This window comes from Bacillus sp. NMCN1 (genome assembly GCF_002998085.1).
In the GTDB taxonomy this organism is placed as follows: domain Bacteria; phylum Bacillota; class Bacilli; order Bacillales; family Bacillaceae; genus Bacillus.
Genome location: NZ_PVQL01000002.1, coordinates 519,044 through 576,714, shown reverse-complemented (window position 1 = coordinate 576,714; position 57,671 = coordinate 519,044). Strand labels below are relative to the sequence as shown.

At 40.5% G+C, this 57,671-nt stretch carries 57 protein-coding genes and 1 other annotated feature (2 of these 58 running past the window's edge); of the genes, 11 read left to right on the top strand and 46 right to left on the bottom strand.

From position 1 onward, the window contains the following. From C6W21_RS12715 to C6W21_RS12690, 6 genes are all read left to right on the top strand, one after another. Window positions 1-1,778, top strand: partial view of a PEP/pyruvate-binding domain-containing protein gene (locus tag C6W21_RS12715; protein WP_106050660.1) — the 3' portion only. It extends 754 nt beyond the left edge of the window; only the last 1,778 of its 2,532 coding nucleotides appear in the window; its start codon lies off the left edge, out of view; it ends in the stop codon at window positions 1,776-1,778. Between the two features lie 90 nt (window positions 1,779-1,868). After that, window positions 1,869-2,441, top strand: a complete 573-nt coding sequence (locus tag C6W21_RS12710; RefSeq protein ID WP_106050659.1) for a TetR/AcrR family transcriptional regulator — start codon at window positions 1,869-1,871, stop codon at window positions 2,439-2,441. Window positions 2,442-2,481: 40 nt separating this feature from the next. Beyond that, window positions 2,482-3,816 (top strand): MFS transporter, encoded by a 1,335-nt coding sequence (locus tag C6W21_RS12705; RefSeq protein WP_106050658.1) that lies wholly within the window; start codon window positions 2,482-2,484, stop codon window positions 3,814-3,816. Window positions 3,817-4,093: 277 nt separating this feature from the next. Beyond that, entirely contained in the window at window positions 4,094-5,077 is a 984-nt protein-coding gene (locus C6W21_RS12700; RefSeq protein WP_106050657.1) for a YncE family protein, read from the top strand. Then, complete coding sequence (locus C6W21_RS12695) at window positions 5,074-5,760, top strand: response regulator transcription factor (protein WP_106050656.1); 687 nt, start codon at window positions 5,074-5,076, stop codon at window positions 5,758-5,760. The genes C6W21_RS12700 and C6W21_RS12695 overlap by 4 nt, the downstream gene beginning before the upstream one ends. Further along, complete coding sequence (locus C6W21_RS12690; RefSeq protein WP_106050655.1) at window positions 5,757-7,172, top strand: HAMP domain-containing sensor histidine kinase; 1,416 nt, start codon at window positions 5,757-5,759, stop codon at window positions 7,170-7,172. The genes C6W21_RS12695 and C6W21_RS12690 overlap by 4 nt, the downstream gene beginning before the upstream one ends. Before the next feature lie 211 nt (window positions 7,173-7,383). On the opposite strand, the gene C6W21_RS12685 is transcribed toward C6W21_RS12690, so the two are convergent. Both C6W21_RS12685 and C6W21_RS12680 read right to left on the bottom strand, forming a co-directional pair. Continuing rightward, a complete protein-coding gene (locus C6W21_RS12685) occupies window positions 7,384-8,733 on the bottom strand; it encodes an amino acid permease (protein ID WP_106050654.1) in 1,350 nt (449 codons plus the stop codon). Window positions 8,734-8,808: 75 nt separating this feature from the next. Beyond that, window positions 8,809-9,033 (bottom strand) — a binding site (T-box leader). A gap of 90 nt (window positions 9,034-9,123) precedes the next feature. Further along, on the bottom strand, window positions 9,124-9,798 hold the full coding sequence (locus C6W21_RS12680) for an NAD(P)H-dependent oxidoreductase (protein WP_106050653.1): 675 nt from the start codon (window positions 9,796-9,798) through the stop codon (window positions 9,124-9,126). Window positions 9,799-10,027: 229 nt separating this feature from the next. Here C6W21_RS12680 and C6W21_RS12675 point away from each other — a divergent pair, with 229 nt between their 5' ends. Beyond that, window positions 10,028-10,393 (top strand): winged helix-turn-helix transcriptional regulator, encoded by a 366-nt coding sequence (locus C6W21_RS12675; RefSeq protein ID WP_106050652.1) that lies wholly within the window; start codon window positions 10,028-10,030, stop codon window positions 10,391-10,393. Between the two features lie 9 nt (window positions 10,394-10,402). Here C6W21_RS12675 and C6W21_RS12670 read toward each other — a convergent pair whose 3' ends face one another. From C6W21_RS12670 to ctpB, 3 genes are all read right to left on the bottom strand, one after another. Next, window positions 10,403-11,590 carry a PDZ domain-containing protein gene (locus C6W21_RS12670; RefSeq protein ID WP_189318190.1) on the bottom strand — a complete coding sequence of 396 codons (1,188 nt, stop codon included), beginning with the start codon at window positions 11,588-11,590 and terminating at the stop codon, window positions 10,403-10,405. A 68-nt stretch (window positions 11,591-11,658) separates the two neighbouring features. Further along, a complete protein-coding gene (locus C6W21_RS12665; protein WP_007500014.1) occupies window positions 11,659-12,012 on the bottom strand; it encodes a swarming motility protein SwrAA in 354 nt (117 codons plus the stop codon). 343 nt (window positions 12,013-12,355) lie between these two features. Next, window positions 12,356-13,804, bottom strand: coding sequence for a carboxy-terminal processing protease CtpB (gene ctpB / locus C6W21_RS12660; protein ID WP_106050650.1), 1,449 nt, complete (start codon window positions 13,802-13,804; stop codon window positions 12,356-12,358). Window positions 13,805-13,957: 153 nt separating this feature from the next. On the opposite strand from ctpB, the gene C6W21_RS12655 reads away from it, so the two are divergent. Beyond that, window positions 13,958-14,698: a sulfite exporter TauE/SafE family protein gene (locus C6W21_RS12655; protein ID WP_106050649.1), complete on the top strand. Its 741-nt coding sequence runs from the start codon at window positions 13,958-13,960 to the stop codon at window positions 14,696-14,698. A 50-nt stretch (window positions 14,699-14,748) separates the two neighbouring features. On the opposite strand, the gene C6W21_RS12650 is transcribed toward C6W21_RS12655, so the two are convergent. The 5 genes from C6W21_RS12650 to C6W21_RS12630 form a co-directional block, all read right to left on the bottom strand. After that, window positions 14,749-16,014, bottom strand: a complete 1,266-nt coding sequence (locus tag C6W21_RS12650) for a murein hydrolase activator EnvC family protein (protein WP_106050648.1) — start codon at window positions 16,012-16,014, stop codon at window positions 14,749-14,751. Window positions 16,015-16,125: 111 nt separating this feature from the next. Beyond that, entirely contained in the window at window positions 16,126-17,016 is an 891-nt protein-coding gene (gene ftsX, locus C6W21_RS12645; RefSeq protein WP_044139350.1) for a permease-like cell division protein FtsX, read from the bottom strand. After that, complete coding sequence (gene ftsE, locus C6W21_RS12640) at window positions 17,009-17,695, bottom strand: cell division ATP-binding protein FtsE (protein WP_034660129.1); 687 nt, start codon at window positions 17,693-17,695, stop codon at window positions 17,009-17,011. Before ftsE ends, ftsX begins: the two co-directional genes overlap by 8 nt. Before the next feature lie 381 nt (window positions 17,696-18,076). After that, on the bottom strand, window positions 18,077-18,406 hold the full coding sequence (gene cccB / locus C6W21_RS12635; protein WP_106050647.1) for a cytochrome c551: 330 nt from the start codon (window positions 18,404-18,406) through the stop codon (window positions 18,077-18,079). A gap of 48 nt (window positions 18,407-18,454) precedes the next feature. Next, window positions 18,455-19,303, bottom strand: a complete 849-nt coding sequence (locus tag C6W21_RS12630; RefSeq protein WP_003212797.1) for a YitT family protein — start codon at window positions 19,301-19,303, stop codon at window positions 18,455-18,457. 189 nt (window positions 19,304-19,492) lie between these two features. Between C6W21_RS12630 and C6W21_RS12625 the strand changes: the two genes are divergently transcribed. Continuing rightward, a complete protein-coding gene (locus tag C6W21_RS12625) occupies window positions 19,493-20,227 on the top strand; it encodes an alpha/beta fold hydrolase (RefSeq protein WP_106050646.1) in 735 nt (244 codons plus the stop codon). Window positions 20,228-20,243: 16 nt separating this feature from the next. On the opposite strand, the gene C6W21_RS12620 is transcribed toward C6W21_RS12625, so the two are convergent. The 24 genes from C6W21_RS12620 to degS all read right to left on the bottom strand — a co-directional run bounded on the left by C6W21_RS12620 (window position 20,244) and on the right by degS (window position 42,339). Beyond that, a complete protein-coding gene (locus C6W21_RS12620) occupies window positions 20,244-22,037 on the bottom strand; it encodes a M3 family oligoendopeptidase (protein ID WP_106050645.1) in 1,794 nt (597 codons plus the stop codon). Window positions 22,038-22,161: 124 nt separating this feature from the next. Beyond that, a protein-coding gene (gene prfB / locus C6W21_RS12615) for a peptide chain release factor 2 (RefSeq protein WP_106030559.1) occupies window positions 22,162-23,263 on the bottom strand; the annotation gives its coding sequence in 2 pieces (ribosomal slippage) (window positions 22,162-23,190 and window positions 23,192-23,263; 1,101 coding nt in all). 67 nt (window positions 23,264-23,330) lie between these two features. Then, the gene (gene secA / locus C6W21_RS12610) at window positions 23,331-25,856 is read right to left on the bottom strand and encodes a preprotein translocase subunit SecA (RefSeq protein ID WP_060597383.1); all 2,526 of its coding nucleotides are present in this window, start codon (window positions 25,854-25,856) and stop codon (window positions 23,331-23,333) included. 186 nt (window positions 25,857-26,042) lie between these two features. Further along, on the bottom strand, window positions 26,043-26,606 hold the full coding sequence (hpf, locus tag C6W21_RS12605) for a ribosome hibernation-promoting factor, HPF/YfiA family (protein ID WP_003213481.1): 564 nt from the start codon (window positions 26,604-26,606) through the stop codon (window positions 26,043-26,045). A gap of 189 nt (window positions 26,607-26,795) precedes the next feature. Beyond that, window positions 26,796-28,481, bottom strand: coding sequence for a methyl-accepting chemotaxis protein (locus tag C6W21_RS19570; RefSeq protein ID WP_106050644.1), 1,686 nt, complete (start codon window positions 28,479-28,481; stop codon window positions 26,796-26,798). A gap of 33 nt (window positions 28,482-28,514) precedes the next feature. Then, window positions 28,515-28,895 (bottom strand): DUF8042 domain-containing protein, encoded by a 381-nt coding sequence (locus tag C6W21_RS12595; protein ID WP_099726380.1) that lies wholly within the window; start codon window positions 28,893-28,895, stop codon window positions 28,515-28,517. 13 nt (window positions 28,896-28,908) lie between these two features. Continuing rightward, entirely contained in the window at window positions 28,909-29,250 is a 342-nt protein-coding gene (gene fliT, locus C6W21_RS12590; RefSeq protein ID WP_060597386.1) for a flagella biosynthesis regulatory protein FliT, read from the bottom strand. Further along, complete coding sequence (gene fliS, locus C6W21_RS12585) at window positions 29,247-29,651, bottom strand: flagellar export chaperone FliS (RefSeq protein WP_106050643.1); 405 nt, start codon at window positions 29,649-29,651, stop codon at window positions 29,247-29,249. Before fliS ends, fliT begins: the two co-directional genes overlap by 4 nt. Window positions 29,652-29,668: 17 nt before the next feature. After that, the gene (locus C6W21_RS12580) at window positions 29,669-31,198 is read right to left on the bottom strand and encodes a flagellar hook-associated protein 2 (protein ID WP_106050642.1); all 1,530 of its coding nucleotides are present in this window, start codon (window positions 31,196-31,198) and stop codon (window positions 29,669-29,671) included. A gap of 20 nt (window positions 31,199-31,218) precedes the next feature. Then, window positions 31,219-31,560, bottom strand: a complete 342-nt coding sequence (gene flaG, locus C6W21_RS12575) for a flagellar protein FlaG (RefSeq protein WP_060597391.1) — start codon at window positions 31,558-31,560, stop codon at window positions 31,219-31,221. Window positions 31,561-31,721: 161 nt separating this feature from the next. Beyond that, a complete protein-coding gene (gene csrA, locus C6W21_RS12570; RefSeq protein ID WP_106050641.1) occupies window positions 31,722-31,946 on the bottom strand; it encodes a carbon storage regulator CsrA in 225 nt (74 codons plus the stop codon). After that, on the bottom strand, window positions 31,940-32,374 hold the full coding sequence (fliW, locus tag C6W21_RS12565; protein ID WP_044139341.1) for a flagellar assembly protein FliW: 435 nt from the start codon (window positions 32,372-32,374) through the stop codon (window positions 31,940-31,942). Before fliW ends, csrA begins: the two co-directional genes overlap by 7 nt. A gap of 28 nt (window positions 32,375-32,402) precedes the next feature. Next, window positions 32,403-32,981, bottom strand: coding sequence for a DUF6470 family protein (locus C6W21_RS12560; protein WP_106050640.1), 579 nt, complete (start codon window positions 32,979-32,981; stop codon window positions 32,403-32,405). 48 nt (window positions 32,982-33,029) lie between these two features. Next, complete coding sequence (gene flgL / locus C6W21_RS12555) at window positions 33,030-33,941, bottom strand: flagellar hook-associated protein FlgL (RefSeq protein WP_106050639.1); 912 nt, start codon at window positions 33,939-33,941, stop codon at window positions 33,030-33,032. Window positions 33,942-33,950: 9 nt separating this feature from the next. Next, window positions 33,951-35,471 carry a flagellar hook-associated protein FlgK gene (gene flgK, locus C6W21_RS12550; RefSeq protein ID WP_106056396.1) on the bottom strand — a complete coding sequence of 507 codons (1,521 nt, stop codon included), beginning with the start codon at window positions 35,469-35,471 and terminating at the stop codon, window positions 33,951-33,953. Between the two features lie 15 nt (window positions 35,472-35,486). Further along, on the bottom strand, window positions 35,487-35,969 hold the full coding sequence (locus C6W21_RS12545) for a flagellar protein FlgN (protein WP_106050637.1): 483 nt from the start codon (window positions 35,967-35,969) through the stop codon (window positions 35,487-35,489). A gap of 18 nt (window positions 35,970-35,987) precedes the next feature. Next, the gene (flgM, locus tag C6W21_RS12540; protein WP_003213252.1) at window positions 35,988-36,251 is read right to left on the bottom strand and encodes a flagellar biosynthesis anti-sigma factor FlgM; all 264 of its coding nucleotides are present in this window, start codon (window positions 36,249-36,251) and stop codon (window positions 35,988-35,990) included. Between the two features lie 79 nt (window positions 36,252-36,330). Then, a complete protein-coding gene (locus C6W21_RS12535; protein WP_106050636.1) occupies window positions 36,331-36,750 on the bottom strand; it encodes a TIGR03826 family flagellar region protein in 420 nt (139 codons plus the stop codon). A 56-nt stretch (window positions 36,751-36,806) separates the two neighbouring features. Next, complete coding sequence (locus C6W21_RS19045; protein WP_189318189.1) at window positions 36,807-37,493, bottom strand: ComF family protein; 687 nt, start codon at window positions 37,491-37,493, stop codon at window positions 36,807-36,809. After that, complete coding sequence (gene comFB / locus C6W21_RS12525; RefSeq protein ID WP_060597398.1) at window positions 37,490-37,783, bottom strand: late competence protein ComFB; 294 nt, start codon at window positions 37,781-37,783, stop codon at window positions 37,490-37,492. Before comFB ends, C6W21_RS19045 begins: the two co-directional genes overlap by 4 nt. A gap of 67 nt (window positions 37,784-37,850) precedes the next feature. Then, entirely contained in the window at window positions 37,851-39,230 is a 1,380-nt protein-coding gene (locus tag C6W21_RS12520) for an ATP-dependent helicase ComFA (RefSeq protein WP_142392855.1), read from the bottom strand. 119 nt (window positions 39,231-39,349) lie between these two features. Next, entirely contained in the window at window positions 39,350-40,192 is an 843-nt protein-coding gene (locus C6W21_RS12515; RefSeq protein ID WP_106050635.1) for a DegV family protein, read from the bottom strand. A gap of 217 nt (window positions 40,193-40,409) precedes the next feature. Next, the gene (gene degU / locus C6W21_RS12510; RefSeq protein WP_008348273.1) at window positions 40,410-41,099 is read right to left on the bottom strand and encodes a two-component system response regulator DegU; all 690 of its coding nucleotides are present in this window, start codon (window positions 41,097-41,099) and stop codon (window positions 40,410-40,412) included. 64 nt (window positions 41,100-41,163) lie between these two features. Continuing rightward, entirely contained in the window at window positions 41,164-42,339 is a 1,176-nt protein-coding gene (gene degS / locus C6W21_RS12505; protein ID WP_106050634.1) for a two-component sensor histidine kinase DegS, read from the bottom strand. A 221-nt stretch (window positions 42,340-42,560) separates the two neighbouring features. Here degS and C6W21_RS12500 point away from each other — a divergent pair, with 221 nt between their 5' ends. Together C6W21_RS12500 and C6W21_RS12495 are read left to right on the top strand one after the other, a co-directional pair. Then, window positions 42,561-43,229 (top strand): YigZ family protein, encoded by a 669-nt coding sequence (locus C6W21_RS12500; protein ID WP_012011434.1) that lies wholly within the window; start codon window positions 42,561-42,563, stop codon window positions 43,227-43,229. Further along, the gene (locus C6W21_RS12495) at window positions 43,214-44,299 is read left to right on the top strand and encodes an LCP family protein (protein WP_106050633.1); all 1,086 of its coding nucleotides are present in this window, start codon (window positions 43,214-43,216) and stop codon (window positions 44,297-44,299) included. The genes C6W21_RS12500 and C6W21_RS12495 overlap by 16 nt, the downstream gene beginning before the upstream one ends. A gap of 41 nt (window positions 44,300-44,340) precedes the next feature. Here the strand turns inward: C6W21_RS12495 and C6W21_RS12490 are convergent, their stop codons facing one another. From C6W21_RS12490 to C6W21_RS12435, 12 genes are all read right to left on the bottom strand, one after another. Continuing rightward, entirely contained in the window at window positions 44,341-45,408 is a 1,068-nt protein-coding gene (locus C6W21_RS12490; RefSeq protein ID WP_106050632.1) for a glycosyltransferase family 4 protein, read from the bottom strand. A 134-nt stretch (window positions 45,409-45,542) separates the two neighbouring features. Next, the gene (tuaH, locus tag C6W21_RS12485; protein WP_411266035.1) at window positions 45,543-46,733 is read right to left on the bottom strand and encodes a teichuronic acid biosynthesis protein TuaH; all 1,191 of its coding nucleotides are present in this window, start codon (window positions 46,731-46,733) and stop codon (window positions 45,543-45,545) included. Window positions 46,734-46,758: 25 nt separating this feature from the next. After that, window positions 46,759-47,514 carry a teichuronic acid biosynthesis protein TuaG gene (gene tuaG, locus C6W21_RS12480; protein ID WP_106050630.1) on the bottom strand — a complete coding sequence of 252 codons (756 nt, stop codon included), beginning with the start codon at window positions 47,512-47,514 and terminating at the stop codon, window positions 46,759-46,761. A gap of 24 nt (window positions 47,515-47,538) precedes the next feature. After that, window positions 47,539-48,216, bottom strand: coding sequence for a teichuronic acid biosynthesis protein TuaF (gene tuaF / locus C6W21_RS12475; RefSeq protein WP_106050629.1), 678 nt, complete (start codon window positions 48,214-48,216; stop codon window positions 47,539-47,541). A gap of 72 nt (window positions 48,217-48,288) precedes the next feature. Then, window positions 48,289-49,746, bottom strand: a complete 1,458-nt coding sequence (gene tuaE, locus C6W21_RS12470; protein WP_106050628.1) for a teichuronic acid biosynthesis protein TuaE — start codon at window positions 49,744-49,746, stop codon at window positions 48,289-48,291. Window positions 49,747-49,785: 39 nt separating this feature from the next. After that, entirely contained in the window at window positions 49,786-50,715 is a 930-nt protein-coding gene (locus C6W21_RS12465; protein ID WP_106050627.1) for an NAD-dependent epimerase/dehydratase family protein, read from the bottom strand. Between the two features lie 14 nt (window positions 50,716-50,729). After that, on the bottom strand, window positions 50,730-52,067 hold the full coding sequence (gene tuaD, locus C6W21_RS12460; RefSeq protein WP_106050626.1) for a UDP-glucose 6-dehydrogenase TuaD: 1,338 nt from the start codon (window positions 52,065-52,067) through the stop codon (window positions 50,730-50,732). A 79-nt stretch (window positions 52,068-52,146) separates the two neighbouring features. Continuing rightward, on the bottom strand, window positions 52,147-53,331 hold the full coding sequence (gene tuaC / locus C6W21_RS12455; protein ID WP_106050625.1) for a teichuronic acid biosynthesis protein TuaC: 1,185 nt from the start codon (window positions 53,329-53,331) through the stop codon (window positions 52,147-52,149). Beyond that, window positions 53,328-54,779, bottom strand: a complete 1,452-nt coding sequence (tuaB, locus tag C6W21_RS12450; RefSeq protein WP_106050624.1) for a teichuronic acid biosynthesis protein TuaB — start codon at window positions 54,777-54,779, stop codon at window positions 53,328-53,330. Before tuaB ends, tuaC begins: the two co-directional genes overlap by 4 nt. Before the next feature lie 18 nt (window positions 54,780-54,797). Continuing rightward, window positions 54,798-55,457 carry a sugar transferase gene (locus tag C6W21_RS12445; RefSeq protein ID WP_034281119.1) on the bottom strand — a complete coding sequence of 220 codons (660 nt, stop codon included), beginning with the start codon at window positions 55,455-55,457 and terminating at the stop codon, window positions 54,798-54,800. 199 nt (window positions 55,458-55,656) lie between these two features. Then, window positions 55,657-56,229 (bottom strand): prolipoprotein diacylglyceryl transferase, encoded by a 573-nt coding sequence (locus C6W21_RS12440; protein WP_106050623.1) that lies wholly within the window; start codon window positions 56,227-56,229, stop codon window positions 55,657-55,659. Between the two features lie 235 nt (window positions 56,230-56,464). After that, window positions 56,465-57,671, bottom strand: the 3' portion of a protein-coding gene (locus C6W21_RS12435) for an N-acetylmuramoyl-L-alanine amidase (RefSeq protein ID WP_106050969.1). It continues 284 nt past the right edge of the window; the window shows 1,207 of its 1,491 coding nt (coding positions 285-1,491); the start codon falls outside the window, past its right edge; it ends in the stop codon at window positions 56,465-56,467.

Here is a 57,671-nt window from a genome sequence, read left to right as displayed (position 1 = left end):
ACCAATTAGTAGAAATCACGCAAATCACCAAACAGGTAGAAGCACTTTATGGACATGGCGTCGATATCGAATTTGGAATAGCAAATGGCACATTTTATTTACTTCAAGCCAGGCCTATTACCGCAGCACTCCCAAAAGTAGCAGATGAAACAGCGGGTGCTTCTTTTCAAATGCAGCCAGACGAGCTGCATGATTTCTGGATCTCAATGGACGATCATATGCCGGGGCCAACGAGTCCCCTCTTCTCAAGTCTGATCATCCCAGCATTAAAAAGCGGTATGAAGAAAAGTGGTGAAAAATATCAAGTACCTGATCTGAATATTAAAGATATCAAGCTTTATAGAGGCCACCTGTACTCATCACCGTCACTACCTGAAGCGAGTGCAGAAGCTGCGCCAGTTTTTGATGAGAGCATATTTGAATTATTTCCTCATTTAAGTGACCGTATGTATGAGATTTTAGAGAAAAATTTCTTTCCCTTTTATGAAAAACTCGATCGCCAAATGAAGGAACCTATGACCATTGAAGAAGCCATCATCGGCTTCGAAGAATTAAAGACTTTTTATATACAAGCCTACGATGATCATTTTGATATTGTCATACCACAAGTTATTTTATCGGCTATGATCGAAGACATGCTTGTGACATATACTGGTGATCAAACACAAGTGATCCTGCTGCATGAGATGATGATAGGCGTGATGAACAAATCTCTTGAAACAGACAAGAAACTGTCTGATTTTGCAAAGAGTGTCCTTCAAGATACTGAGCTTCATCAAGCATTTATGAACCATGAAAAGAACCCAGAGCTGCTTGATGCACTCAATCACTCGGAAAAAGGCAGACACTTCATTTCGGAATTAGAGGCATTTCTTAAAGTCTATGGCTGGCGATCTGTTAAAAGTCATGATCTTACGGAAGAGACATGGGCGGAAAACCCTGAGTTTATACTAGATATCATCAGAAACAACATTCAGTACCAATGTGATTTTGATGAAGAATTTGCACAAGCCGTCATCAAAAGACAAGAGACATATGAACATTTTATGAGCCAAGTGAAGGATGAAGCGTTTAAAACAAAATTTGAGACACTTTATCAATTTGCCCTACATGCCGCAAATATCCGTGATGATCATCACTTCTACATTGATGCCATGTTAGATGCTAAAGCCAGGGTATATCTATTAAAAATTGGTGAACTTCTTGTACAAAAAGGAGCGATTCCCCATCAAGAAGATCTATGGTATCTCTACGATGAGGAGGTACACACAGCGCTCACAACGTCAACCACATTCGATACGGTCATCGCACAAAGAAAAATTGAAATGAAAGAAAATGAAGCCATTCAACCACCAGCTTATATGGGCACCCCAACTGAAGCTGAATTGCAGCAAGTGGAAAAAATGCTCGGTTCATTAAGAGAAAATGAAAACAACACAAACGATATGATCTATGGAATTGGCGCATCTAGCGGTATTGTTTCTGGAAGAGTAAAAGTCATTACATGTGCTGAGGAATTCTCGCAATTTCAAAAGGATGATATTTTAGTCTGCAAAACAACCACACCTTTATGGACGAGCTTATTTAGAGATGCAAAAGCAGTCATAACCGATGCTGGAGGCATTTTGTCTCATTCAGCTATTATCGCTAGAGAGTATATGATGCCAGCTGTCCTAGGTACCCGAATAGCGACTGAAACACTTCAATCCGGTGACCTTGTGACAGTAGATGGAAGCAATGGACGCATTCAGATATTAAAACAGCATGCACGTGCCTAACTTTATCGTTGTGGATCATATTGGCGGTCATAGGTTTTATCGGTATACTTACTTTGTTGCAAACACATTCATAACCTGAGGTGAGTATGCTTGTTAAAATCTACAAATCAACGAATCATTCGCGCAACAATGGATTTATTAACTGAAAAGGGCTATCAAAAAACCACAACCAAAGAAATAGCCACAAAAGCGAATGTCAGTGAAGCGACTATTTTCCGCAACTTTAAAAACAAACGAGGCGTCATTGCTGCCATTATGAAAATGAAATCAACACCGACGAAAACCTTAGAAGCAGAATTTAAAGGCGATTTATACACCGATTTAAAGTTTCTCGGTTCCTATTTTCTTGAAGATTTAACTTCAAAAAAAGAATTTATTTATATCAGCATGCGAGAACCGGCGATGTTTAAAGATTTGACCAGTCATGAAAAAGTTTATCCTCAAGAACTAAGGGAAATGCTGATACAATATTTTAAAAAGATGAGTGCTCAGCATCATGTCTTAAAAGGAAAAGGAGACATTTATGCAGACATTTTCATTAGTACGTATTTTGGTTTTTTTATTCAGCAGCTAGAGCAAGACTTCCAACTCGTTTTAACACAAAAAGATGATTTTATTGAGACATACACACACATTTTCATGAGAGGAATTTCTCCCGCTTAAAGGGTGAAATTCTTCTTTTTTACAAAAGGTGGTATACACATTGAGGTTACAAAAAGAGAGCTTGATCATCTATTCTTTGTTACTTGGAGCTATATTAGTTCCTGTCAACTCAACGATGATCGCAGTCGCTCTATCATCCATATCAACTTATTATGATCAATCCATTTCAAACATTACTTGGGTTGTCACGATTTATCTTATTGTCATGGCGGTCACTCAGCCTATCGCTGGAAAGTTAGGAGATATATACGGACACCGCCGCATGTATTTAACCGGAGTGACACTCTTTTTAATCGGCTCGATTGGCTGTGCTTTAGCACCTAATCTAGCATTTCTCATCATCTTTCGATCCATTCAAGCAGCTGGCGGGGCTATTTTAACACCGAATAGCATTGCATTGATTCGTGCAACAGTATCACCCGAAAAACTGTCTAAAACAATGGGTTACTTTGGATTTGGTACTGGTATTGGTGCTGCACTTGGGCCTTTTATTGGATCGATTCTCATTCAGAGTTTTGATTGGCATTCCATATTCTTAGTGAATATCCCTTTTCTGTTTCTTACACTTGTCACCGGTATTCTACTCATTCCAAACATAAAGCATACACGCCTACAAGCAAGGGTAGATATCATCGGTTCATTGTATTTAACCATCGGAATTGCCACAATCATTCTATGCACAAAAAGCCAGTTACTAAATGAATATCTAATTTATGGCATTTTAGCATTGATTGTGATTCCTTTATTCTTTAAACATGTACGGAAAGTAAAGAATCCGATCATCGATTTGTCCCTATTTAAAAACAGTTCATTTACAAATGCGAATCTGTCGATCATGCTAAGTAATTTTGTCATGTATGCCATCCTTCTCATTATGCCGCTGTTTATGGAACAGCAACTTGCCCTTTCTCATACACAAAGCGGTATGATTCTATCGGTATTTTCGCTTTGTATGTCTCTTAGCGGTTTGCTAGGGGCTAGACTTCATCCGAAAAAAGGCGCGAAAAAAATGATTCGCTTTTCATTTCTCTGCCTCACTTTATCAGGCATCCTGTTAATTACATTGAGTCAGTACCCCACCTTACCACTGCTTATCGTGACACTAGTCGCAAGTGGAATTTCATCAGGGATTGGTATGACCAGTATGCAGATGGCTTCTTTAACAGCTGTTGATCAAAGCTTATCTGGTTCGGCATCTGGTATTTTCTCTACCTTTCGATATTTTGGCAGTATCATTTCTTCGACATTGATTGGTATCATGAGTGGTTTCCAATCTTTATTTATTGTATTAATGGGCGCAGGAATCCTTGGTTTCCTTTTATCTCAACGCGTCAAAACAAAATCCACCTCTCCATCATCGGGGCATTCCGCCTAATGACTCCCTGCGCTCTATGTTGATTTAGAGCGGGGGAGTTTTCATCATTTGTATCACTGTAAGCTATAGCGGGTACAGGAATCAAATATTGAAAATCCTTTTTTAAAGATGAAAAAAAGCCATATGACTAGACAAAAAAGGAACTTTCGATCGAAATTGTCCCCGTTCACCCACCTAAAAGCTGTTTTTCATCTCTTCCAGCACTGATAACTTCGATTTTTTTTCACAATTTTTGTGGTATGCTTTTTGAAAATAGAGGACGCAAAGGAGCGGAAGAATGGAACCTGTAAAATATGTTTTGATCTGTTTATCAGCTCTAATATTATTCCTGTCAGGCTGTGGAAAAGACCAGCAATTTACTCCACCTGGCAGCTCTCAATCGATCGCGGTCATCTCTCAATTAAAAAAAGCCTCCTTTTCAATAGTTGATTTACAAAAGAATAAAATGATCTCTTCCGTTGATTTAAAACACCCGCTCACTGATCTTATCCAAATCAACAAAGACGTCATCATCGCAACAAGTAAAGAAGGAGAATCGCTTATCGAAATTAATTTAAAAAAAGGTAAAGCAACAGATTATATGGATGTGAATAAAGGGCTGACTTCTCTTACATATGATGCAGCTTCTCACACCTTAATTGCAGCGGATTCACAGAAAAATGCCATTTATTTTATTGATACGCAGCGTAAAAAAATAAAAGCAACTGTGAAGACCGGAAAGTTACCTTCTTCTATGACACTTTCTTCTTCAGGTACTTTATTTGTTTTAAATGCAGAAAGTCATACTGTCTCCGTCATAGATATTGAGAAGCAAAAACATATACGTACGTTCTCTGTACTTGAACGGCCTTCTGGTATTCATTTTGATGGAAAGTCCATTTGGGTCGGTGGACACGGTAAACAAGGTACCTTAAATAAAAGCATATTTGCTTACGACCCTAAAACAGGTAAAAAGCAGCGAGAAATGAAACTAGGCGTTATGCCCGTTGCATTCTTTTCAGAGAAAAATTCTTCTACTTTATATGTACTTTGTCATGGAGATCATACGCTATACAAAGTAGATACAGAGACAAATAAGCAGCTTGCTTCTGTTGAAACTGGTCAAAACCCGAATTATATCACCGCTGATACCACATCAATATATGTGAGTAACTTAGATGACAATTCAGTATCAATTATTGATAAACATACATTGATGATGAAAAATCGACTTAATGTCCCATCAGGACCTTATGCTATCGTGTTGGAGGAAAAGAAATGAAAGAACAAATGCATATTTTAATCGTAGACGATGAGTTCGATATGCTTGAGTTAATCGGATCCTTTTTAAAGAGACAAGGCTTTCACATCATCACAACTAATAATGGAATGGATGCCTTACGTCAGCTTGAAAAGGAACCCGTGGACCTTGTTGTACTGGATATCATGATGCCTGATATGGATGGATTTGAAGTCTGCCAGCGTATTCGGCAAACATCTCAAATCCCCATTTTATTCTTAACAGCTAGAAGTTATGAGGAGGATCGAATTAGAGGACTTGAAATTGGAGCGGATGACTACATCATGAAGCCTTTCAGTCTACGTGAGCTTGCGGCAAGAATTGAAACAACCTTGAGACGAATTAGAGGTCTTTCGCTAAAGCGCAGCCGAATACAGTTTGGCAACATGGAGATTGATCAGGATGGCAGACAAGTCTATATCCATCAGGAGCCTATTAATTTAACAAGAAGAGAATTCGATTTACTCATGTTTCTTTTACTCAATCAAGGCCAAGTGTTTTCACGAGAACAGCTCTATCAAAAATTGTGGGAATCACATTCCACGAGCGGCTCTTTAAGAACAGTCGATACACATATCAAAACGCTGCGACTGAAATTAAAGGGAGCGGAACGGCATATTAAAACCGTTTGGGGTGTCGGCTATAAGTTTGAGGAGGAAGAATGAAGCCTTTATCGATTAAAAAGAAAGTACTCTTCTTAATCCTTGTAGTGACCGGAATCGTTGCTGCCTCAGCTCTTGCCCTTACCTATTACTTATACCAGCACTTATATGTTGATAAACAGATCGATTCCTTAAGTTTACAAGGTAAAAAGCTGGCACAAATTTATCACAAACACGGGAAAGATACGTATTTTACCGATAGAATAAAATGGGCAAACGACTCAAGTCAGGCGAACATTATTTTTACAGATGACCCAATGGAGCTTTCAAGTGGTCTTCCTTTTGATACGAACACAAATGATAATCTCATCACGTTCAAGGAACGCCAAAAGCTCCTTCAAGGGGAAACCGTCGTGTTGATTAGAGAACACTCACAGTTTCATCAAGATATTCTTGGCATCGCCATCCCTGTTTTCTCAAGCAAAGATGAGCTATCGGGGACAATTTTTCTATCCATGCCCTTATCGGATGTGTATGAACCCTTTGTCCAAATCAGATTGACACTTGGCATATCCATTTTAATGATCCTGCTCCTGATTTTCTTTATCGGATATAAAAGCTCCAATAAAGTCGTGCGGACAATTAATCAAATGAAAGAAATTGCTATGGAAATGGAATCTGGTGATTTTTCAAAACGTATGGCTGTGACCAAAAACGGAGATGAGTTAAACCAGCTGAGCCGCTCCTTTAACAAACTGTCTTCTACCCTTGAAAAAGTTGAACAGCACCGCAGAGAATTTCTTGCGAATGTCTCTCACGAACTTAGGACTCCGCTAAGTTATATGAAAGGATATGCTGAAGGAATTGAAGAAGGGGTCATTGATCAAAAAAAAGGAATGCATATCATCCAGGATGAGGCCGCACGTTTAAGCCGGCTTGTGCACGATCTTTTAGACCTTGCGCAGCTAGAAGGAGATTCTTATCCACTAACGATGGAGCCAATCGTCTTTGCACAGCTGATTCATGACGTTCTTGATCAAATGGCATTTATCGCTAATCAAAAAGGCATTTATCTGAAACGGACACTTGATGAGGATTGTATTGTTTATGGCGATAGCGATCGGCTGCAACAAGTGGTTCGTAATTTACTGGACAATGCCATTCATTACACTTCCTCTGGAAAATCGATCTCGATTGAATTACTAGTTCACCAGCATATGGCTGAATTGAGAGTGACAGATGAGGGCAACGGCATTCCAAAAGAAGACCTTCCACATGTTTCTGAGCGTTTTTACCGAGTAAATAAGGCACGTACGAGAAAAGATGGCGGCTCCGGTCTTGGACTAGCCATTGTCTATCAAATCATGAAAAAACATCATGGCACGTTCGATATTCAATCTGAGGCAGGATTCGGTACGACAGCCATCATTCAGTTGCCAAATACTCCGATCGATGAAGACCTGCCAACGATATAACAGATTAGATTTTGTAGGTAGGGTCATTGGCTTAATCCATATATACGCATCAGTCGTCTAAATTTGAACAGCTATTTTCAGTCCCTTTTTGGTCACCTACTTTTATGCATTCATTCCTTTCAAAAGGAGAGTCGATTGCTTTAGTTCAAGCAATAAAACTACATTAAAAAAGCGTGCGAGACCTTCTTCAAGAGTCCTGCACGCTTTTAAATTAAACAGCTGTTTCAAACCGCTTTCTATTGATGAAGAAAGAAAGAGTGATGATGAGATAGATACCCATTGTAACCAAGGTTTGGACAATCGGGGTTGTTGATACTACGCCGATAAAAATGGCAATAATCGCAATGACAGAAAACCATGTCGTAAAAGGATACAGCTTGACGCGATATCCTCCTGGTGTTGCTACGCTTCGAGACTTCAGATGCCCGACAGCAATAATAAACCAGATGAATAAGACTGTGTAGCTTAAAGATCCCATTAAATAATTAAAGGTTTGACTACCTACAAAAAGAGAGATTAATACGGCTGCATACAAGGTAGATGTACATACTAGAATCGCTCTGACTGGCACCTGTTGTTTCGACAGCTTCGAAAAGCCCTTCCATACACGGCCATCCATTGCCTGAGTAAATAGTACCCTTGAAGAAGCATACAGACCAGAGTTCATAGAAGACAAGATTGCTAGTAAAATAATCCCGTTCATGATATCACTTGCATACGGCACGCCAATCGTTGCAAACACCGTGACGAATGGACTCACCTGCTCATTGTTTACTTGATTCCAAGGAATCAAGCTGACGATGATAAAGAACGGAAGTACATAAAAACCAATGATTCGTACAAATGTACTTTGAATGGCCTTTGGGATGACTTTTTCAGGGTTTTTTGTTTCTGCTAATGTGACCCCGATCATTTCAGTTCCGCCATATGAATACACGACCACCAGCATTGCCGCAATTAAGCCGCCCGTTCCATTCGGGAAAAACCCTCCGTGGTCGGTTAAATTGGATAATCCTGGTGCTTCATGCTGTCCGAATGAGACAAATAGCATCGTTAACCCAATGATAATAAATAAAAGAATGACAGCAATTTTTATAGAGGCTAACCAGTACTCTGTCTCAGCAAACATTTTGACTGAACAAACATTGATCAATGTCACAACAAGTGAAATGATTAACACAAGTGTCCATATCGGTACTTGCGGGAACCAGTACTGAATAAAGATTGCAGACACGATCGCTTCTGCTGCAATGTTCAGCACCCACATTTTCCAATAGATCCAGTCTAAGAAATAGGCAGGGTATTTGCCTAACACAGGTTCAATTAAATCACGGAATGTTCTAGCGCCAGGTCGTGCAACCGTCATTTCGGCAAGTCCTTGCATAATAAATAATAAAATAAGACCACCAATCATGTATGCCAAAATGACAGCAGGACCCGCGATATCAATGGCAGAACTGCTTCCTTTAAACAGACCAGCACCGATGGCACCGCCAAGTGCGAGCATCATGATATGCCTTGACGTCATTGTTCGTTTTAACTGCACATGTTCCTTTTCCATTTTCTATAGCTCCTTTAGATTCGAATCTTCAGACAAATATAAGATAAAAGCATATAAAAAGGCCAGTCATCTCCTTGAAGAGACGACTGACCTTGCAACCGCGTTACCACTCTTATTGATTCAGACAAAGCTGAATCCAACTTGAAACCCGATAACGGAGGTCACACGTAAAGACTTACTATTCATTCAGTCTTGCCGCTCCTTGAGCGAGTTCAATGATTCGTTTTACTGCGTTGCACCACCCCGCAGCTCTCTTAGAAAACGTATGTCCATTTACTATTCTCAAGTCAAAGCGTTTTATAGTCAATTTGTCTATTTATCAAAGATTTTATTTTTTAAATATACTGACTAACCACGCAATTGTCAACAGCCTTTTTCAGACTTTTTCTTTTAACGAATCCAAACGGCTACTTCATCCATCGGACGGCGCGTTTTGCTGCGCTTTGGCTCAATGACTCGATACCCAAAGGCTGCCATGACAGAGATGTCGTACTGACCATCTTCAAGTAACCCTTCTTCCTCAAGAATACGATGAATCTCATCGTAGCTGAATCCCTCAACAGGGCACGAATCAATGCCGATTTGTGCAGCGGCTGTCATCATATTTCCAAGGGCAATATACGTTTGTTTGGAAGCCCAATCGAAGAGCGTACGGTCATTTTCCATCAAATGAAGATCATTTTCTTGGAATTGTTTGTAGCGTTCTTTTACCATTTCAAACGTTTCGTCTGTCATTCCCTTGATTTCCTTGTTGATGTATTCTGCATATGCTGAATCATACCGGGCGTCTGTTCTTGCCAAAATGATCACAAAATGGCTGGCAGTTGGAAGCTGCTTTTGTGCACCCCATGTATATTCTTTTAATTTCTCTCTAAATGCTTCATTTTGAACGACGAGAAACTTCCAAGGCTCAAATCCGACAGAGCTTGGGGAAAGTCTTCCTGTTTCTAAAATGAACGCAAAGTCATCTTCTGGAATCTTTTTCGTCGGGTCGAACTCTTTTGTCGCGTGACGGAATTCATACGCCTCAATGATTTCTTTTTTTAATTGCTCTTTGTCTCGCATGGTATTCATCCTTTCTAGTGAACGATTAGGGTGTGAAGTTTCACCAATCCAATTTCTTTCCATTCCCATATAGAAATTGTTATGATAAGAAAACAAACAGCCCGAATGTGTGATGTGATATCTCTATGGTAAAAGAAAAGTTTCCTTTGATTCAAGTACGCACATTTTTGTTCGTTAGGTACAATCATGTTCGTTTATCACCCATTTCCACTTAGAAAGGAGTGTAAAGATGAGTGCACCATCCAATCCAGTCAGTATTGTCAATCATGGCTGTCCCGTTTCAACCACCACGAGTGTAATAGGAGGAAAATGGAAAGGAGTGATCCTTTATCATTTGACTTGCGGTCCAAAACGATACAACGAATTACGCCGGCTTCTGCCAAGGATTTCTCAGCGTGTTCTTACGCTGCAATTGCGCGAGCTAGAACAAGACGGCGTTGTTCACAGAGAAGTCTATGAGGAGGTCCCTCCTCGTGTCGAATATTCACTCACTTCTCTAGGAGATACATTAAAGCCTATCATCTTCGCTATGCGTGAATGGGGCGAATCCTATGGAAAAGAAGCGCGCTCAAAAGAAAAAAGCTGCCATCTCTAGCAGCTTTTTTTATGATGAAATCGCCGTTGATTCTTGCTGTGGATCATCCTTCACGAACAGGATGCCAAGCTGATGATGCTCACCTTCGTAAGAAGCGCGTTTCTCAAACCTTGTCTGACCATTCAAGCCAATGATCTCAAGCTTTGTCAGAGCACGATTGGTTTGAAGGGCTTCATAAAATTCCGAAACGGTTTTGACTTCAATTCCATTCACCTTTGTAATGACTTCTCCGATCTCAAGCTTTAAATCAGCTGCAGGTGTATTCGGAATGATTCCCAGCACCATCAGCCCTTGATTACGCTTAGAGAAGTAGAACGGAGCCGCATTGTCATTGACTCTCTGTTTCCATGAGAGGAATGCTCTTCCGACAATCGCTATCAATACAGCTCCCCATGCAATCGGCTCAAACCAAATACTTGCAGCACCTAGTAAGGCAACAGCCAGTCCAAGCATGAGAATACGCCGTGCCGTAATTTGAATGCTCACAATTGGCAGTGATCCTTGAATCCGCTGCCCGAAACCGATGATGTATGGAATCAAAATAAATGAAAAGCTTTGATCGTGTACTTGAAGCACCGGCCACCATGGCAGAGAAGAAGTAAATTCACCTGCCGGCATCAGCAAAACAAGCGGTAAAAGCCACAGGCGGTTTGCCCGCTGCTGGCCAATCAAAAGTCCTCTCGCACTCATCACCATTGCAGGCGATGTTCGTAAATGCGCCGTTCGATAGGCTAGAATCCCCTCGGTCATTAATAAAAGACCTAGCAGAATAACAACGGCTGATGCATTCATCATTGAGAGCTGCGGTAGCCAAGAATGGCTCACTTGGAAAAACATCAGTCCAAGTGCCGCAATAAAACTGAAACCGAGTGTGTATGCAGACGAAAGCGCACTCGCCTTAAAGAATAAAGAGCAAACGATGGTCATCGCTGCAATCAGCACGATGAATCCAGGCGGGAGGGCAATCCCTAAGCCTACTGAAATGACGGATAGGCAAATCCCTAGAATCCATCCCTTTGAATATGTAAATTTAAGTTCATCGTATACATCTTCTATTCTTGTTTGAAACGCTTTTCTCTCCCGCTTTACGCGGATGTAGCCATGTAACAGGCTGATTAATATCATGAAATAAAAAAGAGGGTGGATTAAAAACAGACCGACCGCTTTTAATCCAGCTCCCATCCACTCCGAGCTCATTATCGTTCACCGCCCAAGTCAAGCATTTTCTCTTATTCTATCAAATAAATCGATGCTTGACACCAGGTTTATTTCTCCTGATTCATCCAAAGTGTGACATTCGACAGTGAAAAGTCTTTTAAGTAGTGATTGACATCTACATCTAGTATGCCGCCGAGCAGCTGCATCGACCTCTTGATGTCGGTTAAGTTTATACCAAGTCTCTTATGATTATCCATTAAATAATTGAAGTATATCTCAGCACAGTCTTCATCGATTTCGTCGACTGATTCTACCGTTGTGTAATTGACCAAGTACCTGCTTAACAGCATGAGCAGACTTAATGCCTTTGTAGCGGAAAACGTCACATCTTTCGTACGACTCTTAAGCTCCTCTACCAACTCGTAATATTTTTTCTCTCTCACAATACTTGCCCTTTTCAATTGTGTACCCCCATTTACTAGTTCTTTTAAGAAAAGCGCAAACCTCGGTACAGCTTAATGCTCAAGCTGAATATCCGCAAAAAATAAAATATTTAAAATGAGTGCTACTTTATATTGTAAGAATTATTTATGTAACATACAACTTTCAAAAGTTTCATTTTCATGACATGTTTAAATCAACAGAAAGTCTCTTATATAAATATGTTATCGGGTAAAATCGAAGGAATGTTATGTTTTTTGTAAAATAAATGAATATATTTCTCGATATAATTTATTTTTCAGAATAAACTATTACATGTTCGTGACACTTATGAACCAAAAAAAGAGGCATTTATTCGCCTCTTTATTTTTTAAGATATAGTGCTTTTAGTGCAGTCTGCAGTTGAAGATCATTTTTTTCATACGATTTCACTTCATCCACCATTTTGTTCATCATTTTCGCTGTCTTCAGATCAATCACACCTGATTTATCGAGATTGTATGTGCTTTGGAAGGCTAGAACTGCCTTTTTCGTTTCTTCATCAAAGTAGCCGTCTACTCTGCCAGGGTCGAATGACAATCCCTTTAACAGCGTCTGTGCTTGTCTTACTTCTTCATTGTTCATATCAAGCTGAAGCGGTTCTTTCAGCTGAAGCGGACCTACAGTAAAGTAATCTGGCTGATGAATCGAAATCGTTGGTACGACACCTTTTTTGTGAATCCAATTCCCTTTTGGCGTGAGCCATTTATACAGCGTTAACTTAATGTTACTGCCATCACCCATTGGAACCGCCTGCTGCACAGTGCCTTTCCCAAAGGAGACATCACCGACGACTTCATATTTTCCAGCTTCTTTCATAGCACCAGCAAGTATTTCAGAAGCGGATGCACTGCCTTTATCGATTAGAACATTGACTGGGTAAGGCTTCTGTTCTTTCCGTTTTGAAAAATATCGTTTCCTGTCGCCGTTTCGTTCTGCAATTTGAATATAGGGCCGATCCTTCGTAATAAAATGCTTCAAAATGTCTTCTACACTTTGCAGATAGCCGCCAGGGTTTCCTCTCACATCCAGCACAAGACCTTCTATGCCCTTTTTCTCGAGCTGTTTCAGGCTTGACGTGAAATCCTTCGCAGTATCTTCAGAAAAGCTAGAGATCGCGATATAACCCGTTTTATGACCATTTACCTCTTTCACAGAGGAAGTCACGGTTTCAAGCGGAATTTCTTCTCGTTTGATATGGAATGTTAACTCTTTTTCAATCCCATTTCGTCTGATTTTCAGAGCGACAGATGTTCCTTTTTTTCCTCTTATTTTCAGTACAGCATCGTTTAAGCTTTTTTCTTTCATCGGCTCACCATCAATGCTGATGATTTCATCTTTCGGCTTTAGACCCGCTTTTGCCGCAGGGGATTTTTTAAAGGCAGAGACGATAATGATTTTCCCTTCATCCATTCCCACTTCTGCCCCAATTCCCTCAAAAGAAGAATCAAGCGAATCAGAAAATTGTTTGGCGGTTTGCTTGTCCATGTATACTGAATACGGATCATTTAAAGTTGAAAGCATTCCTTGAATGGCGCCTTCAAGCAGCTTTTGGCGATCCACTTCCTCTACATATTCATTCGAAATAAGGTCATAGGCTTTCTCGATTTTCTCCATCCCATTTTCTTTCGCCTTATCACTTGATTGAGCTTGTCCAGCCATTGCAGCAGCTGCTTGCGGTGACTCTGCATGAGTTCCTTCTTTATGCGTCATCACCCCTGCACTTATTAATAGAACGACACTTGCCATAATAGATGCGATTTGTTTTTTCATATTTGGCCTCCTTCTTCAACTCTTCCTGATGACCTGAGTTATTATATGCCAGAAGAAGAGATTTCATGTAAGGACATTCTGCCGCGAAGGCTTGACTAATCATTTTATTAGGTGTAATTTTTATTTTGTTATGATCGAGAAGGAGTCTTCGCTATGTATATTATTTTGACGATGCTTTTATTAGGTATTTTATTAGGATTTGTAGGAGCAGGCGGGGCTGGTTTTGTCATCGCATTGCTTACGTTAATTTTTGATATCCCTATCCATACCGCACTCGGGACGTCTTTAGCCGCAATGGCATTCACGACGTTATCAGGTGCATACAGCCACTTACGGGAAGGGAATATTCAGCTGAAATCTGGTTTGATTGTCGGAGCTTTGGCCTGTGTTGCTTCCTTTGCAGGAGCTAAGGTTGCTCCTTTTATTCCAGAAGAAAGTCTGCACTATTTAACAGCTGGAATGCTCTTTTTATCCGCTGTGTTTATGATGATCAAATTATTTGTTCTTAAGGAAGAAGCTGAGCAGCAGCCGCTTTCTTCACGTCAGCTGCTTATAAGGGGTATTATTTTAGGACTTGTATCCGGATTGCTATCAGGTATGTTTGGTATCGGATCCGCACCATTTATTCAAGTAGGACTTTTGATTTTACTGAGACTTTCTATTCGACAGGCAGTTGGCACGACGATGCTTGTCATTATTCCGATTTCCATCGGTGGTGGAATTGGATATATTACAGAGGGTTATGTTGATTTTATCTTGCTGATTCAAATTTTAATCGGAACAGTATTAGGGGCTTTTATTGGCGCAAAATTTACACGCCTTGCACCGAAGCTCTTATTGAAGTCGGCTGTACTGTTAACACCTATTATTGCTGGTTTACTGCTGTTATTTTAATTTTATTTAGAATAACAAAAGCCGATAACATCATGTTATCGGCTTTTTGATTAGCGGATATATTGCGCTGGATTGACTGCATTTGATTTAGCGCCATTCCATAATCCTTTATGAATTTCAAAGTGGAGATGCTGACCATGTGATTGGCCTGTATTCCCCATATAACCAAGGAATTGTCCTTGCTCGACTCTCTGCCCTGTTGACACACTTCTTGTAGACAGATGGGCATATACTGTTTGATAGGTCTGTCCATTGATATTATGCGTAATGAATATCACATTCCCGTAGCTCGATGAGTAGCTTGAGTTCGTGACTGTTCCAGATGCAGCTGCGACGACAGATACTGTGCCTTTTGCTGCAATATCTAAACCGTAGTGCTGTCCGCCAGAACGTCCGCCAAAGCCAGATGAGAATCGGCCAGCAGCTGGTTTAATAAAACCTGAGCTGCTTGCTGGTGTATCAGATACTTGATCCGAGCCGCCGCTTTGAGGTGCAGGTGCACTTTTTTCAGCAGCTGCTTTTTCTGCTTTCTTTGCTTCTTCCTTTTGACGGCGTGCTTCCTCAGACTTCACAGCCGCTTTTTGATTCGCTAGAATTTCTTGTTCATTTTCAAGTTTGCCTAATTCATCATGGGCATGGTTCTTTTTATCTGTTACATTCCCTAAGATTTTCTCTTTTTCTTTTTGCTGTTTAGACAAATCCTTTTTCAGCTCTTCTAGCTCTTTCAGAGATGTTTCAAGTCCACTTAGCTGATTATTTAGCTCTGCTTCTTTTTGCTCCACCAGCTTTAAATCATTTTCATGTTCTGTAATCATGTCTTTGTCTGCTTCGACAATGGTTGTGACAGCCCCAACACGACCGACAAAATCACTAAAGCTGCGAGCACCCAGCAGCACATCTAAATAGTTGATCGTACCGCCGCTTTTTTGCATCGAACGAATTCGATCTTTGAATATAGCTTTTCTTTTTTCAATTCGATCATTGATGATTTGAATGTCTTTTTTTAGTTTCTTGATCTCTTGCTTCGTTTGTTTGACTTCTTTTTCTTTTTCAGCGACTTTTTCAGTTGCAGCACTTACCTTGTGGTCAATCTTTTCAATTTCTTTTTTGAGCTTGGATTCTTTCTTTTCAAGCTTAGCCAGCTCTGATTTCTTTTTCTTCAATGTTGATTCAGTCTTTGATGTTTTCTCTTCGATTTGTTGACGTTTTTGATCTAGGTCTTCGTATGCGAATGCACGATTCTCGTTCCCTGGAATGTATAGCCACGTTGTTCCAATAAACGCTGCCATTCCAGCCATCATCAGCTTTCTTTTCAAAACGATATTCCCCTCCTATGACAACTGCCTGCATAAAGAGTCGACCGGATGAATCGGTTCAACCGGTCACACCTTCTATCAAATTCTCGAGTGCTGCCATCAAAAATAGATTTATACTTTTAAAAATTTACGAATGGACGTCAAGCTTCCCCATACACCAATGATTGCACCGATCAATAGAAGGACCAGTGAAACTTGAAAGACAAACGGGTTATATGGAAGCATGGAAATAAATGAGCCTTGTACTCTCGGTGCCACCCAGCCCACTGCATATTGATATGTGCCAAGCAATAGAGCGATTGGTATAATGGAACCAAATACACCAAGCAGTAATCCTTCAATGAAGAATGGCCAGCGGATAAACCAGTTCGTTGCACCTACGAGCTTCATAATCTCGATTTCTTTACGTCTAGCAAAAATCGTAATTTTAATCGTATTAGAGATCAAGAACATGGCTGTAAATAAAAGCCCAATGATGAGCGCAATTCCTACATTTCGCGCCACTCCGACCACATTGAAGAGTCGGCTGACTTCTTCTTTTCCATAGGTTACTTTATACGTACCTTTTAGGTTTTCTAATTTCTTCGCTACTTTCGGTGTATCGTGTGGATCTGATGTTTTCACAATAAACGCATCGTTTAATGGGTTTTCTTGATCAACAAGTCCCATGGATTGTCCATTTTCACCAAAGCTTTTAATCAGCGCTTTTAGTTCGTCATCTTTAGATGAGTACTTGACATCACTAATTTCAGGAATCTTCTCAATTTCTGCTTTTAATTCATCTTGCTGCTTTTGATTCGCCGTTAATTCGATTAACACTTTTACTTCTACTTCTTTTTCAGCGTTCGATGCCATGTTATTCAAGTTGAGCATAATCACAAGAAAAACCCCAACTAAAATCAATGTGACAGTGACCGCACTAATTGATGCAAATGTCATCCACGTGTTTCTTCCAAGTGAACGGAAGCTCTCACGTAAATGCCGCGAGAGAGTTTTAATCATAAATGCCGTACTCCCCTCTTGCTTCGTCACGCACAATCATTCCATCTTCGATTGCGATGACACGTTTCTTCATGCTGTTTACAATTTCTTTGTTGTGTGTCGCCATGACGACTGTTGTTCCGCGGTTATTAATCTCTTCGAGTGTCTTCATGATTTCCAAAGATGTGTCTGGATCAAGGTTTCCTGTCGGCTCATCTGCAATGACAACCTCAGGACTATTCACGATTGAGCGAGCGATAGATACACGCTGCTGTTCACCGCCAGACAGCTGGTCAGGAAATTGTCGTGCTTTGTGCTTGAGCTGTACCAAATCAAGTACATCCAGCACTTTTTTCTTAATGATATGAGGCTGTTCCCCAATGACTTCAAGTGCAAATGCCACGTTCTCAAACACCGTGAGGGTTGGAAGCAGTTTGAAATCTTGGAACACTACGCCAATTTCTCTTCTTACGTAAGGAATTTCTTTTTCCTTAATTGAGGCTAAATCTCTGCTATTAATTAAGATTTTCCCTTTGGTTGGCTTCTCTTCACGATACATCATTTTGATGAAAGTGGATTTACCAGCACCACTGGGACCAACAACATACACAAACTCTCCTGGGTGGATAGAGACATTGATTCCATTGATCGCCTTTACACCGTTAGGATAGATCTTGTAGACTTCCTTCATTTCAATCATGTAATCACCTAATCTTTTCTTATTGCTGACTAACAGCTTATCATGATGTTTTGACACTTATCGTCAAAAAACGTTATGTATGGTCACGCACATACCCTTCGATACGTACAAGCAATTTATGTCCTTTTCATCCAAAAAGATGAAAAAAATGAATCGTCTAAATTTCAACAACTCCAATTATACGTCATGAATCGACGCAATGGTATTACATTTATATTTCAAAACTTATAGTTAAAAGGTAAAAAGAACAATTAAAACCGATAAACATGTCTTTTTACCCTTATTTTTTAAATAAAATTTAATATAATACGTTTTCATACTATTCAAAAGTCTTTTTCTACATATAAAAATCAAAAAAACCTTGTCGATTAGACAAAGGTTTTATTTTTTCTCTGCAAGCCATTTTGCTACTTCTTTTGCTTGCTTCTCATCTACCATTCCGCTTGGCATAGAGCCTTTACCATTCTGTGCAATATCTGCAATTTGGCTTTCATTATATTTCTTCCCTACTTCTTTCAGGCTTGGTCCGCCTCCGCCAGATAGGTCTTTCCCATGACAGCCAATACAGTTTTGCTGATAAATTTCCTCACCACTGCTCACAGTTGAAGCACTTTTGCTGCCTTCTTTGTCACTGCTGCTTGAATTTCCTCCACAAGCCGCAAGAACAAGAAGCATCGCTGCAAACAGCATCATTAATCCGCTCTTTTTCATCAATTTCCCTCCCTTGCAATCATTTGGTCAACGCTATTATATCCTTGTTTACGCCCTTTTAAAACCCTCACCAAGCACCTCTTTTGCATCCATGACGATGACAAATGCTGATGCATCGATTGCTTTCACCACTTGTTTCAACTTTGTGAATTGTGACTGCCCAACGACACACATCAGAATTGGACGGTCATGATCGGTATATCCTCCGACTGCTGAGATCTTTGTGACACCACGGTCAATTTGATCAAATACTGCCTGTCTGACTTCATCCTCATGCCCTGTAATGATCATCGCCATTTTCGAATGACTGAAGCCGGCCTGTACGACATCAATCGTTTTACTTGAAATAAACACACCAATGACAGCGTACAGTCCCTCTTCAATCCCAAAAACAGTCATCGCAGCCAGGACAATTAGGCCATCCATCATCGCTAAACAGGTGCCAAGCGTGAGGCCTGTATACTTATTGATGATTTTGGCAGCGAGCGCCGTTCCACCTGTTGATCCATTTCCAAGGAACACGAGCCCTATTCCGATCCCAATCACCACTCCGCCAAAAATGGCTGCTAAGAGCGCTTCATGTGTCACAGGTGCAATATGTCTTGTGACAAACACCATCAAAGGTAAGAAAATAGAGCCAACGAGCGTTTTCACGCCAAATGTACCGCCTAATAAATAAAAACCTGCGATAAACAGCGGAATATTGAGTCCCCATTGCACATATGCCGCCTCAAAGCCGAATGACTGCATAATCGTACTAATACCGCTCACACCACCTGCAGCAATCTGATTCGGTAATAATAACGTATTAAATCCAATCGCCACAATAGCTGATCCGATTAAAATGAACAAGTAATTTTTTGCTTCAATCCATAATTGTGAATGTCCCTGCTTCATGTCTTTCTTCCTCCGTTACTTCTGAATGCACACCTATTTTAAGCCCTCCTATAACGAATGTAAATAACAGCCAAATGCAGTGCTAATGGATTAATACTTTATCACACAAACGGATCAGCGTACTTGCCGTTTGGCATAGGAGCAAATGATGGTATATTTAATATGTACATGAGAAAGAAGGGACATGCGATGAAGAAAATACTGAAGATCACAGGCATGACATTACTTGTACTGATCATCTTGGTTTTTGGTGCTTTCTATACATGGAGCCGCTTTACATACGGACCATCCGCCGCATTAAAAAAGCAAGTGAACATCGAGCAAGTGGAACATAAAAACGATGTGTATACATTTGCATCAGCAAAAAGCGATACCGGCATCATTCTCTATCCCGGGGCAAAGGTAGAACCACTTTCGTACGCCTATATCGGGAATGAATTGATGAAAAAAGGCTATTCTGTCTTTATCCCTGACATGCCATTTTCGTTTGCGATTTTTCATACAAACAAGGCACAGGATATCATGAAAGATCATCAAACGATCAAACACTGGTATATTGGTGGTCATTCACTAGGCGGAACAGCTGCCGCTATGTTTGCAGAAAAAAACGAAAGCAAGATCGACGGTCTCTTTTTCCTTGCGTCTTATCCAGCATCAGATAATCTGAAATCATCGTCCTTGAACATTCTCTCGATATCAGGTGAAAAGGATGGACTTGCGACGCAAGAGAAAATCAAGAAGTCGAAAACAAATCTACCGTCTCAAACCGTTTACCATGAAATAAAAGGCGGGAACCATGCACAGTTTGGCATGTACGGCAAACAAAAAGGTGATCAGCCTGCGGACATTCCAGCCCTCACGCAGCAAAAGGATATCATTCAGACCGTGCTTGGATGGCTAAAACCAGCAAAAAAGCTCCCGTAATGGGAGCTTTTCATTTTTACTTTTTCGTCGCTTCTAAAAACTCTTCAGCGTCTGCTACAGCTAAACCAATGGCTTCCTCCCAAAAGGCTTTTTGGGTAAGATCGACGCCTAAATGCTTATGAGCCAAATCTTCTACTGTCATTGAAGCTGTATCCTTTAGTAATGCAATGTACTTCTCTTCAAACGAAGTACCAGCCCGCAAGGCTTTTGCATAAATCCCTAGTGAGAACATGTAGCCAAATGTGTATGGGAAATTATAAAACGGTACACCTGTGATATGGAAATGCAGCTTAGACGCCCAGAAATGTGGATGGTATTCATCTAAAGAGTCACCGAAGGCTTCCTTCTGCGCTTCTACCATCAGCTCATTCAACCGATCCGCCGGCACTTCTCCTTGTTTACGCTCTTCATAAAAGCGCTGTTCAAATAAGAAACGAGATTGAATGTTCATGAAAAATGCTACACTCCGCTGCAGCTTATCCTCTAACAAGCTGAGACGCTCCTCTTCATTTGCCGCTTCTTTTAATGAAGCATCAGCCACAATCATTTCTGCGAATGTCGACGCCGTTTCAGCTACATTCATCGCATATTTGCGATTAAGAATGCGAACATCCTGCATCACTTCCTGATGGAACGAATGACCAAGCTCATGCGCGAGAGTCGCCACATTGGATGGACTTCCTGAAAAGGTCATAAAAATGCGTGACTCCCCGCTGTCAGGGAAATTTGTACAAAAGCCGCCTACACGTTTGTTTGGGCGATCCTCAGCTTCTACCCAGCGTTCATTAAAGGCTTTTTCTGTAAAGGCAGCAAGCTCTTCTCCAAATCCAGCAAAATGTTTCACAATAAAAGCAGCTGCTTCTTGATACGGATAGATCTTGGTCTCACTGCCAATAGGAGCCCCAACATCAAACCAGCTCAGCTTATCCACTCCAAGCATGTCAGCTTTTCGATGTAAGTAGTCAATGAATGGCTGCTTATGTTCATCAATCACAGACCACATTGCATCAAGTGTTTCTTGTTTCATGCGGCAAATATCAAGCGGCTCTTTTAAAATATGATTCCAGCCTCTTGCTTCATATACTTGTAAACGAAAACCAGCCAGATGATTAAGCGTGCTTGCAAATAGATGTTCATCCTGCGTCCATGCGTGCTCTAAGTTATGATATACGGCCTTTCTGACTTCACGATCTGAATCATCCATCGCATTTTCCGCTTGGCCGACAGAGATCATCTGCGTTTCACCATCTTGTTCAAATGGAATCATAATCTTATTCACCAAGCTAGAATAAAGCTCATCCCACGCATGGTAGCCATCTACGGCTAGCTTTTGAATCAACGTTTCTTGTTCAACAGGCAATTGATCCTTCACGCGCTCTCTGCGTTCATTTAATATGTAGCGCACATCTGAAAAGGCTTTTGAATTCATGAGATCTTCCCATTTGCTAGGAGAGATGGCAGCAAGCGCTTGATCAAACAGCGCAAGGATCGTTCCTAAATCCGCTTCCAGCTTGGCAATCGTACCTCGAAGACTGCCAGCCTTCATATCCTTTGTATTTTGAGATTGAAGACAGGAAACAAATGAACCTGCTTGAGACAATTTTTTATATGTCGTTTCATACGTGTCAAGGACAGACGTTAACCTGCTTTCAATGTGTGTATCTTCTTTTGAAAAGGCATCGACCTTTTGTCGTAATTCATCTAATAGCTGCTGAATGTGTTGCAGGTATGTCTTAAATTCTGGCGAAGAACTGCCTCCTTTAAAAAAGGCATCTAAATCCCACGTCTCTTGTAATGGTGTTAATCCCAAAATATTTCCCCCTTTATTTGCTAATTTCATCATACAAAGGATATAGAGTCAGTATGGCGTATGTATTCCTTTATATTCATTATATTTTCTCACAATTAAAAAAACCCAGCAAGAAGCCGAGTTTTTATGATAATTTCGAACGTAAGTAAGCATCGATAAATGAATCTAAATCTCCATCCATGACCGCTTGAACATTTCCCATCTCCGTATTGGTTCGATGGTCTTTCACAAGAGAATACGGATGGAATACATACGAGCGAATTTGGCTTCCCCAGCCAATTTCTTTCTGCTCTCCTCTAATTTCATCCAATTCAGCCTGCTGTTCTTCAATCCGTCTTTGATAAAGTTTCGATTTCAGCATTTTCATCGCACGTTCTCTGTTTTTGATTTGTGATCTTTCTGTTTGGCAAGTCACCACGACATTGGTTGGAATGTGTGTGATACGAACGGCAGAGTCAGTCGTATTGACGTGCTGCCCACCTGCACCACTTGCACGATACGTATCTACTTTGATATCCTCTGTCCGGATATCAATATCAATTTCTTCATTGAACTCCGGCATAACATCACAGGAAACGAACGATGTATGCCTGCGGCCAGATGAATCAAAAGGAGAAATACGAACCAAACGATGGACACCTTTTTCTGCTTTTAAGTACCCGTATGCGTTATGCCCTTTGATGAGCAATGTCACAGACTTAATTCCTGCTTCATCACCAGGAAGATAATCAAGCGTTTCAACCTTAAAGCCTCTGCGCTCTGCCCAGCGTGTATACATTCTCAGAAGCATAGAACCCCAGTCCTGTGATTCAGTACCGCCTGCGCCCGGGTGAAGCTCAAGAATGGCATTGTTTTTATCATATGGTTCACTTAAGAGAAGCTGCAACTCAAACTCGTTAAACTGCTTGGTTAAGTTCTTCAGCTCTTTTTCAAGCTCTGCATGAAGCTCCTCGTCATAATCTTCCTTTAATAGGTCATGTGTCATTTGCAGCTCTTCATGAGATTCACTGAGCTCATGGTATGCATTCACATTATCCTTTAGTGCATTGGCTTCATTGATGACGCCTTGTGCCTTTTGCTGATCATTCCAAAAATCAGCCTCTGACATCGTCGCTTCGAGTTCTGCAATTTTGGCTTCTTTTGTTTCGAGGTCAAAGAGACCCCCTAAAATCAGCTAGCCTGCTAGCCATATTTTCAAGCTCTTGTCTAATTTCTACTAATTCCATATCCTTCACCTCATAGATGTATGGGGGCTGACATGAATAGAAAGAGGTTTTCACCTCTTTCCATTACTTATTCTGTCTTCCCATGACAATTTTTATATTTCTTGCCGCTACCGCAGTGACATGGTGAGTTTCGTCCAATGTCTACGACTTTACGTACCGGCTTCTTTTTCACTGTCTTCTCCTCATCACCCTCTTGAGGCTGATGAGCTGTTGTTTGACCTTGAACGACTTCTTCACGTTCTAAGTTGTTTTGGATTTCTGATTTTAAGACATATTTGGCTACATCATCTTCGATTGAAGCGACCATATGCTCAAACATTGCAAATCCTTCCATTTGATACTCACGAAGCGGATTTGTTTGAGCATACGCACGTAAATGAATCCCTTGGCGCAGCTGATCCATTGCATCGATATGATCCATCCACTTTGAATCCACCGCACGAAGAACGATGACTTTTTCAAATTCTCGCATTTGTTCATCGCCATATGTTTCTTCTTTTGCATCGTATTTTTCTTTAATACGATCCATGATGAAGGAGGTGATTTCATCTGCTTCTTTACCGTAAATATCTTTGACCGAAATGGCTCCTTCATCTAAATAGTTCGTGTTGATTAATTCAACAAGCCCATCTAGTTTCCATTCTTCAGGAAGCTCTTCTTTCGGCGTATAAGAACCAACAGCCCGCTCAATTGAAGACTGAATCATATTGATGACAATCGATTTTAAGTTATCAGAATCGATGACTTCAAAGCGCTGTTTGTAAATCACTTCACGCTGCTGGCGAAGCACATCGTCATATTGCAGAAGCTGTTTACGGGAATCAAAGTTGTTCCCCTCAACGCGTTTTTGAGATGATTCAACGGCTTTAGACACCATTTTACTTTGGATAGGTGTAGAGTCATCCATCCCAAAGCGGTCAAGCATCGCCATCGTGCGTTCTGCACCAAATCGGCGCATCAATTCATCTTCCATAGAGAGATAGAATTGGGTAATCCCTGGGTCTCCTTGACGGCCAGAACGTCCGCGAAGCTGGTTATCAATACGTCGTGATTCATGACGCTCTGTCCCAATTACAGCTAGACCGCCAAGCTCTTTGACGCCTTCGCCAAGCTTGATGTCCGTACCACGTCCTGCCATGTTGGTCGCAATGGTGACGGCACCCTTTTGACCAGCCTCTTCAATAATTTGTGCCTCACGCTCATGGTTTTTCGCATTTAACACTTGATGAGGAATCCCTTTATTTTTAAGCAGCTTAGAAATAAGTTCAGATGTCTCAACCGCTACTGTTCCGACAAGTACTGGCTGCCCTGTCATATAGCGCTGCGCAACATCCTCAGCCACTGCTTTAAATTTACCTTCCATTGTGCGGTAAATTAAATCAGGTCTGTCATCACGAACTACTGGTTGATTGGTTGGGATTGTCACAACCTGCATGTTGTAAATGTTACGGAATTCTTCTTCTTCCGTTTTCGCTGTACCGGTCATACCAGAAAGCTTTTCATACATACGGAAGTAGTTCTGAAACGTAATCGTTGCAAGGGTCATACTTTCGTTCTGCACTTCGAGACCTTCTTTTGCCTCAATGGCTTGATGCAGACCTTCACTATAACGGCGTCCTTTCATTAAACGTCCTGTGAAAGAGTCAACAATAACGACTTGGCCTTCTTCAACGACATAATCCACATCTTTTTGCATCGCAACATGTGCCTTCAGCGCCTGGGCGATGTGATGGTTCAGTGCGACATGTTTGACATCAAACAGGTTCTCGATGCCGAATGCTTTTTCCGCCTTCGTCATTCCGCTTTCTGTCAGCTGTACACTTTTTGTTTTAATATCATATGTGAAATCATCTTCTATTTTTAATGTACGAACAAATGCATTGGCTTGTACGTAAAGCTTTGTAGATTTCGCAGCTTGTCCAGAAATGATAAGAGGTGTTCTCGCTTCATCAATTAAGATGGAGTCAACCTCATCGATCACGGCATAATGAAGCGGTCTTTGAACCATTTGCTCTTTGTAAAGCACCATGTTATCTCTTAAATAGTCAAAGCCAAGTTCATTGTTTGTTGAATACGTGATATCAGCGGCATACGCTTCTCTTTTTTCATCTTTATCTAAGCTGTTTAAGTTTAAGCCAACCGTTAAGCCAAGAAATTCAAAAATCTTGCCCATTTCCTCCGCATCACGGCTTGCCAAATATTCGTTGACTGTCACAATGTGGACGCCTTTTCCAGAAAGAGCATTTAAATAAACAGGCATTGTTGATGTCAACGTTTTACCTTCACCTGTTTTCATCTCAGAGATGTTGCCTTCATGAAGTGCGATCCCCCCCATGAGCTGCACCTTAAATGGGTACATTCCTGTCACGCGGCGTGATGCCTCGCGAACCGTTGCAAATGCTTCAACCAACAGGTCATCCACGGATTGTCCTTTTTCAAGCTTTTCTTTAAATTCGATCGTTTTATTTCGTAAAGCCTCGTCAGATAATTTCTCGAAATCTTGAGCAAGAGCTTCAATTTCATTTGCTTTTTTTTCATATTTGCTGATCGTACGTTTCGTAGGATCAAACACTTTGTTTAAGATTCCAAGCATATAATAACGCTCCTCTATTTCATGCAATTTTTCGGCATGTCCAAAAGTTTGACAGGTCCATATTTACCTGCATTTATCATACCATACCTTCCTTCATTTCCAAAGAATTTGCAATGATTTCGCACAAAAAACCCGCCCCTCATGAAGGGAGCGGGTTTACTTTTTTTAGGTTGTTTTTAGATCAGATTAAGCGTTTGGCTCAATGAGTCCATATTTGCCATCGTTTCGGCGATAGACCACATTGGTCAAATTTGTCTCAGCATTTGTGAAGACGAAGAAACTATGACCTAACATGTTCATTTGAAGAATGGCCTCTTCGCTATCCATTGGTTTTAAATTGAAACGTTTTTGTCTGACGATTTCTGTTTCATCAATTTCTTCGTCATCTTGAACAGCTACATCAGCCGTCCCATTTCCTCCAGCAAATAAGTGCTTTTTGGCACCTTGCTCGCGGAATTTACGGTTTACTTTTGTTTTGTGTTTTCGAATTTGACGTTCTAATTTACTGGCTGCTAGGTCTACTGCATTGTACATATCTTCATTATGCACCTCAGCTCGAAGTGCTAGATCAGTCATTGGAATGGTAACCTCAACTTTAGATTCTTGATCATTGTAAAATTTCAAGTTCACGTTGACTGAAGCATCTACGTCTGTTTCAAAATAACGCTCCAGCTTTCCAATTTTTTTCTCGACATGATCTCTTAGTGCAGGTGTTACGTCGATGTTTTCTCCTCTGACGTTGTAATTCATGTAAAGAACGCCTCCTTTAAAATTAAGGATATGTAAACCTATTTCTACTTTTCCCTCCTTTTCTCCTGCTCAAACGTAAAAATAATGTGAATATTTATTGTAATTTGTCGAATTTTGCGGTGCTTCAACTGTTGCTTGATAGGTGATGAATATATATTCGGCTCATTCTTGAAAAAGACCAGCTCACGTTTAAATGGTGAAAGATGAAATGGATGTTTTCAGCGAATGAGATAAGGTTTTTAAATCTTCCGCCGCTGCTTTCATCTCTTCATTTGCTGCCAATGATTCTTCAACAGCCGCAGACATGTACTCCGTCTCTTCTGAATTACGTTTAGCTCCTTCTTCAATGACTCCAACCGTCTGAGAGATTTCCTCTGTACTCGCTGAAATTTGCTCTGCAGTGGCTGACAGCTCCTCTGCTTTCATCGAGATATCACGAATGGATTCTAGGATTTCATGAAAGCTCTGTTCAGACAAGTGCGATACTTTCACACCTTCTTCTACATTTCGTTCAACCTTCGTCATCGATTGTGATGATTTTTCAGTATCTTTGTTCACGTTCGCGAGTAATTGACTAATTTGATCTGTCAGCTGACTAGATTCTTCCGCCAGTTTCCTCACTTCATCTGCTACAACCGCAAAGCCTCTTCCATGTTCTCCAGCTCTTGCCGCTTCAATAGCAGCATTTAAAGCAAGCAAATTCGTTTGGTCAGCAATGGCATGGATATGACCTAACAAATCTTCAATGCCAGTAAACTGGGCTTGTACATGAGCCATTGTGGAATGGTGTTCATTCACAGACGCTTTTATATAGCTCATTTGTTTTACAAATTGCTGAATAAGAGCTGCACCCTCTTCAGCCTTTTCAGTCACTGAAATTGAGTGACCCGAAACATCGGATGTGTGTTCAGCTGCAATTTGCATGCCAGTCGAGACTTCTTGAATCGCAGAAGCTACTTTTCCGACCGCGTCTGATTGTTCACGTGAAGCTTCACTGACCTTTTCAATCGAACTAGACGTCTGCTCACTGGCCGATATTGTTTGATGAATGGTTTCCTCAAACTGAGCAGCAGAATCAGCTAATTGTCTTGATCCATTTTGCACCTGTAAAATGAGCTGACGCAAATGAGTCGTCATTTGATTAAAAGCGGTACCGAGTTGACCAATCTCATTTTTAGAGGTCACTTCAATCTCTTCAAGTGTAAGGTCACCATCTGCCATCCTTCTCGCGGCATTTGTGACAGACACAATTGGTTTTGTCATGTGATGAACGAATCTGACCCCAATCACCAAAAGGCCAACAATAATCGCTGCACTGACCAGAATGAGTGTAAGCAATAATTGATTACTATCTTGATTGAGCTGATTGATTTTTTGATCACGTTGTTTTAGTTGGTTTTGAGCGAATTCTTTTGTAAAGGTATGTATTTCTTGTTCGATAGGTTGTAATTCTTGACTGAGGCGGGTGTTGAATTCTTTTTGATTTTGCATATTCAATGAATTAAATAGTCGGTTCGTTGAGGTGTAGTAGAGATAATTTTTTTCTGAGATTTGATCTAATAGGTTTTTTGCTTGTTTGACAGTGCTCATTTTTGAAGCTTCAGTTGTTTTCTTATTAATATCTTCATATGTTTGCTCAATTTTCTGCAAATTTTCAGCATCTTGCACGACAACATAGGTTTTGATTTGCGCTTCCTGCTTTTGCAAAAGCGCCTCTAATTCCAGTGAGGTCTGATAAAGCTTCATTTCCTTGCTTAATAGCGCTTTATAGGATTGATCTGTTTTGTAATAGAGAAAGCTTGAGAATCCTAACATACTGACAAACAATACACATATGACAATAAGCCCGAACAAAAATTGATTCTTTAGTCTCATAATTTCCTCCGAATGGTCTGAATTGAACAAAAATTAATGAATGACATACGGCCTCATACAGGCATGTATTTCATCCATCCACTTTCTATATTCAGGTATAAAATATGATGTAAGGAATGATTGGAAGTGTATTGAAGGGAATGTATAGAAAGCTAGTATATCAAAACTTAAAAAAATTTGATCAAACGAACGAATCGTTTTGGCAAAGTGCTCATTTTCTATAATTGAAAGCAGAAGGGGATGCGTTGTCTCTAAATGAAAGAAGGCATGGATCAGATCATTAAAGATCCGATCCCCTTCAGTTTTAGCAAAATCCTTCTCAATTTCATCTAAATATCTTAGACTCTCTTCTATCGTATATAGAAGTTCATAATATGTGGTTAATAAAATATAGTCATCTGAACGATACGCCACAGGTCTCACCTAATTATTTCCGTTTATCGTAATATACGCCGTCACTCGTCATAGGCTGGTATGGATTTTGATAATTCAGCTGTTTTGTTTTCTTTCTTTGAATAGCTTGAATATCTGCTCTTATCCCATTTTGGATCACAGTTAATTGCTTCGCCATCTGTTGATCTGTTTGGATGATTTCTTTGATTTTCTCTTTTTCTTGATCCGTCAGCTCATGCTGAATATCTCTCATTAATTCGTCTCTCTCAATTAAAAAGGCATCAAAGTCTTCAACCAAGGTGTCACTTTGCGGATTTGCCGCTATTTCGGCTGCCATTTTTAATGTTCGGTCATACAGCTGGTCCACAATACTCATAGAGATCCCCCGATAGAGTGGTGGCGCCCTTTTCGATCGGTTTGAATAACTTCCTTCCATGCATCACGAAAATCAGTTACGTATTGCTCTACTTCATTCAACATCTCTTCGTCATTTTGAAGATTGGCTTCAATCAGTCTGCGATAAATGTAATCATACATACTTGCCATACTCTTTGATACGTCATAAGAACGATTTAAGGTGACATTTAATTCTTGAATGATGTTTTGAGCCTTTTTCAGATTCACATTTCTCATTTCTGCATCCTCTTTTTGAATGGCATACTTCGCTAGTCTAATGAACTTTAAGCAGCCTTCATAAAGCATAAGCGTCAACTCGGCAGGTGTTGCAGTCTCAATAGAATTTTTCTGATAGGCGGCATAAGGGTTCTGTATTGCCATATGTTATAAACCTCCAATTATTGTCCAAGCAGTTGAGAAAGATAGCCAGATTGGTTGTTTAGCTTTTGAATCGCGCTATCCATGGCGTTAAACTTTTTATAGTAACGGGCCTCCACCATTTTTAAACGATCTTGGAATGTACTCATTCGTTTTGTTAAAGAATCAAGGTTCTTACCAAGTCCGTATTCCTTTAATTCCATCGTTGTGCTGCCAGCCTTTGTTTGAATGCTCTTCGTGAAGGCTGATAAGGAATTTTTGACACGATAAATGATTCCTTGTTCTTTATATTGCTGCTGCGCTTTATCTTGATCTTTTGAATCCACATTTAACGAACCTGAGATAAACATTTGACTGACCTTCTGCGGGTCTTCTTCAATGGCTTTTCTTAATTTCTCTACTCCATTACTATCCTTAATAAATTCAAGCTTTCCGCCATCTTTATACTTGGATGATGTAGAAATACCGATTTGTGTGATGTGAATTTTATTCGCATCACTTGTCGTAATATCAGCATAAAAATCACTTCTTATTTTAGAGGCACCAGATCGTAAAATGGAATCACTTCTCAGCAAGCCAGACTTCGCTGTTGTTTCCCATAGCTCCACTTCTTTGTCAGACATCGCTTTTTTCTCTTCAGCCGTTAATGGGTGATAGTCTCTGTTTCTTTTTTCATTGACTTTGCCATTGACCTGCTCAACGAGTTCGTTGTATTTATCAACAAATTGTTTAATTTTATCAAAGATTGCATCGACATCTGTTGAAACGTTTAAGCTGACAGGCTTATCCGTTGTCCCTTTTAGCTCGTACGTAATACCAGCCTGCTCAAATGTATTGTTGTTATTTTCCATTTTCAGACCATTAATCTCGTATTGTGCTTTTTGTCCTTGAGTGGTCGCAACTAATTTGTTATCTCCATCCACTTGGAAGCCTAATTGAGTAAAGAATGAAGCTGAATTACCATCAACTGCTTTAATACTGACACCTTCACCTGTTGCCCGTGAAGTGAGAGCGACCGTATCGACATAATTAGATCCGTCAAAGATCTGTCCTTTGTAAGCTGTCACACCTAATTGCGAGTTGTTCAGCTTTTTCACGATGTCATCAATTGTATCGGTATCAGAAGTATTGATCGTCACCGTTTTCGGTTTTGTCGAATCTGGTGTCGTCACTTCGAATGTAAACGTGCCATTTGCAGGTGTAAAACCAGAAGTACCAGACGATTTGAAGACAGAAGCTGTCGCTAGTTGGGTTACATTGATTGAGCCAGAGGCAGCATTTGTTGATCCAGTTGCTGTGACAGCAGATTCATTAGAGCTTGTCACCTTTTTTGCGCCAAATGTACTTGGGCGCGTTAAATTTAAACTGTTGATCAAATCATCTAATTCTTTAACTTTCGAATTTACCTCGCGATAACTGTCTCTTTGCCATTCAAGTGTTTGTTTCTGGCGTGTCATTTTATCAAGTGGTGCTTGCTCTGTTTTCATGAGTTTTGATACGATTTCGTCAATATCAAACACATTTGAAAATCCAGTAATTCGATTGACCATTGTTTATGTTCTCCCTTCACTTACATCCTTTTATCTACAAATAAACCGACAATTTCTGTCATTGCCGCATAGAAATCAAGCCATTCCTTGGAAGGAATCTCTCTAATGACTTCTTCTGTTTGGTTATCTACGACTTTGACATAATATTCATTGAGTTTTTCATGTAATTCAAATTGCAGATGAAATTGAGTGGGCTCAATGAGCTTGTTTGCTCCTTGAAGCGTTTTTTCAATTTCTTCTTTTGAAACGACCTTGCCATTTGCTTGTAAATCAGAGTTTACATTGTCATTCTGGTTATTAGAAACACGGGTTTGAAATGCATCGATAATTGGCTCTAGCGATGTCAACTTACCAACAGACATAGTTATTCAGCTCCTGTGCTTTAATCTATCTTTTATATCGGCTTTGAATTTTCAAATTAAATATAGATGGACAGATTTGTTAAAGTTTCATATAGATTATAAACACCCACACCGAAACGCTTTCATACGGAGAAGGACAACTGAATTAGATAAAAAAATCCTCACTTTTTTTGTGAGGATAATTGAGTGAGGAGATCTACGGATAAACTCGCAGCACGATTGTTCTCTTCTTGAATAGACAGGTACACTTCTTTCCTGTGAATATCAATGTGCTTAGGAGCCTCGATCCCGATTTTCACTTGATCGCCTTCGATTGAAATAATCTTGACTTCAATATCATCGCCAATTTGAATCGACTGGTTTAATTTACGCGAGAGAACTAACATGAGGATGCCACCTCTAACAAATGTTTTGTATGATAGGCTGAATCATGCAAAATCACCTGCTTGGCTTTCATGTTTTTCCGGTTCACAATAATAGGCGCTCTTAAATTGGCTGTCGTTTTTTCAATAGAAGATTCCATTGTTAAGATCACCATTACTTCCACATCATTGGCATCTTCTACTTCTAGAATATCTACGACCGTTTCGTCTAGATCGAATTCATATTGATTGAAAAATAAAAACGGACTGCTGACAATAAAGCCTAACTCTGCGTTTTTCAATGATTGAAGAACTAAAAATGGAGACTCTTCTGATAAAGGTAAAATGACAAACTGTTTTTGATCCAGAAATCCTGGTATTCCATTAGAGAAGTTGATAATTTGCTCCTCTTTGATTGTCACTTCACCATGGTATTTTGTTTGAATGATCATAATTCACGACCTTTTTCATTTTTCTTAACTATACCTTATCACCATTTTGGCCCGTTTCGTCAACTTCTATTTTTAAATCTGGGTATTGTAACATATCAATATTGACCTTACCTGGCTGGTAGTTAACAATTGGTTTATGAGGCGTTGCCTCTATGATAGCTTTTTGAGGCTCCACATCAATTTGAAGCTCAGATGGCTGATAGTGAATTTTCACACTAAAGAATGAAGGGATCACACCAATGGTGAATTGTTTGGCTGGAGGAGCGCCATTGATTTTGGCAAATTCGGCAATTGCATTCCCACCATTCTCAATCTTGATGAGTTCACTGCCTTCTTCTGCTCTTCGGCCCATTCCTTCTCCAACAGCACGTTTCCCCTCAGCTGCCCATTCTTCAGAACGCCTAAAAATCGACTTGATATCCATATCGGCAAATGCCTCAGTTTGGTCTATTGTTAATTTTGACGGTGTCCTTGTGATATTCATGACAGCTCTTGGCTGCTGAATCTCAAGGTCCGCTCTTGGCTGCTCTACTTCTTGCCGAGAAGAAGTTGTCGACATTTGCAGCTTTGCATAGGTTTGTTGCATTAACAATCTAGGGATTTGCATATAGGTACACCTCCATGATGCAAAAAAGCACCCAACGGATGCTTTTTATTATCTTAAGAAATCGACAAGGGACGGCTGAATGACTTTAGCCGTCGTTGCTAAAGCAGCTCTATTCACAGTCTCTTGTTGAAGAAGATCAAGAATCGCTTTTTCACTTTCAACATCTTCATTATCGGATTTAGCATCTTTCAGCACTTGGAATTGTGAAGTTAAACGGCTGCCTACTAAGTCAACACGATTTGAACGGGCCCCTAGGTCCGAGCGCTCAGCACTCATCACTTCTTTAAACTGATCGATACTTCCTAACGCATCATCAGAATTCGCGAACGTTCCATTTTTCAATGAGTTTTCTAAATCCGTCAGCATTTCAATGACATTTTGACCGCTGGCAGACTGTCCACCAAACGCTGAGATTGGATTTGAGTTCACATTTAAAGTGATACCATCAGAAATGTTCGACTTAACGGCATTTGCATCTGTATAGTTTTCAAAGTTAAACGTAAACGTACCATCTGCGTTCTCGACAACTGGTTTGACATTTGTATTCGTTCCATTAAATACGAATTTACCTAACATCTGAGTGTTCATTGCGTCAATGATTTGTTTCTTCATCTGGCCAATTTCCACTCCGATAGCTGCTAAATCTTCTGGCTGCTTTGTTCCGTTAGCCGCATCAAGCACTTTATCTCGTACATTTGACATAATATCAATGATTTCAGTGACACTTGTTTCAGATGTATCAATCCAGTTTTGTGCTTCATTTAAGTTTTTTTGATATTGTTCATTTCGAAACATTGCTGTGCTATATTGAAGGCTTTTTACTGCTGCAACGGGATCATCAGACGTTTTTGTGAAACGTCTCCCTGTTTGTGCTTGCTCATTTATTTTAGAAAGTTTTTCATAACTTTTACTAATATTGCGAAGTGAGTTTTGAGAAATCATACCTTGTGTGACTCGCATCAGCTATACCTACCTTCCTACGACACCCATGCCGTTTATTACTTTATCCAATATTTCATCTTGTAATGTCACAACTCTCGCAGCTGCATTATATGCATGCTGAAATTGGATCATATTCGTCATTTCTTCATCAATGGAAACAGCACTCGTCGACATTCTACGTTCATTGGCTGAATTGACAAGAGCGGCTGAACTGCTTTCCAGTGTCATGTTCTTTTTCCCTTGAATCCCCATCTCAGCTATGACATTTTGGTAGTAATCCTGGATCGTCGTTGTATTGCCGCCGATTGGTACCTTTAAGTCTTGAATACCAGCTAATTTCGTAGCATTCGAACCGTCACCTTTTGTTTGATTGAGAGATGCTGCAATATTATCTGTTGATGCTAAAATAACATCACTCACTTTGATACGAGCAGCTAAACCTTTATTCAGATCATTATTATTCTCGATATCAAAAAAGTCTTGTCCACTTGTGCCATTTAATGTGTACCCCTGCTTATGCACATCATTAAATGTATCCATGAAGACTTGTGCTACTTCATCAAGCTCTGCAAGCATATCAGGATACATGCCTTTTTCATCACCATTTGACATGTAGCCATAAGCCTCCACAAGTGCTTTCACTTTACCATTCACTTGAAGCTGATCTGCTGCAATAGTTGTTGTTCCGAATTGAAGTGAGTTGACAAGTCCAGTCGTATTATCATAGGAAAGTTGCAGTTCAGATTTTTCGATCGTAATACCATTCAAAATCGTCCCAGCAGATTGTCCATTTGCACCAATAATGTCGATGTTGACAGTTCCTTCTGCAATTTTGAGTGCATTACCGCCAGGTGGATTGTAGCTCACTTTAATATCAACAAGGGAAGATAATTGATCTACCAACGCATCACGCGTATCATAAAGATCATTTGGAAGATAACCGTTTGGCTCAACTGCTGCAATCTGTTTGTTCACTTCATCTATTTGAGATAAAATAGTGTTCACATCTTTGGCTGTTGAATCAAGTTCCGTTTTTAGATTCTTTTGTATCGTTGTTAAAGAAGAATTAAGCAGACGGAATTGATCTACTAAAGCCTGTGCACTTGTTTTAACAACTGTACGTGCAGAAGCTGTATCAGCATTTTTGGCTTCCGATAAGACCTGTAATGATTTCCAAAGGTTATCAAAAGCTCTGTTCAAGCCTTCATCCGTCAAATCATTCATAACCCCCTCCATTTGCGAAAGGGCATCAGATTTTGTTGAGTAGTAAGACAAGTTATTGTTATGATCTCTGAATTGCAGATCTAAAAAGCTGTCTCGAATTCTTTCAACGGTTCCAACTTGAACACCTGTCCCCATCTGACCATACGTCTTGCCGTCATAAACAGAAATGACTGGATAAGGATTATCTGCTTTAAAGGTAACTCTTTGTCTGGAGTAGCCATCCGTATTTGCATTGGACACGTTGTTTGATGTGACATAAAGCCCTGCACGCTGGGCTGTGATTCCTCTTTTTGCCGTTTCTAGTCCCATGAATGTAGAACCCATTGGTATCCTCCTTGTTTACGCCTTTGAATCAAACAAAGCCCTCTGCTGTTTAGGCTTTGAACTCTCAAGACCATTTTGTCCGTAATTCATATTTTCTTTATTAGGGTTAACGAGATCGAATGTCAGTGAAATAAATTGAAGCGACTGCTGAATGAGCTGTTTGTTCAGTTCATTAACATCTTTCAGTTCCACCATGATGTCATTTAATTTGTCATATAACAAAATGAGCTCTTCTTGATCCGAACCTTCAGCCTTTTCGATACACGCGGTGATGGTTGGCGGTTCATCACTTTGTAAAAATTGAACTGTCGCTTCAATTCGTTTTTCTTCTAATTGGGAAATGGCCTGAATATATTTTTGCTCTAAATTGAGAACCTCTGAAAGAGCATCAATCTCATTGCTTTTCAGCATTTCTGTTTTATCCTTCGACAGCTTCAAAAGCTGTTCATGCAATCCATAGAGACGATGCAGCTCTTCAATGATTATTTTAACTGACATTCACGCTACTCCCTTTTGTTATTGTTGTTTATAAAAATTCAGCATTTTATCAGCAATGCCTTTTGTATCTACTTGATATGTTCCGGCTTCAATGCTTTTTTTAATTTGGTCTATTTTATCTTGGCGTTCTTTCATGATATTCGGCACCTTTTGCATTTCGATTGCCTTTTTAGAAATTTCGACTTTATCAGTTGATTTTGCTTGATTTGATTGCAACGTTTGTTTCTCATATGTTTTCTTGTAAGGATTTACTGGTTGTGTTCCATATCGATTAATTTTCACGGGATTCCTCTCGCTTTCCGTTACAGTCTGTCTTGATTCTATCCATTTTATCGACCAAACTGCAACTTAGTTTAGGGAATCAATCGTTTTTAGGATTAATGGCATAATAGGTGTCTTTTTTCCTAGTTTCAATCTCCCTTTTACGCTCTTCTTCTTGATTCATTTGACTCATTTGCGAATGAATATCCTGTTCACATTGGCTGCACAGCTTGTTTTTTCTGATCGGTTGGCCACATCTTTCACAAGGATAGTTGATATTCGGAAATTGGCTAATTTGAAGTCTTTTCAAACGGATAAATTTCAAGATTAATTCTTCATCAACTTCTGTTGCATCTACTATTTCAGCAATGGTTGATTGTCTATTACTTTGCTTTCGCAAGAATTTATAAACGATATCAAAAGAACGTTCTTCTTCTTCGAAGCATTTGTTACAAACCGTTTGGATGGTGGTTTTTAAAAACAGCTGATTACATTGTGGACAGTTTGCCAATTGATTCATAACCAAAACCCCTTACGTTATTTTCTCTTCTTATTATCGGTTAATTATCCTGAATTTTAACTACGGATCAACGTAAAAGAGGAAACACTTTTGGCACCTGCTTCTTTTAAAATTCTTGCCGCATCATAAATGGTGGCCCCCGTTGTATAAATGTCGTCAATTAAGATAACATCCCTTTGAACGATCGCATCTGGCTGCTTGATTTGAAACATTCCTTTTTGATCTAAACGTTCATTTTTCTTTTTCTTGGATTGCTTGCGTTGATGTATTTTCACAAGCGGCTGCAGGATCGGCTGACCAATCAAGGAAGCAAGTATAACAGACTGATTAAACCCTCTTTCCCTTAGCCTTTCTTTACTTAAAGGAATCGGGATCAGCACAGGTTCTTTAATTGAAAAGGAGCGCTTAAATACTGCTTGGGCATCTTGTTTAAAAAGCTCAGCTAAAGCTGTATCACCTCGAAATTTAAAGCGGGAAAGGACATCTTTCATCAAATCATTGTAAGCATAAACAGACCTATTTTTCACAAGTACTGTAGTAGAATCAGGGCGTTCTTTCCACCTGGAACAGTCTTGACATAATTGATCGTTCGACTGTGCTCTCCCGCAGGCTGGACAAATCGGGCGTTGAATCTTTTCTAGGTGATGCTTACATGCTATACATAGACGATCATCATTTAATAGAAGTAATGATTTCCATGTAAAAGCAGTGACAAAATGCCCCTCACAAATGAGGCAGATCAATTGTTATCCTTATTTATCGGCAGACGATTTTCGCATCTTGGAAATGTGGTGACCTTTGAAGCAGCTTCTGTCAGAATGACCAGCATGGCCGTATTCTTCTGTTTGTCCACCATCTCAGATTTACTGTAAGATATTTTATCGATATCTGTTATATACTGGGGCTTCACTTGATTCAGTGAAATCGCTAATACATCTTCTATACACTTTTCACAGTGACAAATCATGTTTAATTGGTTGAGATATTGATAGAGGATTTCCTTGAGAAGTATTTCTTTTGCATTGAGTAGCATATTTTGTCTCTCCTGCTATTTGTGTATTGTGAATATAAATGTACCATGAAATTTAGTTGAGCCCACATTATTTTTCAGAAAACTCTTTTGCAGCTGTATCATTCATTTTTACGATATGCTTCTTTGCTTGTTTCATACTTCTCGTTAAACCAAAATGAAAAAAGAAAACATCTCCTTTAAAAAAATCGGGATGTCTACCTGCTCTACCAGAGATCTGAACAAGTGCACTTTCTGTAAAGATAGTAGATTCCGCACCTAGTACCCCCACTTGAACATTTGGAATGGTTACGCCTCTTTCTAGAATTGTGGTTGTAACTAGTACATCGTATTTGTAATCTCTGAATTGCTGGACCTTTTGTTTCCTGTCTGGATCATCAGCAGACACCCCTTCTATATTTAAGCGGTGTTCTCTAAGAACCTTCGTTACCTTCTTCATAGTAGTAATAGAAGGAACAAAAAGTAAAACCCTTCTCTTCTTTGTAATATGTTTCTGTATCCAATTCATTACTTTAGCTGGGAGCTGATTCTTTTTTAATTTCTTCTTCCAATGTCCAATCCATTGAAAGGATGGGGCCGGTAAAGGTTGTTGGTGAAAACGCAGAGGAATTTTTATGGCTTCTAATTGTCCACGAGATACATCTCTTTTCATTTTCTTAGACGGCGTCGCACTTAAATAAACCCTAACCCCTTTCTTTCTCATTGCCTTTAAAACAGCAAATTGGAGACGTTCATCGATTGAATAAGGAAAGGCGTCGACTTCATCTATAATGAGCACATCAAATGCATGTTTGTATCTCATCAACTGGTGAGTTGTAGCGATTACTAGCGGTGCTATTTGGAACCTTTGAGGACTTCCTCCATAAAGAACAGCTATTTTCAGTCCTTGAAATGCTTTTTTAAGCCGCGGCTCTAGTTCAAGGACAACATCAGTTCTAGGTGTCGCAATGCAGACGCTCATTCCTTGATGTAAGGCATATTCAATTCCGTGAAAGAGCACCTCTGTTTTCCCTGCCCCGCAAACTGCCCAGATGAGTAGATCAGATTTGTTTTTTATTGCTTCGATCAATTTTTCTGACGCTCTTTTTTGTCCTTTAGACAGGTTTCCCTGCCATGTTAATTCCTTATGACATGTTTCTTCCATTTGCGGACCCGTCCATTCATAAAGAAAGCCACATTCCGTTGTTTTCCCCATCATGATGCATGATCTACAGTACACACAATCTTTTTGACACAAGTCACACGGAGAGTGGGCAAAGTACCGCTTTTTTGATACACCACATCTACAGCAAGTAAGACCATTTGCATTCCTCTCAATAGCAGGTGTTCGGATGACTAACCCTTTCCCCTCCAACCAATCCAAATCGGACTGTGAGCATCTTGTTTCAGTGGTAAGCAGGTGGCGTGACTGCAGTTGCTGCCTTAGTTCCATTGCTTTGTCCATGTTCAATTTCAACAAACACCTTTCAACTGATATTTGCCTATTATGCACAAAGACATGACCTTTCGTCCAACAGCTAAAAAAGAAAAACAAAACCCCTTTTCCAAGAGAAAAGAGGTTTTTAGGATTTATCTAATCACCCAGCCAAGAGCTATAGAGCCTTCGCCTAGATGAGTGGCGATTACGGCACCAAAATAGCTTTTATAAAATTCAACATGAGGATACTTTTCTGATAAGTGCGCCATTAAGTCGTCTGCTTCTTCTTCTCTATTACCATGTATCAGTGTTGCTCTCATCGGGACACCACGTGATGCATCTTCGTCAAATAATTCAAAAATACGTGAAATGGCTTTTTTCCGTGTGCGAATCTTCTCAAAAGGGACAATTAGCTTGTTGTCAAAATGCAGTATAGGCTTTACCTTTAAGAGGCTCCCAATAAAAGCCTGAGCACCATTTAATCTGCCGCCTCTTTGTAAATGAGTTAAATCGTCTACCATAAAATAAGCTCTCTGATTCTCTTTCAGGTAATTGAGATGGGCTAACACTTCTTCTGGAGAAGCACCACCTTGGATTTTTTCAGCAGCTTCTATCGCATAAAAACCTTGCGCCATACAGCTAGTTTCTGTATCAAACGGATAAATATCAATCCCGTCAACTAGATCATTCGCTGAGGCTGCACTATTATATGTTCCACTAATTCCGCTTGAAAGGTGAATACTAATCACGGCATCGTATGTTTCACTTAGTTTTTCATATAATTCTATTAGTTCACCGAAAGCAGGCTGAGAGGTGGTTGGAAGATCTTTATGCTTTTTGACTTCTTCATAATATGTCTTCCAATCCATTTCTATTTCTTCACGATATGATTCGCTGCCAAAGATGACATTAAGAGGGATCATATGAATATGATGTTTATTACGCAGCTCTTGTGGTATATAAGCAGTACTGTCTGTTACAACGGCTATTTTCATTCTTAAATACCTTCCTTATTCGCTAAGTTGCTCTTTTTTATTTTCAAAGAATAATCATTGTTATCCATTAGATTTATAATAGTAATCAAAAAAGCCTGCCTAATCAATAGGCAAGCCCGCTATATCCGAAAAAGACTCCTTCTCTGCCTATCATTTCTCTCCAATTAACATGTGAGAGAACCAAAAACAGGCGAAAAAGGAGTACTTGTCCGGAACATTATCTCATTTCTACCCAGCCGTTTTTAATTGCTACAACAACAGCTTGTGTACGGTCGTTTACATTCATTTTTTGTAAAATGTTACTCACGTGGTTTTTAACTGTTTTCTCACTAATAAAGAGCGATTCACCAATTCCTCTATTGCTCTTTCCGTCAGCTAACATTTGAAGAACTTCGCACTCACGTCTCGTTAAGATATGAAGTGGTCTGCGAATTTCAGGATATACCTCGTGCTGCGGATGTGCTGAAACGCCACTAGTCGCTAGGCGTCGGAATTCATTTACTAAGTTATGAGTAACTTTCGGATGTAAATAAGATCCTCCGTCAGCTACGACTTTCACTGCTTCAATGAGCGTGTCTGCATCCATTTCTTTTAACAGGTAGCCTCTTGCCCCTGTTTTCAATGCATGTGTCACATAGTTTTCATCGTCATGAATAGATAGAATAATGACTTTTGATTCGGGATAAAGCTCAACTAGCTGCTTTGTAGCCTCTACACCATTTACATTCGGCATATTAATGTCCATAATGACAACATCCGGATGATAGTGTTCTACGATACGTGCAGCTTCGTCACCGTCGTCTCCTTCTGCAACTACTTCAAAAGTAGGTTCAAAATCTAAAATCCGTTTGACACCTTCACGGAATAATTGGTGATCATCAATAATTACAATATTTACTTTAGTCACAAGCTACGCCTCCCCATGTTTATTGTTCTACACCTGAACTTTATGGTCAATATGTCTTTTGTCTCTATTTTACAATTTTATTTTGCAATGTTAGCGGCACGCGAATCATGACGAATGTCCCTAGACCTATTTTTGAGTCTATGGTCATTTTACCTTCCAGTAAGTCTACGCGTTCTTTCATGCCAAGTAAACCGAAGGATTTGTTTTTGTTTGTTTTCACATCTTTCATATCAAAGCCTTTTCCATCGTCTTTGATAATTAACGTGACAAAGTCTTTCGTCACTTCTACTTTTACAGAGATTTCTTCTGCTTCGGAATGTTTTAGTGAATTTGTGACAGCTTCTTGGGCTAGTCTAAACAGTGCCACTTCAAATTGAGAAGCAATTCTTTCGTTTTCTGTATCCCCTAGGCATTGGAACGTAATCTTGGTTTTTCCATCATACTCTTCGATTGTGTTTAAATATTTTCTTAGCGTCGGAATGAGACCCAAATCATCTAACGCCATTGGTCTTAAATCATAAATGATTCTTCTCACTTCGTACAGAGCATTTCGCACATTCTGTCTGAGACTTCTAATTTCTTTAAAGCCTTCTTCTGTCCCACGGTCTCTGAAAATCCGTTCAATTAATTCGGAACGCATCATCACGTTTGCCAGCATCTGGGCCGGACCGTCATGAATTTCCCGGGATACCCTTTTGCGTTCCTCTTCTTGGGCTTCAATAATTCTAAGTCCAAAATCTTGTTTTGCCTGAGCATCTTCAAGTAACACGCCAACTTGGCGTAAGTCCTGATTGAGATAGTTGAGAACAACTGTGATCTGACTCACAAGCGTTTCAGAGCGTTCAATGACATCTTGCAGGCTTAACAATCGTCTTTCCAGATCGTCTCTTCTTTCTCTCAGCTGCTTTTCGCGCTGCTGGATCATGGTGAGTTCCACTTGCAGATTATGTGCTTTTTCGTAGGCCTCCCGTATTTCTTCTTCGCTAAATTTGTTGAAGTTTCTGCTGACCTCAGATAAGCGATTTCTAGCATGTCTCGTATGGACTTCTAGTTTATCCCCAAAATCAATCACTTCGTTTACTTGCTGCTTGATTTGCTTCAGCTCTTCTACTAGGCTTTCATATTGTTGACGGGACTGTTCGCCTATCCTAAATACTTCGTCCTTGCTGCCATCAACTGTACTTAGCATTTTCATGATGATTGAATCCAATAATTTCGGATCCATTTTAGGTGTTGTCATGGCTTTTCCCTCCCGTAACAGTGATGTCATCTTTTTTTATTATAAATGTCATTGATCTGCATTTTATGTCGAATTATAATGAAAGAATGCGTATAAATCATGAAGTTTTTATGACGACCCTTTTTCCGCTCCTATCATCATAACAAAATACGCTGTAAAATTCTAAAACCAATGCAAATTTTCTCTAGTCTTACAATTTGCTTGTCAGGAGGGTAAGTCTTTTGCTGAATCGCTATCTTACAGTAAAAAGTCGTGGCGAGCATGAGATCGTCATTGAAAAATCACGTTTTATTTGTCATATACAGCGTGCTGTCTCAGAAGAAGAAGCACAAGCATTTATACAATCCATTAAAAAACAACATTGGAATGCCACACATAATTGTTCTGCCTATCTCATTGGAGAACATGACCTGATTCAAAAAGCGAACGATGATGGTGAACCAAGCGGTACAGCAGGTGTGCCAATGCTTGAAGTGTTAAAAAAACGGAAACTGAAAGATACAGTCGTAGTGGTCACTCGTTATTTCGGCGGTATTAAGCTAGGCGCCGGTGGATTGATTCGTGCCTACGGAAAATCTGTATCAGAAGCCATCAACCATGTTGGTATGGTAGAGCGCTGTTTAATGCGTACGATGCACACAACAATAGATTATACATGGCTTGGAAAGGTAGAGAATGAGCTTAGAGCCTCATCTTTTCAGCTAAAAGAAATTCATTATGCAGAAGATGTTATTTTTGAGACGTATGTAGAAGAAACACAAACAGAACAGTTCATTGAATGGATGACTGAGCTGACAAATGGAAAGAGTGTTACAAAAGAAGGCGAACTGATTTATTTAGAAAAGGACATTGGTCCGATAAAGGAGACAGATGAATGGCACAACGAGTAAAAGTGCGTGTACGAAAGAAAAAGAGTAAGAAGAAAAAAATTTTCAAACGTATTCTGGTCTTATTTTTGCTTCTTCTCATCTGCATGGGCGGATTTGCAGTCTATAAAATAGTCAATACACTTCAAGCTGCTGACAAAACATATGATGAACTAGACCGCGGAGAGAAATCGAAGCTTCGTGATGCGGTCATTGATATTAAGAAGAAACCTTTCTCTGTACTATTTGTCGGAATTGAGGATTATGCCACAGATGGTGATCATGGCCGTTCAGATTCACTCATTGTCGCAACGATTAACCCTCAAGACAAAACGATGAAAATGGTTAGTATCCCTCGTGACACACGCGTACAGCTTGCAAGTGACACGACAGGAAATAAAGAAAAGATCAATGCAGCATTTGCTAAAGGTGGAAAAGACGAGACGATTGAAACTGTCGAACAATTCTTGCATATTCCGATTGATAAATATGCAACCGTTGATTTTGACGGATTCAAGGATGTTATTGATGAAGTCGGCGGAATTGATATCGATGTTCCATTTGACTTCAATGAAAAAAGTGATGTGAAAAAATCGAAAAAGATTTATTTCAAAAAAGGCAATATGCATTTAAACGGGGAAGAAGCACTTGCTTACGCTCGGATGAGAAAACAAGATCCACGCGGTGATTTCGGACGTAATGATCGTCAGAAACAAATTTTACGCGCAATGATTGATCAAATGTCGAAGCCAAATAACATTGCGAACGTCGATAATATCGCTAAAGAAGTAAGTGATCACATTACGACCAACTTCCGTATCACAGAAGGTCTTGCGCTTCAGCAAATCTACAGCGGATTTAAAGGAAACGACACAGAAACACTTTCTATTAAAGGATCAGATCTTTATTTAGGACCAAATCGAACGTATTACTTTGAGCCAGATCAAACCAATCTAGCTAACGTACAAAATGAATTACGGACGCATTTAAAGCTTCCTGCTGAATCTTCGACTGAAACAGATTCACAAACCAATCCATCCTCTGGTGAAACAGGGTCAAGTGATACAACTAATCCTTCGACCAGCACACCATGACAATAATAAAAACAGCCCAGTTCCTAGGAACGGGCTGTTTTTTATTGTCTTTTGACCATTCGTTTATAGAATTTCGTAAATGGTTTAAACTCTTCGTTGACCAAACCCGTGACTTCCGCAATCACTTGCATAAACATCACCAGTAAAAAGATAATGATGAGCGATAACCAAATGGTGGCGCTTGTCAGCAAAATCGCACTTAAGCTAAAGACTAAGCCAATCATGTAAATCACGATGACAGCCATGCGATGGGATAAGCCAAAGGCCATTAGTCTATGATGAATATGAGATTTGTCCGGTGCTGAAATTGGCTGTTTGTTTAATATGCGTCTAATGATTGCAAAGGTCGTATCAAATATAGGAACACCTAGAATGATCACAGGAACAACAACACTAAACAAAGTGACACTTTTGTATAATCCTAAAAGTGACAGCACCGAGATCATATACCCTAAAAATAGCGAACCGGTATCCCCCATAAAAATCTTCGCCGGATGAAAGTTGTAAAAGAGAAAGCCGATCGTACTGCCAATGACGACAAGAGATAAAGAAAGAATTAGAATCTTATCAGCAGAAAAAGCCATCACTGCAATCGTTGATAAACCGATGACAGAAATACCGGCAGCTAGTCCATCAAGGCCGTCAATTAAATTAATGGCATTTGTGATGCCGACAATCCATAGCACGGTGAGGGGATATGCCATCCAGCCTAACTCAATTCGATCTGTTAAAAAAGGAACAGAGAAAAAGTCCATTTTTAAGCCCGTGCTCACAATCAAACAAGCTACAAGGACTTGTACGAGAAATTTAAATCTTGCACTTAAATTATATTTATCATCAAATATACCTAGAATGACGATGAGTACGGCACCAACTGAAATTGCTGTAATTTTATTATGTAGAAACAGCCCGCCTGCTAATGCTCCAGCCACTACCCCAATAAAAATTGCCAAACCACCCATTCGAGGCATTACTTTATCATGAACTTTTCGTTTATTCGGCTGGTCCACTGCACCAATCTTAATTGCAAACTTTTTGACGATTGGTGTCACAATTAAAACTGTAGCCAGAGAGACAAAAAACGCTAATAAGGCGCGTTCGTAATCCATAGGTCAGTCTCCTTCTAAATTGAAATCTGTATTTTGTATATTGGCCGCTCTTTCCATTATACAATTGAATAGAGGATGATCACAAGCTCCCCCTGTGAGGAAGAAACAAATAAAAACGCACAATCCCAAATGAATTATGCGTTTTCTTTAATATTCGTTAGCTCCACCATGTTTGTGAACAGCGCGTGCCAATCTTTTTTCTTCGCACGGCTTTGCCTTAGATGTCTATAGGTCATGTCGTCTTTTTTGCTGATCATTTTCAGGCAGGCTTCTACGAAGAGCGCAGGATCTTCGCCCTCTAAATATTCATACACATCATTCTCTTTTAGCCTTTCCGTTGACGGGAGATTTAAACCGACAACCGGTATTCCGGCTGCTAAAAATTCATAAAGCTTGAGAGGGAACACCGCTTGATTGTAAGGGGATTGTTTGTATGGCATCATGCCTACATCAATCAGCTTCATATAAGCAGGCACTTCTTCTGGTGCAACAGCACCTGTCCAAATCACATTCGGCAGTTTGAGTGCATGCTGAAAAGATGGATCTCCATTCGTTCCATCCGGACCGACAAATAAAAATATCCAATCAGGCCGCATACGAGCAGCTTCAGCCATCATGTCAAAATCGAGCTTTGGCTTAATTCCTCCGATAAAACCAAGCACAGTTCCTTCTCTACCTTCCAGCACATCTTCTTTACACGGAAGATGGCTTTTCGCAAACACATCGTACTCGACTCCATTTTCCACCGTAAACACATCTTTCGGTTCACCCATAAGACGTTTTTTGATTTGATCGTGTAAATATTGAGAAGAGCATGTAATGCTGTGTGCGTATTTAATGATTCGATTTTCTGCTTTGACAATGACACGCTGCCTCATATAAGAAAGAATGTTGTGTTTGCCGCTTATCGGCTCTCCCCACAGGTCACTGCAATCATAGACAATGTGTTTCCATTCAAATAAGGAAGATAAGAGCGGAAAGCCCGGAAACGTATACCATAAACAAACGGCGATCCCCTTCTTTTCCTCCTGCCGCAAATGCTCAAGAAGAGGGGACAATTTATGAATATAGAACATGTCTTGATATCGGCCAAAGCGAAATAATTTGCTCTTGAGCACATCAGGAATGGTCAATTGCTTCATTCGATCTGTTATGGGCTGAAAGGGAGCTGTATGACGAGATGCTGACGGGCATACCCAGATGACCTCTTTCGTTTCCGGATCAGATGCTAGAAATTCGGCCAGCCGATGCCGTCTGTACCTCAGTCCGTCCTGTCCCCATTCTCCCGTCGCTACGACAACATGTATGATCGAGTCTGCTTTCACCTTTATCACCTTTTTTCCCTTCTGTTTATAAGCGCTTCTTCACAGCATTTGTCGCATAGTGCATAAAACACCAAGACGCTTTGACAAAATGAAGCTGCTCAATTTCTCTGTAGACAAACCACGTTTTTTTCGCCGCTTTCCACTTGTTACTAGAGATGGAGTTTCCAACGAGGCGATATTCACTAAGCGGTTCGCTCATACCATAGGCTGTAAATCCTCTTTTTAATATAGACAGCCATGTAGCTAAATCCTGTCTCGTGCGGATGTTTGGCATTTCCACATGTCCTACCTTCTGAAGATCAAGCATGACCGTTAAACAGCCGATAATGGTATTTTTCAAGGCTTCATTATAGTCCAATCTCGCTGGCGCAGTGACGGTTTTTTCTAACGGTTCTCCATTTTCTGCAATGATGTCATATGCCGTAAACGTAAAGGCATAATCATTTGTCAGCATGAAGTCTACCTGTTTTTCGAGCTTCGTCTCTTTCCACTTATCATCGCTGTCTAAAAAAGCGATAAATCGCCCTTTTGCCTTTTTGATGGCTGCGTTTCTAGCAATGGCGGCTCCCCCATTTTCCTCTAAATAAATGACGTTGATTCTGTCGTCCGTTTGACTTAAATCCCCTAATAGCTTTCTAGTTCCATCTGTAGAACAATCATCTGCAATGATCAGCTCCCAATTGGAATAGGTTTGGGCAAGGACGGAATGAACTGTATCCGTTAAATAACGTTCCGCATTATACGCCGGTGTAATGATGGATACTAACGGTTGATTGTTCACCTAAGACTCATCTCCAGTTCATCATTAAGATTCTTTGAACACTTCGGGTAAGACCACAAACATGAGCGAGATGCTAAAGCCAATGACAAGCCCAAGCAGTGCACGTTTTTTGGCTGACATGCCTTTATTACCCTCATCAAGTACTTGGGCAGGATCGACAATCTTTGCCTGCTTCATTCCAAGCTTTGTCGACTCCAATTCATATAAGAATCGTTCTTTATCGACTTTGGAATCATTGCTGACAGATTCATCTTCAAGAGCAGCTAATCTACTTTCGATGACCTGCTGCCTTTTTGTAAATAATGCTTTGTCTTGCTTAAGAAATGTATCCGACACCTGCTTCACGACAGCCAAAGCGCGATCCTTATCGGCATCTGTGAAAGACAGCTGTAATTGTGTATCCGATTGATTGGTAAGGAGGAGACGGGTTTTCACATCCTGCCTTTCTTCTTCTTTGACATCACTGAGTGCTTCGTTTAGAAATGCATCGCTTTTTAATAGAGATGTCACTTCTGCCATATTGTTATACACCCCATCATCATATTTACCAAGAGTGAGAGTAACAGCGGCTGTGTAACTAGACTGCTGCGTAGTTCCTTTAGCAAAAAAGAAACCAAAGGCACCTAATACGACAGGCAGCAGTATGAGCCATACGATGTACTTTTTGATTCGCTTCCCTATTCTAGATATGAAACCAGACATGTTCATTCTCCCAACATTGACGTATTTGCTCTTTCACTAGTGTAGCCATACAAACAAAGCATCACACACGGTTTACCACAGCTTGAGTCGTTGTTTGTTTTTCAACATATTCACCGCTGCGATCACCAGTCCTAAAAATACCCAGTGGAAATATAAATTCGAGACGGAGCTAGGACTGATACTTGAAACGAGAAAGCTCAGCATGGCTGCAAACAACCCTTCAATGATCATTTTTGCCGATCTTGTGTCAGCCCATTGGTATTGTTTGTACAGTGTGAACATGAGATAGGCGTATACTGAGAGATAGCCCAGCATGACTGCAAACCCAAAGTTCGTCATCAATTCCAGCAGCCAATTGTGCACTTCTACGACCTGGTCTGTATCAAAGATCGAAAAGTGAGCTAAGTAGTAAGACACATTCCCCGCTCCAACCCCGAATCCGTATGAATTCGTAAAGAAGTGCCAAGCATTTTTGATCAAATTCGCTCTCGCAATGTTAGACGGGAGTGGTTCACTAAAAGAATGCGCGACCTGAGAAGCGAGAAACAAGTCATAAAAGACCGAATAAATCTTGGCTGAAAAGACAGCGATACAGATCACAACAAGTCCGCCTGCTGCAATGATTGACCACTTTTTGAGGAAGCGCGGCAGCAGCAGCCACACATAGATCGCCACTCCTGCAAATATGCCAAGCAGACTGGCTCGGGATTCGGTTAACAAAATGAGATACAGTGCGGCGATGGCACCTAATAATCCAAACGCTTTGATATAACCGTTTTTCATTTGACGCATGCACGCTAGATATAAGAAGAAACTAATCGATAAAAACGTCGCAAAGTCATTTTGATTGAAAAAGACAGATGTAGGATAGTGCTGTTTATACGCTGGTCCTAGATACAATGAGGTATTCGGTAAATGGTTCAATGTAAAGTGATTATAGAACCCAATCCCCATCACAAACACAGTCATGACCAGCCAAATGCTATAAAAGGTCACCAGTTGATCCATTCGCTGAATGAACATGACGACAAGAAAGACAAACCCCATCCCCATTGCAAGCAAGGACATATATTTCAGGCCGTCTGTGACCGAATGAGCCCAAAGCAGTGAGATGAGCCCGTAAAGAAACCATGCAGCGAAAAAACCAAGAATTCCTTTGACACGAATCTGCTGCCACTGCGATATGTACGTCCCCTTATCTCTCATCCGCCATATGAATAAAGCAAAGGCGGCGATGAGCATAATACGGTAGAGAAAAAGACTAAAGAATCCGGCACTTATAGAAAAGAAAGCGTTGTTGAGAAAGGTCAATGTAATCAAAAGATAGATGGCTGACATGAAGATTTGCTCACCATTCAAGTACAGCTTCATCAACACAAGACCAGCCGACAGAATCAGAAGTATAACCGGAACAGCCACCATCTTCTTTAATCCGGCAGGCTGGGCGGTTGCCATTTGTACAAGCCCGATCCCTGCTGCAAACACAATACATCCAATCATGATTTGCCATGCTGTTTGTTTCACACTCATACCCATTTTCCTCCTAAGCAACCCATCCGATTTGAGGGATTAAGCCTTGACTTCCTGTTCATAGTAGGAAATGGTACGAGCCAAACCTTCCTGTAAACTCACAACAGGCTCCCATGCTAAGACTTGTTTCGTTTCCTCATTTGCCAATGTACTATGCACAATATCTCCTGCACGTTGCGGCTTGTAAATTGGTTCAAGGTGGGACTTCGTCACCCGTTTCATTGTTTGAAACAGCTCATTCACAGTGAGCGAATCACCACACGAGATATTTAAACAAACGTTTGATTGAGCTGTTAAAGCCGCAACATTCGCTGCTGCAAGATCACCCACATAGATAAAATCTCTTGTTTGTTCTCCGTCTCCAAAAATGTAAGGAGCCTCATCCTTTGCAAACTTATCAGAGAAAATAGAGACAACCCCGCCTTCGCCAAGTGCGTCTTGGCGCGGACCATAAACATTGCTGTACCGAAGAATACAATAGTCTACATCATACAGTGATTTTGCCATTTCTAAGTATCGCTCTACTGTGAGTTTCGATAAGCCATAAGGCGAACCAGGCTTTAGCCGGTGAGCAGTGTCCACTGGCAGATACACTGGATCTCCATAGACAGCTGCTGATGAGGCAAATACCACTTTCTCCACTCCTGCTTCAGCCGCTGCTTTTATAACGTGCAGTGACCCTTTTATATTGACCTCTTCGTCATAAACGAAATTCTGAACGGAAACGGCTACACTCACCTGTGCTGCAAGGTGAATGATATAATCCGGTCTCATTTGTTTGATCAAATCGACCGTTTCTGATTTTGTGACATCTGCCTCAATGCATTGAACGGAAAGATGGGCAATATTTTCCCGAGATCCAGTTGAAAAGTTATCAAGAACGATGGGCTCGTAGCCTTTTTCTAGTAAAGCCTCTACCGTGTGTGATCCAATAAATCCGCTTCCCCCAGTAACCAATACTTTCTTCATCCAAGCTCCCCCTGTTATTGTGCCTTTGATACCAATTCTGCTTCCCATACGCCTGGGCGGCCGATAGACTGGTAAATAAATCCTCTCTCTTTCATTTCTGCTGGATCAAACAAATTCCTTCCATCAATTACAATCGGTGAACGAAGCAGCTGCTTGATCTGATCTTTATCCATCTTCTGTACGTCATCCCATTCTGTTAGGATGAGACAAGCATCCGTATCTTTTACTGTTTCATACAGGTCATTACTGAAGACAGCCTGCGGGCCAAGCTCTCGTTCTGCTTCTACATAAGCAATCGGATCATAGGCCTTCACAAAAGCACCCAGCTCTCTCAGCATGGGGATAATGTCTAATGCAGGCGCAGAACGCATATCATTCGTATTCGGTTTGAATGCGAGACCTAAGACAGAGATGGTTTTTCCTCTAATATTACCGAATACACTCATCAGTTTGCTGACAAGGTGGGCTCTTTGGTGATTGTTCGTTTCAATCACGGACTCGATCAGCTTGAACCGGTAGCCAGCTGTTTCGGCAATTTTGAGAAGAGCCATCGTGTCTTTCGGGAAACAAGAACCCCCAAATCCAATGCCCGCTTTTAAAAATTTATGCCCGATGCGGCTGTCTAATCCAACTCCTTCGCTGACTTTTTCAACATCAGCGCCCACCCGCTCGCAAATATTTGCAATGTCATTGATGAATGAGATTTTTGTGGCGAGCATGGCATTTGCAGCATACTTAATCATTTCAGCACTTTCTAAGTTGGTCTCTACAATCTCTGTTTGAAACGGATCATGCAATCTTTTGATGATGGTTGACGCATGGGTGCTTGTCGAGCCTATTACTGCCCGCTCCATATTCATCGTGTCTTGGATAGCAGAGCCTTCTCTAAGGAACTCTGGATTGGATACGACATCAAAAGGATATTTACTGCACGATGCTTTTTCGACAATGGCTTGAACGAGCCGGCCTGTTCCAACGGGCACCGTGCTTTTATTGACGATGATTTTATAGCCATTTAGATGTTCACCAATTGTTTGAGCGACAGCTTTCACGAACGTTAAATCTGCTTCCCCCTGTGCTGTCATCGGTGTCCCTACAGCAATATAGATAATCTCTGATTCCCTAATAGCGGCAGGAATATTGGTCGTAAAAAACAATCTTCCTTCTTCCGTATTCTTTTCAATCAATTCCTTTAAACCCGGTTCATAAATGGGAACGACACCACTTTTTAAGCTGTTGATTTTTGATTCATCGATGTCACAGCAGATGACACGATTTCCGATATCAGCAAAACAAGTACCCGATACTAACCCGACATACCCTGTTCCAATCACAGCAATTTTCTTCAACATTTTTCATCCTCTCAATAAAAGCATATTGTCAGTTCCAAGCTGTTTTTCTATCTATCATTCTTTGCACATTTCATCTTGTTTAAACGATGGATATTGATTGATTAAGCACCTTTTCATATAGGTGTATGAGATGCTTCGCATTATTTGCTGATGAATATTCTGTATGAACGATTTGATGAAGATCGTTCTTTACTTGGTCACTCCACCTGTTTTCATAAAGGTAGGCGTGAATGGCCTCTTTCAGCTGACTTGTCGAACGTGGTTCAATGAGCAGGTGTTGATAGGTAGAAAATAAAGATGGGAGACCACCGACTCGTGTCGCAATGACAGGTACTTTTAAAGCAAGTGCCTCTAGGACGACGGTTGGCATTCCTTCACTATAGGAAGGAAGTGTAAACAGATCGGCTGCCATTAAGTAGTCTTTCACCTGCTCATTCGGCACCTGTCCTGGGAGTAGAATGGAGGCTCCAGCCCGTTCTTCCAATTCCTTTGCAAGGGGGCCTTTTCCAACAAAGACTGCTTTCACACCATCCATTCCGCTGACAGCATCAGCTAATTCGAGCAAGCCCTTCTCCTTCACTAATCGCCCGACGAAGACAACAAGCTTGTCGTGAAGCGGTAAACCTAACTGCTTCCTGATGCCTTGTTGATCTTCTTCCGTTTTAGAAAATGACTGGAGCGGAATACCAAGCGGGAGACATTGCGCTTCCACCTTTGTCATGTCATTTGTCTTTTTAGCAAGCTCCTCGCTCACCGTCAGAACAGCAGATGCCTGTTTCACCGCCGTTTCAAAGGCTGCATGTGCCCCTTTGCTATAGCCCGGATACACGTTCACATCACTGCCATGTAAGGTCAAAAGATAAGGAATTTGCGTTTCTTTCTGAATCACAGCCGCCGCTCCGCCAGACGGCATCGCAAAGTGCGCATGGAGAAAATCTGGTGACAGCTGATAACGCTGCATGACGCTGAGAACAGAATAAGCTATTCGCTTACTCGGCTGTGCCCATTTCAGCTGTCCAGGGAGCGCTGTATAGGGCGGCCTGTATACTGTCACTCCGTTTCTTACTTCCTGTTCGGGTAGATCTTTTTTCTGCCGATAGGCCGCCTTCAACATCCGCAAAACCGGTAAATTTACTGGATTGGGACAAATGACAGTCACTTGTATTCCTTGTTTGAGCAGCTCCTGCACTTGCGTTTCATGGAATACGCCTTCACTTGGATGTTTTTCACTAGGATATACACTTGTCAGCCATAGCACCTTCATGACGAACGACCTCTTCTCAATAATTTACCTGCCACCTGCGGATACATTTTGATAAGCAGCAAGCCATACAATGCAGCACTGACACAAATCGTCAATCCTAATTGAAGTAAAATATCCGCTGACGTCAGCTTCATGCCTTGATGCAAGAAAACCGCACAGACGGCCATCAACAGCGTCATGACAGCAGGCTTTCCTAGTGATCTTAAATACACCTTCATATCAAGCTGAATGACATATGCCATGAGCCACCTGCCGACAATAAAGTTGAGCAGGCTGACACCTGAGTAGATCCAAGCTACTGTGAGCAGACTGCCTGTGCTGACACCTGCATATAAGGCGCATCCATACACGATGAGCATCCCCGTATCCCAATAAAAGGCTAAATCCGCTCTCCCTTTGGCAAGAAGTATTGACCCGTTTGGATTCATCAGTACACGCAGAAGGCCGACAATGCACAATATATTAAGAACCGGAACGGCTACGAGCCATTTCTCTCCAAACACTACTTCTATAAAGCTATCTGATACGGCAGCAAGGCCGATTAATAACGGAAAACTAATCAAGGCGAGCATATTCGTCATACTGAGGAAGCCCTCGCGCAGCACGGAGTGATCACGCTGACTTTTTGCGAAAACAGGGAAAGCCACTCTCGTCACAATCGGATTAATTTTCAGCACAGGAATCGTCACAATTTGATACGCCAAGCTGTAAATACCTAACGCCTCCGCTCCAAGAAACCGGCCGATTAAAATCATGTCAATGTTCGATCCTGCTCGATTGACCAGTCTGGATGCGAGCTGGAATGCACCGAATGAGAAAAATTCTTTCACTTCCCCTAATGCAAAAACAGGTGCTGGGCGCCACTTCTTCCAATAAGCCGCGGCATACATAAGCCCTTTTCCTGATTGCAGCAGCACTTGAGAAATGACATAGGCAACAATCGGATTGATGAAGAAGGCCAAAGCGAGTAAAACAAACAGCGATATCATGGTTGCAATGGCTTCAATGGTACTTAATGTTTTAAAGGCTAAGTTCTTTTGCATCATGTATTGGTATTGCTGGCCAATTGGCGCAATCAGAAACATGATCGATAATAGTTTGAGCAAACCCTCCAGCTCTGGCCGGTTATAAAAGGCGGCAATTATCGGGCTTACTAGAATGAGTAAACAGAATAAGATAATTCCAGTGAGTAAGTTGATCCAATATAATGTAGATAATTGACGTTCTGTTGTTTGTTCCTTTTGGATGATCGCTGCCCCAATTCCTAGATCAAGTAAAATCTGCGTAAATATTGTGACAGTTGTGATCATGCCAACGAGTCCAAACTCCTTCAGTGACATCACGTTCCCTAAAAAAGCGAACTGTGCGATTTGGATGATCGTAATGATGAATGCGGACAAGCTTGTCCATTTTGCCCCGCCTAGCATGCGTTTTTTCATACTTGCCATTTCTCTTCCCTACTTTACTTATCTGGCTCCGTCACCCGTCATGATGACTTTTAACGTTTTTACCATAATCTTCGTGTCGAGAGAAAATGTCAAGTTTTGAATATACTGTAAGTCGTGTGTTAATTTTTCACTCGGACTCATTTCATATCCTCCATTTACTTGAGCAAGACCTGTCAGTCCAGGCTTGACCGCTAATCTTTTCGTAAAACCTGGAATCGTCCGATTAAATTCTGCGGTAAACATCGGTCTTTCCGGCCGCGGACCTACGATACTCATTTCTCCTTTTAACACGTTGATAAATTGCGGGAGTTCATCGATTCTTGTTTTACGAATGAAGGCTCCCACTTTGGTGATACGCGGATCATTTTTTTGTGCCCATTTCGCTCCTCCGCTTTCAGCGTCGGTTCTCATCGATCTGAGCTTCCATAATTTGAAGTAAACACCGTCTTTTCCGACCCTCTCCTGCATATAAAAGGCTGGTCCCGGCGTTTCCAGCTTAATCAAAAGAGCAAACAGCAAAATGATTGGCGTACTCAACATTAATCCGATGAACGAGAACATTAAATCTATGAAACGTTTTGCAAATAAATAACGAACCATATGTTCTGTTAAGGCAAAAGAGTGGTTTCGTCTCACTTCATATTCTCTATAAAGATTCATCGCTTTCTCTGCACTCACTGACCTGCACCTCACCATTTAAAGTAGTTGTTGTGTAAAGAGATGTTCTATGAAGGTCAGTTTAGCAGAGCAACATTAAGCAAATGTAAATGCGCTGTTAAGTCTTGTAAAACTGTGTTAAGAATGTGCACTTATATCAAGTTATGCCCTTTTCAACGTAAAAAAGACCCGCAATTCTGCGGGTCTCCGAGTCTTTTCTTTATTTTGCTTTGACGGATTCGATGGTTTTTAATCGAAGGGTTCCGTTTGCATCTTTTGTATAGGTTACTTTCACTTTTGATTCTTCTTTTAAGCTGTTCACTTGTTTAGAAAATGTATTTCCGAATTGAATAGCGACTTCTTTGCCATCAATGTTCACAGCAATGGTATGTCCATCAGCCAAACCGACATATGTGCCTTCCTTGGTGACTTCATTTTTCTTATTTGTTGTTGATTCTTTCTTTGTTTTAGAATCAGCTTTTGATTGATCCTTAGCAGGTTCTTCTTTTGTGATTTCTTTACTTGAGCTGTCTTTTGCCGCTTCATCAGATTGACCAGCTTGCTCTTCTTTTGGAGCAGCTGTTTCTTTGCTTTGATCATCTGCTTTTTCATTAGATGACTGATCTTCTGTTTTTTCCTCTGAAGCATTTTCTTTCTTTTGATCAGCCGCTTCGGTTGTTTCCTTTTTGCTGTCATCCTTATTGTTGTCGCTTGATTGATTTGTTGTGCCGCATGCTGTGAGTAATACACCTAGAAGCAATACTAGAAACGGCATTGTGATTAATTTTTTCAAGATCGTCACCTCTTCATGATTTGTCGATTTGCTGTCGCTTGAAGATTCATGTGTAAACCATTCACCTTCTATGTTTCAATTATAACAAAGATAACCAGAAATGAAATGTATTTTTAACTTGACACATTATTGATTACCCGATCACTTCATAGACTTTTGAAAAAAGGCTGCCGAGAGACGTTCCCGAGCAGCCTAAGAGGAGTATCTGAGGCACCCCTCATGTGTTTGTATTTTCTTATCTAAAGTAACCTGACACACCGCTTGAAATACCTGACGCTAAACGATCTTTATACGTAGCAGATTTCAAGATGTTTGAATCAACTGGACTGGACACAAAACCAGTTTCTAAGAGAACACTCGGCATTTTAGAATATTTAATCACATAGAATCCAGCTGTTTTTACACCACGGTCTCTTGTACCAAGTGCACTGACCATTTTAGGCTGAATGTTTTGCGCTAGCTTCAAGCTGTTTGCAGACGCATAGGTTTTGTCATAATACGTTTCTGTTCCGTTTGCACTGCTGTTATCATTTGAGTTGGCATGGACACTAATGAAGATATCTGCTTTCGCATTCGCACCTTTGCTTACTCGTGTTTGAAGACTGTCAAATGTATCTGATGTTCTTGACATGATAACAAGTGCACCAGCGTTGTTTAATTTCGTATTTAAACGTTTTGCTACATCTAAATTCAAGTTCTTTTCATATAAACCGTAGCCTACAGCTCCTGAATCATGTGCGCCATGACCCGGATCAATGAATACTTTCTTCCCGACGACAGGATTTTTCAATTGATTCACAACTGTTGGTGTCACCGTATTTGTACTGCCTACGACAGTAAATTTGGTGATTTTTTTACTACTAATCGTTGCTCTTGTTACTTTTGGTAATGTCTTTTCATTTGTTAGAAGCAATGCTTTGTTTTGCTTGGCTGCGATCCCCGCAGCAGAAGATGAAGTGGCATAGCCAAAACCTCTTCCTACATAGGTATTATACGTGCTCATATTATACTTTTTCACAATATTAGCGGCAACGTCATAACGAGTGGAGCCTTTGATTCGTGTTGGAGATTTCAATTGATTATAAGCTGCTTTTGTGACGTAATTTTCTCCACCGACGACAATGGTTTGTTTGACATTGCTTGCTTTTGCAACAGAAGCGATTTCAGAACGAAGTCCCTTTTTATCTGTGTAGAGAATCGGGAACCCTTTTTGTGCTGCGACCGGTGCAATTGCAATCCCATGAGCATAGAAGGAACCTTCAACGACAACAACGCCTGCTGGCTTTTTCATTTTTTTCGCGATATTTGCAGATAGCTCATATCGATTTTTTCCTGAAATACGTTGTGTAGAGATGCCCATTTTCTTCACTTCGTTGACTACGTTGTTTGACACACTTGATGTACTGCCTAAAACGATAACTGTCTTTGTTTTTAAAGCCTTT

Coding starts and splice junctions, on each gene's coding strand:
- C6W21_RS12700 (WP_106050657.1), top strand. CDS start 4,094: ATGGAACCTGTAAAATATGTTTTGATCTGTTTATCAGCTCTAATATTA.
- C6W21_RS12695 (WP_106050656.1), top strand. CDS start 5,074: ATGAAAGAACAAATGCATATTTTAATCGTAGACGATGAGTTCGATATG.
- C6W21_RS12690 (WP_106050655.1), top strand. CDS start 5,757: ATGAAGCCTTTATCGATTAAAAAGAAAGTACTCTTCTTAATCCTTGTA.
- C6W21_RS12685 (WP_106050654.1), bottom strand. CDS start 8,733: ATGGAAAAGGAACATGTGCAGTTAAAACGAACAATGACGTCAAGGCAT.
- C6W21_RS12680 (WP_106050653.1), bottom strand. CDS start 9,798: ATGCGAGACAAAGAGCAATTAAAAAAAGAAATCATTGAGGCGTATGAA.
- C6W21_RS12675 (WP_106050652.1), top strand. CDS start 10,028: ATGAGTGCACCATCCAATCCAGTCAGTATTGTCAATCATGGCTGTCCC.
- C6W21_RS12670 (WP_189318190.1), bottom strand. CDS start 11,590: ATGAGCTCGGAGTGGATGGGAGCTGGATTAAAAGCGGTCGGTCTGTTT.
- ctpB (WP_106050650.1), bottom strand. CDS start 13,804: ATGAAAAAACAAATCGCATCTATTATGGCAAGTGTCGTTCTATTAATA.
- C6W21_RS12655 (WP_106050649.1), top strand. CDS start 13,958: ATGTATATTATTTTGACGATGCTTTTATTAGGTATTTTATTAGGATTT.
- ftsX (WP_044139350.1), bottom strand. CDS start 17,016: ATGATTAAAACTCTCTCGCGGCATTTACGTGAGAGCTTCCGTTCACTT.
- ftsE (WP_034660129.1), bottom strand. CDS start 17,695: ATGATTGAAATGAAGGAAGTCTACAAGATCTATCCTAACGGTGTAAAG.
- cccB (WP_106050647.1), bottom strand. CDS start 18,406: ATGAAAAAGAGCGGATTAATGATGCTGTTTGCAGCGATGCTTCTTGTT.
- C6W21_RS12630 (WP_003212797.1), bottom strand. CDS start 19,303: ATGAAGCAGGGACATTCACAATTATGGATTGAAGCAAAAAATTACTTG.
- C6W21_RS12625 (WP_106050646.1), top strand. CDS start 19,493: ATGAAGAAAATACTGAAGATCACAGGCATGACATTACTTGTACTGATC.
- secA (WP_060597383.1), bottom strand. CDS start 25,856: ATGCTTGGAATCTTAAACAAAGTGTTTGATCCTACGAAACGTACGATC.
- hpf (WP_003213481.1), bottom strand. CDS start 26,606: ATGAATTACAACGTCAGAGGAGAAAACATCGACGTAACACCTGCACTA.
- C6W21_RS19570 (WP_106050644.1), bottom strand. CDS start 28,481: ATGAGACTAAAGAATCAATTTTTGTTCGGGCTTATTGTCATATGTGTA.
- fliT (WP_060597386.1), bottom strand. CDS start 29,250: ATGAGTATTGTGGACCAGCTGTATGACCGAACATTAAAAATGGCAGCC.
- fliS (WP_106050643.1), bottom strand. CDS start 29,651: ATGGCAATACAGAACCCTTATGCCGCCTATCAGAAAAATTCTATTGAG.
- C6W21_RS12580 (WP_106050642.1), bottom strand. CDS start 31,198: ATGGTCAATCGAATTACTGGATTTTCAAATGTGTTTGATATTGACGAA.
- flaG (WP_060597391.1), bottom strand. CDS start 31,560: ATGTCTGTTGGTAAGTTGACATCGCTAGAGCCAATTATCGATGCATTT.
- csrA (WP_106050641.1), bottom strand. CDS start 31,946: ATGTTAGTTCTCTCGCGTAAATTAAACCAGTCGATTCAAATTGGCGAT.
- fliW (WP_044139341.1), bottom strand. CDS start 32,374: ATGATCATTCAAACAAAATACCATGGTGAAGTGACAATCAAAGAGGAG.
- C6W21_RS12560 (WP_106050640.1), bottom strand. CDS start 32,981: ATGCAAATCCCTAGATTGTTAATGCAACAAACCTATGCAAAGCTGCAA.
- flgL (WP_106050639.1), bottom strand. CDS start 33,941: ATGCGAGTCACACAAGGTATGATTTCTCAAAACTCACTTCGCAATATT.
- flgK (WP_106056396.1), bottom strand. CDS start 35,471: ATGGGTTCTACATTCATGGGACTAGAAACGGCAAAAAGAGGAATCACA.
- C6W21_RS12545 (WP_106050637.1), bottom strand. CDS start 35,969: ATGTCAGTTAAAATAATCATTGAAGAGCTGCATCGTCTCTATGGATTG.
- C6W21_RS12535 (WP_106050636.1), bottom strand. CDS start 36,750: ATGAATCAATTGGCAAACTGTCCACAATGTAATCAGCTGTTTTTAAAA.
- comFB (WP_060597398.1), bottom strand. CDS start 37,783: ATGCTACTCAATGCAAAAGAAATACTTCTCAAGGAAATCCTCTATCAA.
- C6W21_RS12515 (WP_106050635.1), bottom strand. CDS start 40,192: ATGAAAATAGCCGTTGTAACAGACAGTACTGCTTATATACCACAAGAG.
- degS (WP_106050634.1), bottom strand. CDS start 42,339: ATGACAACACCTAAAATGGATCCGAAATTATTGGATTCAATCATCATG.
- C6W21_RS12495 (WP_106050633.1), top strand. CDS start 43,214: ATGGCACAACGAGTAAAAGTGCGTGTACGAAAGAAAAAGAGTAAGAAG.
- C6W21_RS12490 (WP_106050632.1), bottom strand. CDS start 45,408: ATGGATTACGAACGCGCCTTATTAGCGTTTTTTGTCTCTCTGGCTACA.
- tuaF (WP_106050629.1), bottom strand. CDS start 48,216: ATGTCTGGTTTCATATCTAGAATAGGGAAGCGAATCAAAAAGTACATC.
- tuaE (WP_106050628.1), bottom strand. CDS start 49,746: ATGAGTGTGAAACAAACAGCATGGCAAATCATGATTGGATGTATTGTG.
- C6W21_RS12465 (WP_106050627.1), bottom strand. CDS start 50,715: ATGAAGAAAGTATTGGTTACTGGGGGAAGCGGATTTATTGGATCACAC.
- tuaD (WP_106050626.1), bottom strand. CDS start 52,067: ATGTTGAAGAAAATTGCTGTGATTGGAACAGGGTATGTCGGGTTAGTA.
- tuaC (WP_106050625.1), bottom strand. CDS start 53,331: ATGAAGGTGCTATGGCTGACAAGTGTATATCCTAGTGAAAAACATCCA.
- tuaB (WP_106050624.1), bottom strand. CDS start 54,779: ATGGCAAGTATGAAAAAACGCATGCTAGGCGGGGCAAAATGGACAAGC.